The organism is Prosthecobacter sp. (genome assembly GCF_044227185.1).
GTDB lineage: Bacteria > Verrucomicrobiota > Verrucomicrobiia > Verrucomicrobiales > Verrucomicrobiaceae > Prosthecobacter.
In genome coordinates, this window is sequence record NZ_JBGAFO010000008.1 from 228,300 (window position 1) to 285,284 (window position 56,985).

The following is a 56,985-nucleotide window of genomic DNA, read 5'->3' on the forward strand; positions in this document are numbered from 1 at the left end:
AGGTAGGTGGTCACATCCACCTCAGGATTGTCATGCCGGGCCAGCAGCAGGCCGCAGCGCAGCAGGTTGATCTCCGGCTCGGGCTTGGCGAGCTCGGCCAGGATTTCCTTCGTCATGGCGCGGCGGTGCAGCTCGCGCTCGAGTTCGCGCAGCTTCGCTGCCTCCTCCTCCAGCCTGCGGCGCTGCTCCACCAGCACACGGCGGGCGGCGGCGGGATTTTCCAGCAGGCCGTCGAGCGTTTTGTCTGCAGTGGCCGCGGCGGCGATGTATTCCTCCACCTTGGAGCGGAGCTGGGAGGCCACTTCAGGCTGCAGCGGCTTTTCGGCGAGGTCGGTGCCCACGCGGAAGTTGCGGAAATCCGCCACGGTGGTTCTGAATTTGCACAGACCGGCGGAGCCCCCACGCAGGCCGGTGTCGTCGCTTTCAATCACCTGTTTGCCATTCACAAAACACACGATGCGCTCAGGCTCCACCCGCACGCGCAGTGCGTTCCATTCCCCGGCCTTGTAGGCGTCGCTGGGCACATCGGCCAGGATGGTCCAGGAATAGACGTCGGGGCCGTTGAAGCGGGTGAGGCGCAGCTTGCCGCCGGAGGCGTAGAAGCCGTAGTGCTTGTCCCCGCCGTCGGAGCAGAAGGTCAGGCCAGCGGCCCCGGCTTCATCATCCAGCCGCACCGTCACGGCGGTTTCAAAGGTGCCTTCGGCGACTTTTTGCGTGGAAAGACACAGCGCCCGGCCGCCGAAGCCCGAGCCAGAAAACTCAGAACGAATCACGCCCGCATGCTGCGTCCACTGCGCCCCCAGATGGGTCTGCCACTGCTTCGGATTCAGCGCTCCGATGGTGAGCCAGCGGGACATGGGCACGGGATTGGGCTTCTCGATGAGCTTTTTGAGCTCATTCACCGGCATGGCAAAACCGAGGTTGTCGGTTTTCAGGGACTTCAGCGTGAGCAGGCCCAGCACCTTTCCCTGCATGTCCAGCAGCGGGCCGCCGCTGTTGCCCTTCTCAATAGGCACGGCCACCTGGAGCATCTCCAGGCCATCGACCTCGCGTGTGGCGGAGACCACCCCCTGCACAATGCTGAAGGCCAGCCCTTCCGGCGCGCCCATGGCCACGATGGGGTCCCCCTGGTTCACCTTGCTGGAATCTCCCAGCGGCAGCGGCTTGAGGCCCTTGGCATCAATCTTGAGCAGGGCCAGGTCGTGGTGGCTGTCGCTCGCCTGGACCGCAGTGACATCATGCGTCTTGCCATCGTGCATCTCCACCTGCAGGCGGCGGGCCTCGCCGATAACGTGGAGATTCGTCGCGATGAGGCCGTCCTCGCTGACGATGAAGCCGGAGCCGATGCCGTCCGTGCCTTCCCGGCCGAGCTGGGTGATTTTGACCAGCGAGGGGCGGATGGCCGCGGCCAGGTAGGTGGCGGTGTGCGCGGCAGGCGCCGGCGCTGGCTTGGAGGCAGCCTTGGACTTTGAGGCCGCCTCCGCCTGGCCGAGCAGCAGGCAGGAGAGAAGCAGGGGGGTAACCGGACGCATGGCAGAATGTGATGCAGGAAACGCGCCACGCGAGCATTTCCATGCATCAGAGGTCGGGCGCCGTCCCCCCACTTTTCCTGCCAGCTTTGCCTTCCCATTTGCGATTTACTCCGCCCCGCTTCAAAAATCCCGCCCACCCATGCGCCCGATCACGCTCCTCCCCCTCCTCGCCCTCGCCACCGCTTTGCATGCGGATGAATTTCCCAAGCCGTTCAACACTGAGAAAGGCGACCCCATGCCGGCGGAGGAGGTGGCACGCACCATGGAACTGCCGAAGGGCTTCAAGTGTGTCGTGTTTGCGGCCGAGCCAGATGTGCAGCAGCCCATCGCCATGAGCTGGGACGCCAAGGGCCGCCTCTGGGTGGCGGAAAACTACACCTACGCGGAGAATCCCTTGCGCTGGGACACCAAGCTAAAGGACCGCGTCATCATCCTGGAAGACAAAGACGGCGACGGCAAGCACGACGGCCGCAAGGTCTTCTGGGAAGGCGGCAGCTACCTCACCAGCGTGGAGATCGGCTACGGCGGCGTCTGGGTGCTGCACAATGGCACCTTGAGCTTCATCGCGGATAAAAACGGTGACGACATCCCCGATGGCGAACCCGAGGTGCTCCTGGATGGCTTCAATGTGAAGACCATCGGCCACAACATCGTCAACGGTCTGCGCTGGGGGCCGGATGGCTGGCTCTATGGCCGCCACGGCATCACCGACACCTCCAGCGTGGGCGCGCCCGGCACGCCGGCGGACAAGCGCGTGAAGATGAACTGCGCCATCTGGCGCTACCACCCCACCACGAAAGTCCTGGAAACCGTGGCCCACGGCGGCACGAATTCCTGGGGTCATGACTGGAATGCGAACGGTGACCTCTTCATGATCAATACGGTGATCGGCCACCTGTGGCATGTGATTCCCGGCGCGTATTACCGCCGCATGTTTGGCACGCATCTCAACCCGCACGTGTACGAAATCATCGAGCAGACCGCCGACCATTTCCACTGGGACACCGGCGCGGAAAAATGGAGCGACGTCCGCAAAGGCATCAGCAACAAGACCCTCGAACTCGGCGGCGGCCACGCCCACGTCGGCATGCTCATCTACCAGGGCGGCCTCTGGCCCAAGGAATACCACGGCGCCGTCCTCACCTGCAACCTGCACGGCAACCGCATCAACATGGACAAGCTGGAGCGCCAGGGCTGCGGCTACGTCGGCAAGCACGCCCCTGATTTCATGCAGGCCAAGGACACCTGGTTCCGCGGCATCGACCTCCTCACCTGCCCCGACGGCAACGTCGTCGTCTCCGACTGGAGCGACAGCGGCGAATGCCACGACAACGACGGCGTGCACCGCACCAGCGGCCGCATTTACAAGATCGTGTACGGCGAATCCAAGAAAGGCGAGCGCTCCGCCACCAACAACTGGTGGGCCCGCATGGACCTGCAGCAGCAGTATGAAAAGGGCGCTGGTCCAGCACCACGCGCCCTGCGCGGCCTCGCCGATGCCGGCAGCAAGGACGGCCTCGTGCGCCTGCAGACCGCCTCCGACATGCAGCGTCTTCCCCTCGAAGCCCGCTGGCCCATCGCCACCGCTCTCGCCGAGCACGAAGAAGACGCCAACGACCGCCAGCAGCCCCTCATGATCTGGTATGGCATCGAGCCCGCCGTGGCGGCTGATCCCATGAAGGGCGTGGAATTGATCAAAGCAGCCAAGCTCCCCACCGTGCGCCGCCTGGTGGCACGTCGCATCGCCGAGATGATCGAAACCAAACCCGAAGCCGTGGACGCCCTGGTGGCGCTGATGACCGAGCAGAAGGACGTGCGCGACGATGCACTCGCCGGCCTCGCCGCTGGTCTGGACGGCTTCAGCTCCGCCAAAAAGCCGAAGGGCTGGGATGAGTTTGTTGCAAGGAGCGGGGGCCTCCCGGCCCCCGGTGCAGACAAGGCGGGCTCTTCCCCTCTCCTCGCCCTCTCCGCCGTGTTCGGCAGCGGGCGCGCTTCGGAGGAGCTCATCGCCATCGTGAAAAACGCTGAGGGCGATGCCAATGCCCGCGTCAATGCCTTCAAGAGCCTCACCCGCACTGCCAAGCCAGAGTTGCTGCCGGTCATTCGTGCCCTCATCAATGACAAGGTTCTCGGCACCGTAGCCCGCAGCGCCCTCGCCGCCTACGATGACCCGAACATTCCCAAGGCCATGCTCAACCCCTGGCCGGGCCGCAGTGAGGAGCAGCAGGCCGCCACCGTGGCCACGCTGACCTCCCGCCCCAGCTACGCCAAGGCACTGCTCGAAGCCATCAAGGCCAAGAAGATCCCGACGACCGTCGTCTCTCCCTTCCAGGCACGCCAGATCCGCAGCCTCGGCGATGAGTCGCTTAACAAACTTCTCACCGAAGCCTGGGGCGAAATCCGCGACACACCGGAGGCCAAGAAAGCCGAGTTTGCCAAATGGGAAGGTGTGCTGACCGCGGACGCTTTGAAGAAGGCAGATCCTTCCAAAGGCCGCATGATGTTCATGGCCGCCTGCAGCGCCTGCCACAAGCTCTACGGCCAGGGCGGCGCCATCGGCCCCGAGCTCACCGGCAGCGACCGCCACAACCTGAAATACCTCCTCGAAAACATCCTGGATCCCAGTGCCGTCGTCCCCGCCGACTTCCGCGTGAGCGTCCTCAATCTCAAAGACGGCCGCACCATCACCGGCGTCATTCCCGAACAAACCGAACGCACCCTCACCGTTCAGACACCCGCCGAGCGCATCACCATCGAGCGTACCCAGATCGTGAAGCAGGAGCAGCTTCCCATGTCGCTGATGCCGGAAGGCCTGCTCTCCGCACTGGGAGATGAGAACGTGAAGAATCTCATCGCCTACCTCATGTCGAATGGGCAGGTGGAAATGCCCAAATAATGACGAAACCAGAATGAGGAATGACGAATTCTTGCGCTTCCGCAATCCTTTCGTCATTCGATCATTCTACATTCATTCGTCATTCCTCATTCTGGTTTCGTCATTCCTTTTATGCCCCGCCTCTTCGACTGGATCTCCGCCGCACGCCCCAAGACTCTTGGGGCCGCCATCGCACCGGTGATCGTGGGTTGCGCGCTTGGCGCGAAGATTTCGGGGCACTTCAACTGGTGGCTGGCCGTCTGCACGCTGGGAAGCTGTGGCGCGCTGCAGATCGCCACGAATTTTTTCAATGACGCGCTGGATTCCATCAAAGGCGCGGACACCCAGGCGCGCATCGGTCCGCGGCGCATCACCGCCAGCGGTGCGGCTTCCGCCAAAACGGTCAATTTCGCCGCATGGCTGATGCTCGGTGTGGCGACACTCCTAGCCGTGCCGCTGTTTCAGGCGCGGGGTCTGCCGATTCTCTTCATCGGCCTCCCGTCACTGTACTTCTGCTTCGGCTACACGGGCGGGCCTTTGCCTCTGGCCTATCGCGGGCTGGGAGAGCTGTTTGTGATCTTGTTCTTCGGCTTCGTGGCGGTCACGGGCACGGCCTTTGTGCAAACCGGCGAGTGGTATGACGCGGCGGTGGTGGCAGGGTTTCAGATCGGCTGCCTCAGCACCGTTCTCATTGCCATCAACAACTTGCGCGATGTCGAGGAAGACCGGCAGACTGGCAAGAAGACACTGGCCGTGCGGCTGGGCGTGGGCTTTGCGCGGGCGGAGATCGTGTCGCTCATCGTCGCGGCGCATGCGGCGGGTGTTTATTGGTTTCAGCAGGGCTGGCCGCGCGCCTTCACCCTGCCGCTGATCACGCTGCCCATCGGGCTGTTCGTCTGCTGGCGGGTCATCGCCGAACCGCCCAGCCGCGGGCACAACCGCCTGCTGGCCATGAGCGGCTTGCAGCTTCTGCTCTTTTCGGGACTCATGTGCTGGGGCATCATGAAAAGCGCGGATGTGATGCGCTGAAAAAATGTCGAATGACGAATGGAGAATGACGAATGAAGTTCGTCGCCAGGAAATGATGCACCCCATTTATGTCCATGAATACCTGCTGCGCAGCGGCGTGGCGCTGAATGCGGCGAGCATGCGGCGGGTCTTTGCCGGGGCGCTCATCCGGGTGAATGACGGCTATGGCTGCGTGCATCCCTGGCCGGAATTTGGCGATGCCCCGGTGGAGGAGCAGCTTCGTCTGCTCAGCGAGGGCGTCACCACGCCCGTCACAGCCATGGCGCTGCGCTGCGCGGAAATCGACGGCGCGGCAAGGCGCGCCGGTGTGAGCCTTTTCGAAGGGCTGGAGATCCCGCGCAGCCACTACTCCTGGAGCTTTGCCACGGACACCGAGCCGCAAATCGAACGCGTGATCGCAGAGGGCTGGCCCGCCATCAAGGCCAAGGGCTTTGCCAACTATGGCGAAACGATGCGCTTTCTGGAAGGCTGCGCCAAACGGTTTGAAACGCAGGGCGTGCGGCTGCGGGTGGACTTCAATGGTGTGCTGGACCGCCTGACCTTCGGGAAATTCGTCGAGTTCATGCCGCTGAGGGTGTACCGCGCCCTGGATTTCGTGGAAGACCCCTTCCCTTACGATGCGGAGGCCTGGGAGACCATGCGGCAGAAATGGGGCGTGCGGCTGGCCCTGGACAAAGGCTGGAAAAACGGCACGCAGGGTTTTGATGCTGTGGTGGTGAAGCCCGCCCGGCGCGACTGGCGCATCGTGGCGCAGACTCACCCAAACCATCCGCTGGTGCTCACCTCGGCCATGGATCACGCCTTGGGCCAGATGTTCGCGGCCTATGAGGCGGCGGTGGCGCTGCGCGAAGGGCAGGCGCTGGACTTCGGCGGCCTGTGCACGGAGCACCTGTTTGAAAAGGATGAGTTCTTCGAGCGTGTGAGCTCCCATGGCGGCCACCTCTCCGCGGACCGCAGCGGCGGCGGCCTGGGCTTTGGCGAAGTACTGGAGGCTTTGCCATGGAGACGGCTGTAATTCTCCAGCCCGGGTTTTGGAATGACGGCAGCGCCTGGGTGGCCGAGCCCGCTGCATCCGATGAAGGCCGCGCCCTGACGAAGTTTGCACAGGATGAACTGCAAATGCGTGACATCTGCTTTTTCCAGACCAGCGGCACGGAAGGCGTTCGCAAGTGGGTGGGACTGACGAAAGAGGCCCTCATGATTTCAGCACGTGCGGTGAATGCGTTTTTCGACATCACGGCGCGGGATCACTGGCTGCTCGCTCTGCCGGCTCATCATGTGGGCGGCTTTGGCATCCTGGCGCGCTCGTTTGCCAGCGGCAGCGCAGTCAGCGTTCTGGAGGGGAAATGGAATGCCGCTGCCTTCGTGCAGAAGTTTGAAGCGGCGGGGGCCACGCTGGCCTCGCTGGTGCCCACACAGATCTTTGACCTGGTGGCGGCAGAGCTGCGAGCTCCTGCCACTCTGCGCGCTGTGCTGGTGGGTGGCGGAGCTCTGAATGCCGAACTGGAGGCTGCGGCCCTGGCGCACGGCTGGCAGATTCACCGCACCTATGCCATGACTGAGACGGCCTCCACCGTGGCGGCGCAGCCCCGCCCTGGCGCGGAGCTGGAGGTGCTGCCCATCTGGCAGGTGAGCACGGACGCTGAGGGCGTGCTGAGCCTGCGCGGAGAGGCTCTGGCGCTAGGCTACGCCATCTGTGCGGAAGGCCGCTGGCGCTGGGAGCCAGTCCCGCCCACTGGCCTGCGCACGCGCGACCGCGTGGAGATCGTGGAGACGGGAAGCAGGCGCTGCCTGCGCTTTCTCGGGCGCGAGTCCGGCATCGTGAAAATCCTGGGCGAGCTCGTGGCCCTGGCGCCCATTCAGGAGCGCCTCGACACCCTGCGCCTGAAGCTGGGCCTTCAGGAAGACGCCGTCGTATGCGATGTGCCGGATGCCCGCAAGGAGCACGCACTCGTCCTGGTCGTCACCCAGACGATGAGCGGGGAAACCGCCGCCCGTCTGCTGCACGAGCTGAACGAGACCCTGCGGCCCCTGGAGCGGATCGACCGCCTGCAAAGCGTGGCCGCCATCCCGCGCAGTGACCTCGGAAAGGTGCTCATGCCGGCGTTGCGCACCATGCTTTGAATGGGAGGGGGCCGTTCCCTGCGGATCACGCGATAGAATCTGGCCATTCTGTCCACGCGAAATCCCATGCCCACTCCGCCCCGTTCCAAACTTCACCGCTTTCTGCGCTGGCTGCTGCTCTTGGCAGCCCTGCTGCCGCTGCTGCTGTGGGGCTCCTATGAGTGGCTGGTGGGAAAGGCCCGCAACACCCTGGATCAGCGCCTCGCAGACCGCGGCCTGCAGCTCACTTACAAGAGTGAAACATGGACACCCTGGGGCGGCATTACCCTCCGGGACGCAGCCCTGACGCATGTCGGCACCGGCGCGGAGCCGGTGGCGTCCATCTCCCGCGTACACATCGATGTGGAGTGGCTGGCCTCATGGCGCACGCACTCCGCCATCACACGCTGGACGGCGGACGACACCACCCTGGTGGTCAGCGACGAGGCGGGTGCCGTTCCCTTGGAGCACTTCAGCACCGAACTGACCGTGCAGAAGGGAAAGGTGGCCGTGGAGAAGCTCCTCGCCCATCAGGGAGGCCTGACGATTTCTGTGAGCGGAGAGGTCATCACCGCGCCCAAAAGCCCGGGGCCCAAGCCGGGATTTCAGCTCCACCTCAAGGCGCTGCGCGGCGTTTTCGACACCCTGAATTTTTCACCGGGGCATGGCGAATTCAAGGTCACTGGAACCTTCTCCTGGGATGTCCGTGAGAAGCCGTGGACCTGGAGCGCCACGCTGCATGGTGAAGGCCGCCAGGTGGAATGGCGTGGCGTGCCGATGGCGGAGGCCGTCTGCGACGCCCAGCTCAATCAGAATGGCATGGACTCCACACATCAGATCACCTTCGCCAAGGGCGGCACCAAGGTGAACGTGAAACGCGAGAATGGCTGGAAGGGCACCCCGTTGCTGCTTGAAGGAACGGCGACGGACAGCCATGAGCACAGCGACGAATTCTCCGGCTCGTTTCAAACTGACGCAAAGACCCTGCGCATCGACCGCCTCGCCGGCGGGGCCGACCTGCTTGAACTCCTGGGCAATGTACCTGCGCTGGCTCACAAGCTGCCGCATTCCATCCAGGTGAAGACTTTTCCCGATCTCGCCGCCCGGGACTTCGTCTGCACCTGGGAGGCGTCCGGCACACCGCCCTCATGGAGGCTCGCCAGCCTGCAAAGCCGCAGTCCCGCTGATCTCGTCGTCCATGTGCAGAAACATCCGCTGAACATCACCGACCTTACCGGTGCCGTGTCCTATGCGGACAGCCTCTGGGAGATCAAGGACCTGAAAGGCAGGCTCCTGGGCGGCAGCTTTGCGCTGGGTGGCAGCTACAATGGAAAGGTCTTGAGCAAGGCGGACATTGCACTCCAGTCGCTGAATATTTCCCACCTTTCCCCCTGGGCGGGCAAGGTCAGCTCGAAACTGGACAATTCCGAGCTCACGCTGGCCTACCACGGCTCCATCTGCGGCCGTTCCCCTGAGCACTCCACCGGCCGCGGCACGGTGGTGCTGACAAACGCGCCCGTGGTTCACATCCCAGTGCTCGACCAGGCCTACTCCCTCTTTCCCAAACTTCTCCCTCACAAAGGCCATGATGGCACCGGCGAGTTTCAGATGGCCTTTGTGATGACGAAGGGTGTCGCCACCATTGATCCCTTCAAAGCCCGCAGCGAGTCCGTCACCGTCACCGCCCAGGGGACCGTGGACCTGGTGCGCAAACGGGTGGAGGGCCAGGCACGCGCAAATCTCCGCGGCCTCGTGGGGCTGGCCACCTCACCTCTCAGCCACGTGCTCACAGACATGGACATCAGCGGGCCGCTTCATGACATCCGCATTTCTCCGCGCGGCCCCGCCGCCGCGGTGGAAAGGACGGTCAAAGCAGCCAGCGGCGGCGTGCAGTTCACCAGCAAGGCTCTCAGCACCGGACTCACGCTTCCCTTCCGGGCGCTGGGCGTGCTTGATGAGGAATGACGTGCCGCGGCGAGCTCAGAAGCATCTTCCTTACCCCACAAAAAAGGCCCCGACCTTCGCCGGAGCCTTCGAGACTTGAGATTGAACGGTCAGCCGCTTATTTCTCCTTCGGGGGCGAGCCATCCAGAGGGGTGATGACTGGGCGGTCCTTCATTTCGGGGGAGATGAGGAAGTTTTTCGGATTCTCAGGATCGGTGACGAAGGAGATGAGGAAGAGCTCCTCGATCTTGTCCGTCAGCGTTTCCTGGGAGGTGCGCACGGTGGCGTGGACGTAGCCTTTGTCCTTTTCAGACACGAGACCGAGCACGGTGATCTTAAGCGTCTCCTGCTTCCGCTTGGTGGCTTCAGGGCTGAGCTTGAGCTTTCTGTGCCAGGCCTCGCGGTCCACCTGGTAGAACTCCTGCGGAGTCATTTTTTCCAAATCGCTCACACCCTTCACGTTGTAACCGGCGAGCATGTTCTCCTCGTCGGTCATGGTGGGGGCCGTTTTGATGATCTGGATCGTCTCACGCTGGCGGCGCTCCAGAGAGGAGGGCACCAGCATTTGCGAGGCGGTCTTCCAGTCCTGCTGCACGACAGCGGTGAGGTATTTTTTCACCAATGCAGCGCAGGGATGGTCCAGCGGCAACTGCTCCGCCTGCACCGGCAGGGCGGCAAGGCAGAGAAGAGAGACGGCAAAGAGAGAGCGAAGAAAGAAACGCACGTGCATAGAGAAAGTTGGAGGGGGCGGGAGGGTTTGTAGCCGCTGCCAGAATGCCCGTCAAATAAAGAAAGGCGGAGGAGGCCGGAGAGCCGCCGCGCCGCGTATTAAGGATGACAACTTGCCCATGTCCGCAGGATTTTGCTTTTCTTTGTGAACAATTCGGGCCTATTTTACGACAAAGCAGACTGTCAGAAGACCCACTATTATGAAACACATCATCCTCTCCATCATTACTGCTGTCACCATCTCCTCCTGTGCCACCGGACCTGGCGCCCAGCAAGGCGCTGTCATTGGCGGCCTTGGCGGTGCTGCCGTTGGCGGTATCATCGGTTCTCAAAGCGGTCGCGGCCTCGAAGGTGCCGCCATCGGCGGTGCTCTCGGCGCCCTGGGTGGCAATGCCATCGGCAATGCCCGGGATCGTCGTCGCGGCTACTACTACTGATCCCAGCCCTCCTGAGGAATCTCATCCCTAAACCAACATGAAACACTGCGTCCTCTCGATCCTAACAGCCCTCTCACTGGTTTCCTGTGCCTCGGGTCCTAATGCTCAAACTGGCTCCGTGCTCGGTGCTCTGGGTGGTGCCGCCGTCGGTGGCATCATCGGCAACCAAAGCGGTCGTGGCCTGGAAGGTGCCGCCATTGGCGCCGGCCTCGGAGCCTTGGGTGGCAATGCTCTCGGCAATGCCCGCGACCAGCGGAACTATTACCAGGGACAGGGTCAGCAGGGCTACTACCGCGGCGGCCCGCCCCCGAACCAGCAGCAGGGCTACTACGACCGCAACGGCAACTACCACCGTTATTAAGCATCCTTTGCTTGCAGTAGCACGATCCCCGGAGAGCCTCACTCGATGATGTCAAAAATCGGTGAGGCTCTTCAATTTTTCCGTGAAAACAGCTGGCGTGCGATCTGGGCGCGCCTGAACACGCGCGACACAGATCCGCTGGTGCAGTTCATCAAATACGGCATCTGCGGCATCGGCTCGCTCACCCTCACCACGGCGATCGTTTATGTTCTCTCCCGATGGGGCCACTACCCGGCGCTGACCAGCATGGGCCTTCCCGATGATGTGCGTGCGGTAAACCTCACGTATAACAACATCATCGCCTTTTTCTTTGGCAACATCTTTGCCTATGTGACCAATTCCTTGTGGGTGTTCATCCCGGGGCGCCATCACCGCGTGCTGGAGTTTGTGTACTTTTCGGCGGTCAGTTCGACGGGATTTGGCATCGGCCTGCTGGCCGGCCCTTATCTCATCAAATGGTACGGGATCAGCACCTTCACCGCGCAGCTTCTGCTGATTGTCGCCTCCACGCTGGTGAACTTCATCTGCCGGAAGCTCTTTGTATTCAAGGCCTGAGGCCGCATTCATGCTGAACGTCGTCCTCTTTCAGCCTGAAATTCCGCACAACACCGGAGCCATCGGGCGGCTGTGTCTCGCCACGGGCGCACGCCTGCACCTGATCAAACCCCTGGGCTTCAGCCTGGGCGACAAGCAGCTCAAACGCGCCGGACTGGACTACTGGCAGGAGGTGGAGGTGCGCGTCTGGGATACTTGGGAGGCGCTGGCGGCGGAGATTCCAGCCGGGGCCGCGTGCTGGTTCGTGGAGTGCCAGGGGGAGCTCACCTACTGGGAGGCCGACCTCAGCACTCAGGAGATTTACCTCGTTTTCGGGCCCGAGACACGCGGCATCCCGCCCTCCGTGCTGCGGCCGGGCCGCTGCCTGTGCATTCCCATGCGGGGGACGCGCAGCCTGAATCTGGCCACGGCCGCCGGCATCGTGATGTACGAAACACTCAGACAACGCACCCAGGCGGGCATCCTGCCTTGACGCCGCGTGGCATCTGCGGAGCGTAGCACCATTCCATTTTCATGAGCCAGGAAGCCGCCCCACTTGCCGCACGTGATGTGCATCGTACCTACCACCTTGCCGGGCATGACCTGCCAGTGCTGCGTGGCGTGAATGTCGAAGTCGCCGCGGGTGAGAAAGTCTTCCTCTGCGGCCAGTCCGGTGCCGGCAAAACCACCCTCCTCTACGTACTCGGCGGCCTGGAGCAGCCCACGTCTGGAGACGTGCTGGTGCACGGGCGCTCCCTTTATCAGGCAGCAGCGGTGGAGCGCGCCCGCACGCGCAACCAGGTCATGGGCTTCGTTTTCCAGCACTACTTCCTGCTGCCGGAACTCACCGCCCTGGAGAATGTGGTGCTCCCTTCCATGATCGGCGGCAAAAAGGCTGAGGCACGCGCCCGCGAACTGCTCGACAAGGTGGGCCTCAGCGGCCGCCTCCAGCACCTGCCCACTGAGCTCTCCGGCGGCGAGCAGCAGCGCGTGGCCATCGCCCGTGCGCTCATCAACAACCCCGGCATCATTTACGCGGACGAACCCACCGGCAACCTCGACGCCAGCACCGGCAGCGGCGTCATCGACATGCTCATGCAGGTGGTGGACGAGGCAAAAAAAACACTCATCGTGGTCACGCATGACCAGGTGCTGGCCAAACGTGGCGACCGCCGTCTCCTGCTCAAAGAAGGCCGTCTGGAAGAAGGATGATACGCTCGCTCCGGCGTTGAAACGAGATTAGACTTCTGCACGCGTATGTCTTCGGAATCTCCCCAGCCAGCCACGGACACCCCTCCCCCGTCTGAACCGCCGCGCCGGAAACGCGGCTGCTTTGGCTCCTTCATCCGGCTCGCTTTTATTCTGTCGTTGGTCGTCGCGCTTGCGCTGCCCTTCACGCCCTATGCGGGAAAGATCACCAAGCGCATCCAGGACATTCTGGACTCCGCCCGCGGCGCCAAGGAGCGCATCATCACCCGCGATGTGCTGCGCGACGTGATCAAGGAGGTGCCCGTGGTCAAAGAAGTGACCAAGGAGGTCATCCGCGAAGTGCAGCCGCCCCTGCCGGACAAGTTTATTCCGCGCAAGGACATCGACGTGGCCACGCTTTTCAACGGCATCACCGTGAAGACGAACCTGGTCACGGAGGAGGGCGGTTTTGCCAGCCTGGAGCGCCTGGACCCCGAGGCCTACAAAGCAGAGTTTCAGCTCAGCATCCGCGTGCCGAAGGCGAACCAGACCCTGGCGGAGCTCTCCCGCATCAACAAAAACCTCCCCGCCATTTTGCCCGGCTTGGAAGGCATGCTCGCCAGCGGCAAGGTCAGCGGCTTCTACCACAAGCTCTACGAAAACAAAACCAACCGCGTGCAGAACGACCTCACGCGCCTGAACAAGATCCTGGACCGCCACAACTTCTACGACACCGAGACCATCCTGGAGCTCACCCACCCCGCCACCCAGCGCCGCGCCCTGCTCATCCAGTCTGAGATGGATGTGGTGGCCGACGGCTCCGATGGCGACCGCATGCCGGCGCTGGACGAATACATCTATCTTTCGGACTACTACCAGCCCTTCACCAGCTACGCCTGGGCCAAGACCACAAAGACCCCCAACCCGTTGCTCGCCAGATGGGAGGACCGTCTTGCCAAAGCCCAGGATGAGTTTTCCAAGAAGGGGCTCAGCTCCACGCGCAATCGGGAGCTCAAGGTGATGATCGACCAGCTCAAGCTGGAGGTCGGTGAGTTCAAATCCCGCAGCAGCCTCATTGCAGAAAAAGACCCCTTCATCGTCCTCTCGCTGCTCTTCCGCGGGTATTCGGACCAGAACAAGTTCACCCCGCAGATCGGCGACTATGCCGCCGTCATCCACGAAGGGAAAATATACCCCGCCATCTGCGGCGACTACGGCCCCAGTTTCAAAATGGGGGAGGCCTCCCTGCTCATGGCTAAAACCATCAATCCCAAGGCCACACCCTACATCCGCCCCGAGAGCGACCTGAAGGTCACCTACCTCATCTTTCCCGGCACTGCGGAGAAGGAGCGCAGCGCGCCGGATCTGGCGAAGTGGCAGGAAAAATGCCAGGCCCTGCTGGGAGAAGTGGGCGGCATCGGCGCTGGATACACGCTGCATGTGTGGGAAGACCCCTTCAAGAAACCGGAGGCTCCGCCCGTCACCGTCATGCCTCCAGCCGCCACAGGCACAACCCCGCCGGCCAATGACGCCGCTACTCCGGGCACGCCGGGAACGATCACCACGCCGCCGCCGGCCCCGAGCACCACCACGCCACCCCTGCCCGGGCCCGCCACCGCCCCCATCATTCTCTCCCCCACCCCGCCGCCTGCAGAGGCATCAAAGGTTGGCGAAAAGAAAGCCGCCCCGAAGGCTGAGCCCAAAAAATCCAGCGGTGGCAAGTCGAAGACGAAGGGGAAATGAGGAGGGCATGTTTCAAATCGCGCCATTCACGTCCGCCAGTCTTTCTTTGTGGCTCGTGTTTGCCGGAATTGTTTATACCGTGGCTCGTTATGCACCGTTATGGTGTCTTCCTCTGGGACATTTTTCAGTCGCAGTCATTTTCTACCAGATGAACGTCGCCTGGATGACTCATGAAATGCGCAAGCCCGAATGGAACGGCACGCCAGACATAGACATCATCTTTGCGTGCGGTGTGCTCGCGGAGATAGGCTTCGTGTGCTTTGCGCTGCTGCCATTCACAGCCCTGGGCCTTTATCTCAAGTGGCGGCATCATCGGCAGGCTGTCCGCAGCGGCAGGACGAGCCTGGGAATCTCTTTTGTAAGCTGAGGCTATTGGCCCGAAGGCCGTGCCTGTGCTCTTGTCGGCCATCACTCCCCTCAATACCCGGTTCAACTTTATCAATGCGATCTCTTGTTCCGCTGCGCTGAGAGATCGCATGCCATGAAACGCACCTCCCTTCTCCTCTCATCCGTCGCGGCAGCCGTCATTCTCAGCGCCTGCGAAACCACCTCCATCAGCAATGTCGGTCGCAATCCCTTCTACCGGGGCGAGATCGCTGAGGCGGATCTGCTGGGCATACCCGCGAACGGCAGCGTCACCGATGCCGCCATTCGCGCCACTCTTGAGGGGGCATCCCGCCGGTCCGTGCGGCTGCACCCGGGCGAGCATATTCTCCTGATTCAATCCGGAAGCATTCAGCCGGACGGTGCGCTGAGCCGGGCTTTCGAGCAGCACGTGCGCGTGAGTCCCTACTCCGGCCTGCCCCAGGACAGCGATGGCCAGGCGCAGGCTGCAAAACGCCCGGACCCCAGGGTACTTCGCATGGCGGCAGCCAGGGCTGGAGCGAGCAAAATCGTCTGCGTTTGGGGTCTCCTGGAATCCGCGCATGATTCCACCGGCTTCGACAGCATCACCTGGCTGCCAGTCGTCGGCGAGTTCATTCCGGGAAAGCGCACCGTCACCCGGCTCACGCTCAAAGCCATGGTCATGGACACCGCCACCGGCTCCTGGAAAAGCTTCAGCACGGACCCCATCACCGACAAACGTGTGACCGCGGCGATCACCGAGGATCTGCAAAGCTCAAGGCAGATCGAGCAGATGAAAGGCGGGGCCTACGCGCAACTGGCGCGGCGCATGACGCTCTGATTGATCCAGCGGCGAATTCCCTCTCTCGGGGGCGGGTCGGACGTCTGAAAATTCAGGCGTCGTCCGCCCCCTTTTGCGTGTCAGCGGCGCATTAAATCTCCATCGGCTTTCACCCCGCTGACCGCGCCTCTTTTGCGCAGCGCCACAAGATCGGATGAGGCTATCCCAAGGGGGGGAGAGCGGGTGGCTATGATCTGCGCTTCTGTGGTGTCGCGCGAGCCCATTGCTCTGCAGCCCCTCATGGAAGTTTTTGCCGTCACCATCTTCGTCAGCCTCATGTTCGCCGTCCTCTTTGCGGCCCTGTATCTGGCGGAGCGTGCGCAGCGGCGCCGGGGCAGCATCGAGCAGGATGCGCTGCTGCCGCTCGATGAACCCGAAGGCGCGCGCATGACCGTCCCCGCCTCCCTTTCCCACCCCTCCTTTCCCCATGACAAGCACCGCAGCCTCCAAAGTCCCCATTGAGTTCAACGACAAAGTCGTGCGCCAGTTCATGCTGGCCTCGATCATCTTCGGCGTCGTTGCCATGCTCGCCGGCGTTTTCATCGCCAGCCAGCTCAACTACCACCAGCTCAACCTCGCCGAATGGCTCACCTTCGGCCGCCTGCGCCCGCTGCACACCAATGCGGCGATTTTTGCGTTCGTGGGGAACATGATGTTCGCGGGCATCTACTACTCCACGCAGCGGCTGTGCAAATGCCGCATGGGCAATGACACGCTGAGCAACATCCACTTCTGGGGCTGGCAGGCCATCATCGTGGCTGCGGCCATCACGCTGCCCCTGGGCCTCTCCCGCGGCAAGGAATACGCCGAGCTCATCTGGCCCATCAATGTGGCCGTGGCGGTCATCTGGGTGGTGTTTGCGGTGAACTTCTTCCTGACGCTGCACAAGCGCAACGAGCCCAGCCTGTATGTGGCGCTCTGGTTCTACATCGCCACCATCGTGACCGTGGCGATGCTCTACATCGTCAATCATCTCTCCATTCCCACGAGCTGGACGCACAGCTACGGCATCTTCGCCGGCGTGCAGGATGCGCTGGTGCAGTGGTGGTATGGGCACAACGCCGTGGCCTTCTTCCTCACCACTCCCATCCTCGGCATCATGTACTACTTCCTGCCGAAGGCGGCGGAGCGGCCGGTGTACTCCTACCGGCTGTCCATCGTGCACTTCTGGTCGCTGGTGTTCCTCTACATCTGGGCTGGCCCGCACCACCTGCTGAACACCGCCCTGCCAAAGTGGCTGCAGATGCTGGGCATGTTCTTCAGCCTCATGCTGTGGGCCCCGAGCTGGGGCGGCATGCTCAACGGCCTCCTCACCCTGCGCGGCGCCTGGGACAAGCTGCGCACGGACCCCGTGATCAAGTTCTTCATCGCCGGTGTGACATTTTATGGTATGGCCACGTTTGAGGGGCCGCTGCTCTCCATCCGCGCGGTGAATTCGCTCTCTCATTACTCGGACTGGACCATCGGCCACGTGCATGCCGGCGCCCTTGGCTGGAATGGCTTCATGGCGGCAGGCATGTTTTACTGGCTGGCCCCCCGCCTGTGGAACACCCGCCTGCATTCCATCAGCATGGCCAACTTCCATTTCTGGATCGGCACCTTCGGCATCCTCCTCTACGTCGTGGCCATGTGGATCAGCGGCATCATGCAGGGTCTCATGCTAAACCAGGTCACCGCGGACGGCCTCGCAGTGAAGAACACCTTCCTCGACACCCTGCAGGCCATCCGCCCGTTGATGGGCCTGCGCGTGATCGGCGGCGGCATGTTCCTCGTCGGCTGGATCGTGATGTGCATCAACCTCTGGAAGACCATCCGCAGCGGCAAGGCGGTCAATGAAGTGCGCGAAGTGGCCGTGCTTGCCAAAGGAGGCACGGACACCATGGGCATGAAGGAAACCTTCTTCAATGACCCAACGGCCTGCACCTTTGGCGCGCTGCTGCTTATCTTCGGCTGGATCTTCCTCCCGCCTGGTGCGGACGTGGCCTCCCTCATCTGCGCCATCATCTTTGGCTTCCTCGCCGTGCGTCGTTTCCAGCAGTCGAGCAAGTCCTGGGCTGGCTGGTATGAGAAGCTGCTGCACAATTACCTTCCTTTCACGGTTCTCACCTTCGTGGCTGTGGTCATCGGCGGCCTCATCCAGATCATCCCCACCGTCACGGTCAACAGCGCCAAGAACGTCGAGGACCGCGTGCAGAAGCTCTACGAACCCCTGGAGCTTGCAGGCCGTGACATTTACGTCAGCGAAGGCTGCTACAACTGCCACTCCCAGATGATCCGCACCCTGGTGCCGGACGTCATGCGCTACGGCGACTACTCCCGCCTGGGTGAGAGCATCTACGACCACCCCTTCCAGTGGGGCTCCAAGCGCACCGGCCCCGATCTCGCCCGCGAAGGCGGCCAGCGCCCCGACTCCTGGCACTACGAGCACCTCATGGACCCGCGCTCCATGTCTCCGCAGTCCAACATGCCGCCGTATGCCCACCTGAGCACGAAGGCCTTTGACCAGAAGGCGCTGCCTTCCAAGATCGCCGTTCTCCGCCAGCTCGGCGTGCCGTATCCGCCCATGGATGCCACGGAGATCAAGATGAAGGCTCTGGAGCAGGGCGTGAAGATCGCCACCGAGCTCAAGAAATCGAACATCGTGGTGCGTCCTGACAGCGAGATGGTGGCCGTGATCGCCTACCTGCAAAAGCTCGGCCAGTTCGAGCAGCCAACCGTCGAGGACGCACTGGCCAGGAAAGGACAGGGCATCCCCTTCCCGCTGGCCCCCATCATTCCTGACAACGGCCGCCGCACCACAGGCGCCGAGTAACCCCCGCTCCCTCCGCACCCCATGTACAAGCGCATCGTTTACGAAAACTGGCACCTCGTCGTGCCCGTCATCTCCTTCGCCACCACCGTGCTCGTCTTCGGCATCATGACCCTCCGCGGCATGCTGCTGCGCAAGGACAAGGCCAAGCACATGTCCAACCTGCCACTCGAATAATTCCCTCCCGCCATGGACTCCAAGCAGCCCACTCCCAGCAATCACGAGCCCGAGCTCCGCGACCACGTTTACGATGGCATCCAGGAGTATGACCAGAAGCTGCCCAACTGGTGGCTCTTCACACTCTACATCACCATCGCATGGTTCACCATCCACTGGCTCTGCTACTACCAGCTCGGCTTCGGCAGCAGTGACACCAGCATCATCGACAAGACCATGGCCGAAATGCAGAAGGCGCGCGACAAGCAGATGGAAACCATCACGGACGACCAGCTCTGGGCGCTCTCACGCGATCCCGCCACCGTGGAGGCCGGCAAGGCTACCTTCATGACCCAGGGCATGTGCGTGAGCTGCCACGGGCCCCTGCTGGACGGAATGCTGGCCGGAGCCAAGCTGCCCGGCCTGCCGCTGAACGACCAGGAGTGGAAGCATGGCGGCACACCCACGGAGATCTTCAAGGTCGTGCGCAAAGGCTCGCCCGACATCACCAAAGGCATGGCCGCCTGGGAGCAGGTGCTGGGCATGAAGCGCGTCAGCGAAGTCGTCGCCTTCGTCCTCAGCCACCACAAGGAAGGAGAGCCCATCACTCGTGCGGCGGATTCCCCAGGTGCCACCGGCGCACCCGCCGCCACCACAACCTCCACTCCTTCAACCACAGCCACACCGCCTGCTGCCCAATAAGCTGCGAGCCCCGCAAATGTCCGCACCCGCCCCCAACCTCGTCTCCCTCGGATCCATCAACGAAGATGGCAGCAAAAAAACGCTGCACCCGGCCGATGTGTCCGGGAAATTCACCTGGGGCAGAAGGGGCGTGGCTCTGGTACTGCTCGTCATCTACATCGCGCTGCCCTGGATTCCAGTGAACGGCTTCCCCGCCGTGTTTCTGGATGTGCTGAACCGCCGCTTCCACTTCATGGGCCTCACGCTGGCGGTCCAGGACCTGTGGGTGGGCTTCTTTCTCGTCACCGGCCTGGGCTTCTCCCTCTTCTACGTCACGGCGCTCTTTGGCCGCGTGTGGTGCGGGTGGACCTGCCCCTACACAGTGTTTCTTGAGCACATCTACCGCCGCATTGAGCGCTTGATCGATGGTGACGCCGCAGCCCGGCGCAGGCTGGATGCCGCACCATGGACGGCGGCCAAGATTGCCCGGCGCACACTCAAGCACGGCCTTTACATCCTGGCCTCCCTCCTCATCGCGCACATCTTCCTGAGCTACTTCGTCTCGCTGGAGAAGCTCTACGAGATGATGCATCACTCCCCGCAGGCGCATGCCATCGCCTTCGGCGTCATGCTCTTCCTCACCGCCGGTCTCTACGGCGCCTTTAGCTGGTTCCGCGAGCAGTTCTGTGTCATCATGTGCCCCTACGGCCGCATGCAGTCCGCGCTGGTGGACGACGACACCATCAATGTGGGCTACGACAAAAAGCGCGGCGAGCCCCGCGGCAAGGCCGGCACCACCGGCGCAGGCGACTGCGTGAACTGCCTGCGCTGCGTGAACGTCTGCCCCACCGGCATCGACATCCGCAACGGCCTGCAGCTAGAGTGCATCGGCTGCGCCGCCTGTGTGGATGCCTGCGACAGCATCATGCTGAAACTGGGCCGTAAACCCGGCCTCGTGCGCTACGATTCCCTCACCGCCTTCAATGGCGGCAAAACCCGCCTCGTCCGTCCCCGCATCCTGTTTTACACCGGCCTGCTTCTGCTCGGGCTGGGCGTGTTTGGCTTCTCCGCCAGCCGCATCGAACCCATGCGCGCCAATGTGCTGCGCATGCAGGGCTCACCCTATTACGTGACCAACAACACGGTCCGGAATCAGTTTCTGGTCCGCCTCATCAACAAGCGCAACGAGCCGCGCACCTTCACTCTGACTCTGGCCGGAGACCTGCCCGCAGGTCTGACCGCCGCAGGTGCCGATGCCCCGGTCACCATCGCCGCGCAGGGGGAGGAATTGAAACCCCTCATGATCACCCTGCCTGAGGCCGCTTTCAAAGCCCCCTTCAAGCTGAGCATCACCATCACCGACACGAAAGATGGCAAAAACTACCACACGAAGCCCTTCGAGTTTGCCGGCCCAGACCAACGACTCAATTCCAATGACTACCTCAATCCCCAGCAATATCTCCAGAAGTGACACGCCCGGGTTTCTCGCACGCCGGCCCTGGCTGTGGGTGGTGTTCGCCTTTGTGGTGCTCATCAGCGCCTGGAGCACCCTGTTCTACATCGCCCTGCACAATCAGCCGGAAGTCGTGCCCCTGAAACACTTGATTCCGCCTTCATGATCCAGATCGACACCAGCGCCGCGGCCTTCATGGCGGGCATCGTCACCAGCCTGCACTGCGTGGGCATGTGCGGGCCGCTGTCGTGCTCCTGGGCCATCGGGCCGAAGGGCGGTGGCTTCATGAGCGGCACGGCGCTTTACCATGGCGGGCGGCTGGTATCTTATGGTGTGGCGGGGGCTGTCGCAGGCACCCTGGGCGCGGTGCCTCTGGCATTCTTCCAGCATGGCGCGGGCATGGTTCTGCCGTGGATGCTGGTGCTGGCTTTCCTCATCGTGGGCCTGGGCCTGGACAAGTGGCTGCCCAAGCCCGGCTTTTTGACCCATGGCCTGCGCCGCGTGCAGACCGCCGCCTTCAAACTGAAAAGCACCCTTCGCGCCGCCATCCTCGGCCTCGCCACTCCCCTGCTTCCCTGCGGCCCGCTTTACCTGATGCTGGCCCTCGCCTCGGCGAATGGCAGCGCCACCCGCGGCGCGGGTTTTGCGGTGGCCTTTGGCCTCGGCACCCTGCCCCTGCTCTTTCTCGCGCAGACCCAGCTCCATCTGCTTGGCGGCCGCCTCCAGCCCGCCACCATGCGCAAAGTGCAGCGCGGCCTCGCCCTGGTGACAGCCGTCGTCCTGGCCTGGCGCCTGCGCGACACCCTGGACTTTGGCAGTTCGGCCGCCGCGAGCTGCTGCCATGCCATGAACTAATACCAAATAAAATGCAATGAACGCAACCTGCAAACACTGCGGCACCCCCGTTCCGGCCACCCGGAGCGACGGCTTTTGCTGCGCTGGCTGCCACTCGGTGCATGACGTGCTCCAGCAGCAGGGCCTGGAGCACTTCTACGATCTCAAATCCGGCCTGAACCTGCCCCCGGTGCCGCCGCAGGCCATGCGGCAGCAGGACTACGGCTGGCTGGAAACCGCCACGCTGGCTGCCGAGGCCACGCGTGAAAATGAGGACGTGGCCGCAGAGCTGTGCGTCTCCGTGCAGGGGCTCTCCTGCATGGCCTGCATCTGGCTCATTGAGCGCGTCTTCGCCAAACTCGGCGGCACGCAGATCCAGGTGGACATCTCCAGCGGCGAGCTGCGCATGGCCTGGCAGCCGGGCAAATTTCAGCCCGTGGAGTTTGCGCGTGAGCTCCAGCGCTTCGGCTACCTGCTGGGCATGGCCCGCGCGGATGCCGGCCAGAGCCGCGACAACACCCTGGAGCGCCGCACCGGCGTGTGCGGCGCCTTTGCCATGAACGCCATGGCCTTCTCTCTGCCCGCCTATTTCGGCATGCCGACGGACTTCCCCTTCGCCCGCTGGTTTGATCTGGTAGCCGCAGCCTCCGCCACGCTGGCGCTGCTGGTGGGCGGCAGCTACTTTGCGCAGCGCGCCTGGCATGCCCTGCGCGCCGGAGTGCTGCACATCGACACACCGATCACGCTGGGCATCCTGGCGGCGTATGCGGGCTCCATCATCGGCTGGCTCAGCGGCGAGCCGGGGCTCAAGTACTTCGACTTCGTGGCCATGTTCATCTTCCTCATGCTGGGTGGCAGGCTGGTGCAGCAGATGGCCGTGGCCAGAAACCGCCGCCGCCTGCTGCGCGACCCGTCCATTCCTGAAAAGGAAATGCTGGAGGCGCTGAAGGCCGGTGCCAGCTTCACCGTGAAGCCCGGCCAGGCCGTGCCCGTGGCCGCAAAGCTCACGGACGACCACGCCAGCATCAGCCTGGAGTGGATCAGTGGTGAAAGCGACTCCTGCAGCCGCAGCAGCGGGCAGCTCCTGCCCTCCGGTGCTTTGAATGCAGGCACACGTGCGCTGAATGCGGTGGCGCTGGAAGCCTGGAATGACTCCACGCTGCACAAGCTGCTGGAAGCCCGCCGCGGCGGAGACCAGCGCGACCTGCGTCTGGAAAAACTGCTGCGCGGCTACCTCGTGGTCGTGGTCCTTGCCGGAGTCGTGGGCGGTCTCGGGTGGTGGTGGCACACGGGTGAATGGACTCGCGCCCTGCAGGTGATGATCTCCGTGTTTGTGGTGTCCTGCCCCTGCGCGCTCGGTGTGGCGGCGCCGCTGGCAGACGACATCGCCGCCGCACGCGCTGCGGATCAAGGCGTCTTTGTGCGCACCTTGGGACTATGGAAAAAGCTCACGCGCCTGCGGCAGGTGGTGTTTGATAAAACCGGCACGCTCACGCTCGAAAATCCGCTTCTGCTCAATGCCGAGGCCTTGGAAAACCTGGATGCCACCGCACGCCAGATGCTGCGCCACCTGACCAGTGGCAACCTGCACCCGGTGAGCCGCAGCCTCTTTGACGCCCTGGGCGGCATGCCCGATGACAGCCTGAATGCGGAGGTGGTGGAAGAACCCGGCCACGGCCTGCGCTGCGAGCACGCGGGAGCCGTCTGGACCCTCTCACGCCCACAAGACACGACGGCGGACGCGATTTTCACCCGCGACGGGCAGACGCTCTGCGCCTTCCGTTTTCGCGATGCGCTGCGCGCCGAGTCTCTGGCGCAGATGGAAGCGCTGCAAGAGCGCGGCCTGCGCGTGAGCATCCTCAGCGGTGACCGCGAAACCAAGGTGGCCGCCATCGCGAAACAACTGCACCTTCGACCCGGGCAATGGCAGCACAGCCTCACGCCGGACCAGAAGGCGGCGTGGATCTCCAGCCACGAACCGCAGAGCACGCTCTACATCGGCGACGGTGCCAATGACAGCCTGGCCTTTGATGCTGCCTCCTGCGCAGGCAGTCCGGTCACCGGCCGCAGCTTCCTGGAGCACAAGGCCGACTTCTACTTCTTGGGCCACAGCATGCGCTTCATGAGCAGCCTGCTAGATATTGCCGCCACGCACCGCCGTGCCGTTCATGCTGTTTTCGCTTTCTCCGTGAGCTACAACATCATCACCGTCATCGTCGGCCTTGCCGGACACCTCAGCCCCCTGCTGGCGGCAATCTTGATGCCCCTGAGCTCCGTCGTCACACTCTCGCTGGTGGCGCTCATCTTCAGGCGTTCACAAAACGCCGCAGAGAAAAGCGTCCCCCTGCCAGAGCCGGTGTGCGTCACAGCGTAAAACTCACCGCCACGCCGCGGACCACTGCTTCGCAAAGTAGGTCAAAATCATGTCCGCCCCGGCACGACGAATGCCGATGAGCGATTCATTCATGATCTTCGTTTCATCGATCCATCCGCCTGCGGCACCGGCTTTGATCATGAGATACTCCCCGCTGACCTGATACGCCGCGATGGGCAGCGTGCTGGCGGCGCGCAGTTTGGCGATGATGTCCAGATATGGACCCGCGGGCTTCACCATCAGGATGTCCGCGCCTTCAGCTTCATCCAGCGCAGCTTCCCGCAGGGCCTCGCGCGCATTGGCCGGGTCCATCTGGTAGGTCTTCTTGTCTCCAGCCTTCGGCGCGGAGTCCAGCGCACCACGGAAGGGTCCATAGTAGGCGCTGGCATACTTGGCCGTGTAGCTCATGATCGACACGGCCTGAAATCCCGCGCCGTCCAGCGCGTCACGCAGCGCCGCCACGCGGCCGTCCATCATGTCGCTGGGAGAGACGATGTCCGCCCCGGCACGCGCATGGCAGACCGCCTGCTGGCAGAGCACGGCCACCGTTTCATCATTCAAGATGCGACCGTCATCCGTCACCAGACCGTCATGCCCGTCGCTATTGTAAGGGTCGAGTGCCACATCCGTGATCACGGTGAGAGTGGGGTGCGCCTTTTTCAGGGCGCGGATGGCACGTGGCACCAGGCCGTCATCCGCATGGCAGGCTTCTGCGCCGCGCGTTTTGAGTTCATCCGGAATGCGTGGAAACAACACCACGGCGGGAACGCCCAGCGCGTGCGCCTCTCCAGCTTCCTTCACCAGTCCCTCAATGCTCCAGCGCGTGCAGCCGGGCATGGAGGCGATGGGCGTGTTTTCGCCGCCTTCCTGAAGGAAAAGCGGGTAGATCAAATGGCCGGGCGTCAATTCCGTCTCGCGCACGAGATCACGAATGGCGGGAGACTGGCGGTTGCGGCGCGGGCGGATCGGAAGGTTCATCTGCCGTGAATATACGTGGACATGGTGCGGGCTCAACACCTGCCTGGCAAACGTTCATCTCGCGCGGCGCCAGCCTGGCCTCACCCTCCGGTTTTCACACAAACTTAGATCCTCATCGCGGCCTGCAGGGCGTTGAGTTCTTCGTCGATCTGCTCTGCGGACGGCTCCTCCAGGGTTTCGGCAATGCGGCTCCGCAGAATTTTCCGGAATGACTGGCGCAGGCGCTGCACGGACTTGCGCAGGGCTTCGGCGGTTTTGCCGCATTGCGGCACCAGCACGGCATAGTCGGGCGGCACGGCGTCGGGGGAAAGGAAGGGCTCCAGCATCTGAAACTGCGCACCGCGCCCGGCCGTGGATTCTGCTTCCGCCAGATCCTGCAGACTCAGGCGCAGCAAGTTCGTGGCCCAGGTTTTCTCCAGCGTGCTCTCAGGGGTCAGGTGATCGGCCAGTTGCTCGTGGCGGAAGAGCTCCTCGGCGCTGTCATCCAGGCTCACGTTTCGGGGCTGCTGCCGGGCGCCACGGTGTCGGCTGGAGAGAAAGTGCTGCAGCGCGGTGCAGAGGTAGGAGCGCAGCCTGCCCTTCTCGGCGTCCGCCATTTTCAGCGAGCCGAGCCGCAGCAGCCGGGCCAGGAAATCGTGCAGCGCATCGGCGGCGTCATGGTGGTTGAGCCCGCGCTTGCGGATGTAGCAGTAGAGCGGGTGATGGTAGGCGGTGCAGATCTGGTCGAGGGCGCGGCGCGACTCTTTTTCATCGCCACTTTTAAGCCTGGCCACCAATGTCCATTGAGTCGTTGGAAAGCGTCCGTCCGGCATTTTGGCGGACGTTACGCGTGCGAGTGCTCACAATGCAAAGAGAAATGCCCGGGCCGCCGGGTGCCTTGCCAGCAGCCAAAGCTGTGCTTTTCTCGGGACCATGCCGGACCCGCCAGCCCTCCCGCCTCCGCCTCCGCATCCGCCTCCGCATCCGCGCCCTGCCGCACCGGCCGCAGCCTTGTTTGATCTCGGGTTTTCCACCGTCGGAGGAGTGGCGCCAGCCACACTGCCGGCGGCGGAGCTGGGCGGCGTGCTGCCGGCCTGCAATCCTGATGCGGCGGCGCCCTATGTTTTTGGCGGCCAGATCGCACGCGGCGGGATGGGCAGCATTCTCGATGCCTATGACTGCAAGCTGGGGCGCAGGGTGGCGGTGAAGATCATGCTGGCGGAAATGCACGCCACCCCGGCGCAAAAGCAGCGCTTCATCAATGAGGCCGCGGTGCTGGCGCGGCTCACGCATCCCAATGTGGTGCCGGTCTATGACATCGGCCGGGATGCCGAGGGCCAGCTTTTCTACAGCATGAAGCGGGTGAAGGGCCGCACGCTGCAGCAGATCGCCAATGCGCTGCATGAGCGCGAGCCCGGCGCGGCGGCGCAGCATTCGCTGGACCGCCTGCTGACCATCTTCCGCAAGGTGTGCGATGCCGTGGCCTTCGCGCACAGCATGGGTGTCATCCACCGTGACCTGAAGCCGGACAACATCATGGTCGGAGAGTTCGGCGAGGTGCTGGTGATGGACTGGGGCCTCGCGAAAATCCTGGGCCAGGGAGATGAAGCCGCCCTCGGTGCGCCGGAGTCCGGTGCCTGGCATGCCTCCGCGTTCATTGGCACGCTGGAAGGTTCCGTCATGGGTACACCGCAATACATGAGCCCGGAGCAGGCGGAAGGCAGGATCGCGGACATCGGCACCTGTTCAGACATTTTTTCCCTCGGCGCCATCCTCTACACCATCCTGACCCTGCGCCCGCCAGTGGAGGGCAGCACGGTCGATGAAATCCTGCACAAGGTCTCCACCGGAAACATCACGCCGCCGTCCTCCATCGGAGAGGGAGGAGGGGAAGGCGGGGCCGGAGCGGCGGACAGAGTGGCAGGAGTGAAGCGGCTGCAGCCGCTGCCGCACTGCCCGGGCGGTCGAGTTCCAGAGGCTCTCTCTGCCGTGACCATGAAGGCGCTGGCGCTGAGGAAGGAGGACCGCTACTCCGACGTGGCCGCCTTCAGCGCCGATATGGAAGCGTATCAAAACGGCTTTGCCACCCGCGCGGAAAACGCCCGCCCCTGGCGGCAGATGAAACTGTTCTTGAGCCGCCACCGCGCCGCCTCCATCACCACGGCCTTTGGCCTGGTCATGATCGCCATCCTCAGCGCAGTTTTCACCCATCGGCTCGTGATCGAACGCAACCAGGCCCTGGCAAGCGAGGAGAAGGCCACAGGGGCGCTGGATGATCTGAAGAAGACGGCACCCACCTTTTACAGTCTGGCGCAGGATCGCTTCACTGAGGGCAGCCTGCCGGAGGCGCTGGAGCAGATAGGCTACGCCCTCAAGCTCGATGACCGTGCTCCCGCCTACCACCTGCTGCATGCCGACATCCTGGCCGCAGCCAACCAGCCCGTCGAGGCGGTGGCGGCCTACCGCCGGGTGCTGGCCCGGAGCCCACAAGATACCCGCGCGCGGAGCGGCCTGGATGTCTCACTGCGCGCGGCGGAGGAGCGCAAAAAGCTGCTGGCCAGCGAGCGGCAGCTCGTCGCCTGGTGGAAAGGAGACGGGGACGCCCGGGATGCCATCGGCGTGAGTCATGGCAGGCTCATGGGCGGCGTGAAATTTGCCGCAGGGCGTCACGACCGCGCCTTTGGGCTGGATGGCACCAGCGGCTATGTCTCCGTCCCATCCGGCCCAGCCTGGGACTTTGGAGAGGGAGACTTCACCCTCGCGTTGTGGGGCAGCTTCTCCTACTCCGGTCCGGACCAGTGCCTGCTCTCCAGCGGTGGCAATGGATCGCACTGGTTTTTTCAAGTCGTCCGCGGACACCTGGAACTGGAGATCGCCGGAGAGAAGCGAAAGATTTTCACCTCGCCCTATCTGGGTCTGCGTTCGGGGACCTGGCATCACCTGGCCCTCACCCGCAGTGGAGGTGCCCTGCATTTCTTTGCCGATGGTGTGGAAGTAGCCTCGGAAAACTGGAGCGGCGCCTTCCCGCCTACGGCCGCGCCCCTACTCATCGGCCACCGTGAAGGCGGGGGATACCTGAACGGCATGGTACAGGATGTGCGCATCTACCGCCGCGCTCTTTCTGGCGCGGAGATTCACAGCCTGCATGATCCCGCCACCGCGCTGGCCGATACCGCAGCCCCCGCACCTGTGACGGCCAAGCCTGAGCCAGTGACCGGCTCCACCTGGCAGGTGCCTGACAAGGCATTTCTGGAGGAGATGTGCCGCACTGGAGACGTGGAGGGAATCCGCAGCTATCTGCAAAGCCTGCAGCAGCGGCCCAATGGCGACCACTACCTGGTGCTGAAGGTGAATCACCCGCGCAGCGTCCTGCCGTGGGACATCGCCTGCATGCTAGGCACGCAGGAGGCCATCCTGCCGCCCTCCGGCTATGCCGTCTTTGCCGTGCGCCCCGGCCAGCCGCGCGTGCTTTCCCTCATCGCCCCGGGCTGTCTTAGCGTGCAGCAGGAGCTGGCTGGCTGGGCACCGCTGATCACCCTGCGCACCCTCGAGCTGGAGCCTCTCCGCCCTGAGAAATCCGCCAGCCTGAGCGGTCGTGTGCTTGCCGCCAGCGGGAGTCCCGCCGCCAAAGCCATCGTGCGCCTGTGCGACTACGGCGCCGTCACAGAAACCGCCGCAGACGGCAGCTTCAGCCTGCGCGGGCTTTCCCCCGGGCGCTACACCCTGCGCGCAGAAGCCCCTGGCGGCGAGCTCCAGACGGAGATCACCCTGGCGGAAAAGGAAAACGCCAGCCGCGATCTCACCCTGGGCGCCGCCACCACCGTGGGCATTCGCTGGGCCGTGCAGACCATGGAGGGAGACCCCTCCCTCACCGGCCCCGGAGTGCGCAGCGGGAAGGCGTGGTTCAGCGCCAGACACGGCTGCTTCATTTTTGACCGCGGCGCAGAGCCGCGCACGCTCCCACCCGCCAGCACACGCCCCAGTGAAGACGGCAGCGAGGGTTTCTTCATGGAGGACTTCCGTATTCTGCCCCTGAACCGCGGCCGCATGAACGGCGGCGCCATTGATCTGGACCGCTTCCGAACCATTCCGGACGGCACCCTCACCTGGCAGATACCCAATGCCCTGCGGCACAACACCGGACTGCACAACGAAGGCCGCCCCTTTGACAAAGTTTTCGCCGCCAGCCTGGAGAAGGCGGATGACATCGGTCACTACCCCAGGCTGGACGGCTTCCCAGTTTTCGCCGGAGAGGTCTATACCGTCCGCTGCCTTCACCGCGACTGCTTTGCCAAGCTGGAAGTGCTCGGCATCGTCGGGCCGGATGGCAAGCCCTTCCAGCCCTACCCCAGGACACACTGGCAGGACTTCCAGGCTCACAAGCAGGCAGAGAGCGCCCAGACCGCCCAGCTCAGCGCGCCGAAGGACGGCCGCCTGCACTGGGACATGGCGCGGGACTACAGCAGCGAGCACAATCCAAACGGCGCCTGGAGCTACGGCAGCCGCTGGTCCACCCAAGGAGACGGCTTTGAGCTCTCCCCTTACATTCTTAACAAGCTCTTCTGGCTGCCAGACAGCCGCACCATGTCCCCCAGCATCCGCAAAGGCCCCGTGGTGTGGCCGCATGACAATCAGCTCTGGGGCACCAAGGACAGGTCCGGCATTCCCGCCATACGCTGGACCTGCCCGGAAGATGGCAGGTATGAAATCAAAACCCTCTTCAGCGGGTATGACAGCCGCGGCGTGAATGTCATCCTGCACGTCATCGCTTCAGGCAGGCCGCTCTTTACCGGAGAAATCCACCGCTCAGGGGAGGTGCGCCCTTTCAACACCACGCTGGACCTCAAGAAGGGTTCCTATGTGGACTTCGCCGTCTCCTGGGACAAGCAGGCCGCCGGCGCCAACCCGGAATTCAACTGGACCAAAATCCAGGCCGTGATCACCCCCGCCAGCCCGGCAGAGGCAAAGTGACAGCGATAAGATCCCGCTTCAAAAAGCAGATCGTGTGTCACATCGGCGGCGAAGGCCGGTATTGGCAGGTGAGAAACCCGCACAGCCGTCGGCCCTTCGGGCGCCAGGCGCTCCTTTGCACCACACCATCCCCGCCATGTCCACCGCCCGCTTTACCACCCTCTTCATTTTCGCGCTAGGCCTGCTGTCCGCCTGCAATGCCCAAAGCACTGCCGGAACCGCGGCACCTGAAGCGCTGGCGGCTGGACGCTTTCAGGTTTCCATCTCCCCGCAGTGGCGGGTGGCGGAGGGAGAAGAGGAGGCCGCACTGAAAGCCGAAGTCAAAAAAGGAATGGATCAAATGATCGAACGCTACCGCAAGGATTCGGGGGGCGATCTGCGCACGCTGGGCATCCAGGACTTCGCGGCGGCGCAGCTCGCTGCCAGGTCGGGCTGGTTCATCGTTCACGAGATCAAAATCCCGCCGCAACAAAACTACTATGAGGACATGCAGGCGGAGAACCGAAAGAAGATCGAGTGGGGCATCCAGCAGGGAATGTTTCTGAGGGCGAGCGAAAACGGACTGGTGACGCTGGGCGGGCACAAATTCATCAAGACAGTCATGCAAAACCGAGGCGGTGGCCGCACCATCACACTGGCCTACTGGACGCCGCAGCAGCCCGCCCTCGTCACCCAGATCCTCGTGGTGCAGAACAACGACAATGCCGAGGTCAGCGCGCAGGTGGATGCGGCCATCGCCACCGTGACCGTGAAGTAAAACAACGAGAAGCGCCCCAGGCAACCAATCTCATGAACTCAACCACTTCATTCCGAAACACACTCGCGGCATGCCTGCTGCTGGCTGCGGGTGCCGCACACAGCCAGGAGAAAAAGGACCCGCCGGACTCCGCCGCAGGTGAAGTCAAAACCGTGATGCTCGCCAAGTTTGCGCTGAAGGTGCCGTCTGCGTGGCCGGCCTTTTCCTCAGCGGACACCATTGCGCTGCGCAGCCAGTTTCTGGTGCAGAGCAAACAGATCTACCAGCAGTACTCCGGCAGTGCGGATGACCCCGCCAAATCAGTGGATGTGGCCGCATTCCACCTGGAGCCGGATGATGGCGTGCTCATTGCCGTGGCGCTGAGCATCCCGCCGCAGGCGGACCTCATCAACACCCTGCGGCGCGAGGCCGGACAGAAGGCGGAGTGGGGCGTGCAGCAGGGATACATCCGCCAGTATCTCGGTCTCGTCGCGGTGGATGATGGCGAACTGAGCGGCTTCTACATCAAAAGCATCGGCAAAGGAGGCGGCGTGGAGGTGAGCGGCGGGCTGGAGCATAAAAAGTTAAAGAACACACTGATCCAACTGACACTCATCGCCCCGAAATCCTGGGATATGGAAAAGGCCGTCAGCACACTGAAGCCGCTGCTCAAATCCATCCGCCTGCCGGGAGAGGCCAGTGAAAAAACACCGGCGAAACAGCCATGACGAACCACGAACACACGAGCACAGCGATCTCGACAAGCCGGACAAGTCCTTCCGGTGGATCCGCCCACTTTCCACCTACATCCAACCATACCCACACGCTCATGAACCCGATCACCCAGTCCTCCATCATTCTGCTTGCAGCCTCCCTGCTGCTTTCCTCCTGCTCAGCGCCCCGGCCGCTGCAGGCCGCGCCCGCCGTCACGCACAACACAGGAGCCTCCACCGCGCGCACGGTTTGGCAGAAGGAAGTACCCGCCTCTGCTCCGGCCATGAGTGACCATGAGCTCATGTCAAAGGTCAACCGGGCCTCTGATCCGAACACATCTGCCGCAGAAAGAGCGCGCCTTATGAAAGCCATCATGAACTCCTCCAACCACATCGAGGGCGTCATCCAGCAGTGAGCTTCACGCTTGGCCACACCAAATCCAGCACGTCAGCCTTTCTCTTTTCCTCCACCTCCCATGACCACACCTCCCTCCATCCGCAAAGCCGCAAACTTCGCCGCCATCATCGCACTAGGCCTCAGCCCCTGCGCGTGTACCAGCACGAGCACCATGGGGCGTGAGTTTGATGTGTCCAAGGCCAGCCAGATCGTGAAAGGTAAAACAACCTCCTCAGAGGTGGAGGCCCTGCTGGGCGCTCCGCTGCGCAAACTGCCGGGAGGTGTCAACATCGCCGGACTGCCGGCCGGCGCGCCCTGCTGGTTTTACTGGCATGAAGCCACCCTGGTGAAAAAGACCCTCTCTCCGGGAGGAACTGTGGCCTACATGCTGCTGCCAAACCTCCTGACGCCGGATCCGGAAATCATGTTCAAGAAGCAAGGCACGCCACTGGGACCCAGCAAGAAGCTGTGGGTGACTTTTCCCCCCCAGATGATCGTCAACGGTGTGAAGACGGAGGTCCGGGAACGCCCCGTGGGAGCTCAAACCAGCAAAAAGCTCTGAGGACCGCAGGGTCTTTCTCTCCAGTCCCGCATCATGATGAAACACATGGAGCCCTCATGGTGAAGCATCATCTGAAGGGATGCTGATAAAAAAGGTGTTGGAAGCACACGGTCATGTTCCCGGCCATGTCTTCAGGTTGTCGTGTCTGCATGCCCACCACGTTGCGGGGTTCAACGTGGTGGCAGAGGGGAGATTTGAACTCCCGAGTCAAAAATCACAATCCACGCACGTCCAATAAAGTTTTAATTCATTGTTATTGAGTCATTTAATTTTAACCGGACATTGCTGGACAATACTGGATGTTCTTAGCTATGTTCACAGGTGGCCAGCCTCTGGAAACATCCTGAAAGCAAATTCTTCTTCGCATGCTTTACCGACCGTACAGGTCGCCGGCTGAAGCGCTCTACGAGGGAGACCAACCGTGCAAATGCACAGAAGATTGCCGACGGCTATGAGTTGGCCGCAAGGCAAAAACAGACGGTCCGGCAGATCAGGACTGTCATTGGCGAACTGCACAAGACAATTACAGGCCAGGATGTTGCCACACTCACCTTTCGAGAACATTGCGACAACTGGCTGGCTGAAAAGAAAGGCACCGCGCCTGCAACGCTCGTTTTCTATCGGGGATCGGTGAAGAAGTTCCTCACGTTTCTTGGAGAACGAGCGGATTCCGACATCAGCGAAATTGATGCAAAAACCATCCTCGCCTATCGAAACGAACTCATCACCTTGGTCAGCCCCAAGACAGTCAATCATGACATGAAGACAGTAAAAGCGTTGTTCAAAGCAGCGCGACGAGACCATCTACTGGTAGATGATCCAACGGAATTCATCGAAACCGTGAAGGGACGCACAGAGGCCAATCGGCGTCCTTTCACCATGGAGGAGGTAAAAAGGGTATTGGCCATCGCCAATGATGAATGGAGGAGCATGATCCTGTTCGGGCTGTACACTGGCCTGCGCATTTCAGATGTGGCAATGTTGCGTTGGTGCAATGTGGACTTGGAGAAGAAGGAAATCACAATCATCGTGCAAAAGACAGGCAAGTCGCTGATTCTTCCCATCGCTGCCCCCCTGGCATCTCATTTGGAATCCATACCCTCCTCAGACGATCCACGCGCACCTTTGCACCCCAAAGCTAACGGCACCTGGGAAAGGGAAGGCCGAACAGGCAGGCTTGGAAACCAATTTTCCGAACTACTGATAGACGCGGGCTTGCGCAAACCATCGCCAAACGCGAGTCCGAAGAAAGGACAAAAGGCTCGCCGTGAAACTCAAGAGCTTTCGTTCCACTGTCTGCGTCACACCGCCATTTCACTGATGAAAGAAGCAGGCATTCCAGAATCCGTGGTCATGGCGATTGTTGGCCATTCGAGCAAGGAGGTATCAGCCCGCTACACTCATGTCGGAAGCGAAGCAATGCAGAAGGCGGCAGACGCACTTCCTGATATTATGCTCTCGCACAAAACATGAGATATTTGCAGGCGGAGCCGAAATGAATAGAACCGTATCGCGATGAACATTCCTGATTCCCCTGCCCCATGGGCACTAGCCCTCGCAAATAATCTCAGTACGGATCATTGGAACGCGCTCAAGAACCCAGGAAAATTCACATCTGAAGAACGAAAAAATGCAGCAAGAATCATTCAGGCACTAGTCGAAGTGGGAGCAAGCGAAGTCAACAATCCCAGGAACGCTAAGCGGGGTCCAAAACCACGTGGAAAATCCAATCAAACAGATGACGACATTGCGAGTCTTTGGTCATGTATTCGCATGATTCTGGAACTTCCGAGTAAAACGAGCCTTCCGTCAATTTCCACAAAAGCAGGTTCTGTGCTCCAGCATTCACGAGCTTTCATGGAGAATCACTTATTGCTTACAACTGAAGAAGCCAGGATTGTTCAATTTCACCTAATGTCTTGGAGTCGAGCAACCCCCGACATTTCTGAAGAATGCAAAAATTTGCCCAGACCCATCAAGGAATTGAATCCGCCGGTCAGCCTTGATTTTTGGACCTGTTCCGACTCCCCTCAAGAAAAAGTTGGAGATAGTCGCCCAGAACGCTCAAAGCGCACCCAACATCTAGATGCAACATTCGTAAACCTCGTTCGCCTGATGGAATTGCACAAAGCTCCATTGCTTCATGACGAACGCGTAACAATTTTCACGGATGATCGTGACGAAGAGTGGCGTCACCTGGAATTTCATGAATTCAACTCCCCCCAAGAACTAGGTCTCAAGAAAAAAGACATTCTATGGACAGTCATCGGGAGACTGTTCCATCTGAAGACAATCCTTCATCAAGCCAGCTTTGCTTGGTCTCCTAATGACGCAGAGCACCTAATATTTGAGCTGGAAAATGCGACCAGACCATTTGGGCAATCACTAAAAAAATCTGGAATTGATCCGTCACTAAAAAAAACTGAGATTGATCCCGTCATCGCTAATCTTAGCACACTGAAAAGAATCATTGTTTCCTCATCGGATCGTCAAGGCATTGGCCCTTTCAGCTCTTTTCTTTCTTCGTTCATTTATAAATCGTTTCCGCTCCCGGCGTTACCGGGTCAGATCGTAGCAGGCTAACCCCTTGAGTCGCATCTTCGAGACCCTGCAAAAGTGTCGCACGAGGCACGAGATGCAGCAGAAAGACCCGGCAAAAAAGGACCTGCAATTCCCTGTCCATCCGCGTTATAAAGACTTGAGAGGTCGGGCTTTACCCCGGCCATTTTCATCCACCCACATGCCCCGGCGAACCCATTATTCGCCCTGCATTGACCGGGTCATCGTCTGCGCACTGTATCACGAAGGCCGGCGGCTACGCCGTCCCATGACGCGACTGGTCAACGATCTGCTCACCTCATCCCTGCAACACACGCAGGGATGGAGCATCGCTGCCACTCAGATGAGCGTCCCGGCTCAGGGCCGCATTCAGGAGACTGGCACCACCTGCTAGCCGCTCTACGTCGTCACAGCACCCACTTCACCCACCCGGTTCTCTCGCAAGAGGGCCCGGGTGTTTTGTTGTCGGGGCCATGTGGCGGCTTCTTCCCCCCAAGCACACCCACCCCAAATCAGGAGACACACCACCATGGCCATCAAACTCAGCGCCAACTACAGTAAAAAACTCGGCCTGCCCCAATACAGCAGCCACAGCTTCAGCGCCTCCGTTGAAGTCGAACTCAACGATATCAGCCAGGTCGAAGCCGAGGTGCAGAAGCTCTATCAGCTCCTGCAGCAGTCTGTCGATCAGGAAATCCAACAACCTGGCTTTGTCCCGACTGCCAACACCAACGGCAACAGCCGTCCAGCGCCCCAGCAAAAAGGACGAGCCCAGCCGGTCAACGGCAGTGGTCGCCCGTCTGCGTCATCTAGCGCCGACCGCTGGAACTGCACCGACGGTCAGCGCGGGTTCATCCTGCGCATCGTCAACGAAAACCCCGGCATCACCAAACAGGTGGCGGAGGATCTGTCCCAGCAGCTCTTCGGCATCGGCGTCAAGCAGCTCAACAAGATGCAGGCCTCCCAGTTGATTGAGGACCTGCTCGTCATGGCGGGGAAGCCCGCTCCACGCCAGACCCGCTGGCAGCAGCAACCCACAAACGCCCAAGCCGCATGAACACGCCCGCTGCCTCAAATCCAGAGCGCAGCGAGCAGGACGTCCTCACCGCATTGCAGGCAACGGTGTCAGCTTCCCGGCTGTCACTGTTCCTGCAATGCCGGTTGAAGTTCTACTTCCGCTACGTGCTCAAGCTCAAGAAGCCCAAGACAGCCTCGCTCCACCTCGGCAATGCGGTTCACGCCGTGTTGAAGGCCTGGAACAAGGCACGCTGGCTGCAGCAGCCGCTCTCACTCAAGGTGGTCCACGAGACCTACCAGACAGCCTGGGCGGACAACACCGAGGGATCTGTGAAATGGGAACCCGGGGAGGAAGAGGACGACAAAACCACCGGGTGGCGTCTTCTCGATACCTACCTGCGTGAAAGCCACCTCCCTGCCGCCATCAAACCTGACGCCGTGGAAGTCCCGGTGGAGGCTGATCTAAAGCAGCATGGCCTGCCCCGCCTGATCGGCATCCTTGATCTGGTGCAGCAACGCCAGATCATCGACTACAAGACCAGCGCCACGACTCCCAACGCCGACAAGGTCGCCCACACCACGGAAATCCAAACCTGCAGCTACGCCATCCTGTACCGGCACAACACCGGCGCACAGGAAGCAGGTATGCAGCTTCATCACCTGGTCAAACTCAAGAACCCCAAGGTGGTCATCACCACGTTGCCCTCCATGAGCCCGAGCCAGGAAACCCGGCTGTTTCGGCAAATGGAAGCCTACCTCGAAGGACTGCAGCGCCGCGACTTCATCCCTTCGCCTGGGATGCACTGCTCAAGCTGCGAGTTCTTCAACGAATGCCGTCGATGGCATTGAACTCTGCTGTAGGCCGGCGCTCACGACGAGCGCCGGCCTGTGGCTCATCCCCACACTCACCATGAAACATCTCATCCTCATCACCGGCCTGCTGATGCTGTTCGCCCCGAACATGCACGCTGGCTGGTTCTTCGACGATCCGCCGCCCCCACTGCCGGACCTTGGTCCGGAATACCGGGCCAAGATCTCCAAGCTCGAAGAACGAATGTCGGAACAGCAGGCAAACGCCGACCGCTGGAAGATTGCCACCGGCAGTCTCGCGTGCGGAGCTCTGCTGTTGTTTGTCATCGGAACGGCCCTCGGGGCCAAAACCCGCCAGCACTATGATGGAACAACAAGACTGGGACGAACAGTCCCCACCGCAGCCCCGTCAGCTCCCAACGGTGCCCGCCACCACGTGGGCGAAACAGGTCAGTCAGATCGTCGTCAAACGATGGCAGCCTGAGCCGCTCAGCGAACCGGTGGTTGATCAGGACCTGCCGCAGCTCAGTGCCATTGAGCGTTCGGCAGAAGTTGTCTGCTTCACCTGCCGACGGTTTGAATACTGGATCTCACCGCGGGGCATCCTCCGCGAATGGTTTAAGTTCAACCTGCGTCTCGCCCTTGGACTTGCGGTGCCCGCCTTGCTGGTGGCACCGCTGGTCACGCTGACATTGAAGCAGTTCAATGTCTGGATCGATCTCATTACGCGGACCACCTCCAACATGGTGCTCGTCCCGCTTTCAGCGCTGCTGGTCATCGGCCTCATTTGCGGGCTGATTTCCATCGGCAAATCGATCCTCACAATGCGCATGCGCCAGCAGCACCAACGCAGGGATCCTTACAACTACTGACGCGGAACCCACGACACAACACCCCACCCCCTGAGCCGGATGATCGCAGGATCGTCCGGCTCTTTTCATTTCAAGAAAGGAACACAACTCATGGAAAGCATCACCCTGTACTTTCGCGAAGGTCCCTCCGATAAAGTGTACCAAGCTAGCATCTGCCCCAAGGATGACGGCTATCACGTACACTTCGCTTATGGCCGTCGCGGCACCACCCTCAGTACCGGCAGCAAAACACAAACGCCGGTCGCTTACCCGAATGCCAAGGGAATCTACGACAAATTGATCCGGGAAAAAATGACGAAGGGCTACAAGCCCGGCGCCGACGGAGTCGTCACTGCGCCCCCCGAGTCTCAAAACCAGCACACCGGCATTCACTGCCAGTTGCTCAATCCTCTGCATGAGCAGCAGCTCGCTCAGGTGCTGCTCAATCCGGACTACTGGATGCAGGAGAAGATCGATGGCCGCCGGCTGCTGATCAAAAAGGAAGGCGGCCGGATCACAGGCATCAACCGCCTGGGATTTCCCACCGCCGTCCCTGAACCCATCGCTCGAGATGCCGCCAAATATCCCCGCGACTTCCTCCTCGATGGTGAAGCCGTGGGAGACACCTTCCATGCCTTCGACTTGCTCACCATCGGCCCCGAGGACATGCGTCCTTTGGGCTTCTCGGTGCGCTATTTGCGGATGCGCGACATGCTCAACGCCTTCGACCATCCGCACATCCGTTTGGTCGAGGTCATCTTCCCATCTGAAACGGCTGGCCAGCTCCAGCGGTTCAAGCAGGAAGGAAAGGAAGGCGTGGTGTTCAAACACAAGGACGCTCCGTACATTGCCGGCCGCCCCAACAGCGGTGGCAGCCAGCTCAAGTACAAGTTCCACGAGACAGCTTCGTTCATCGTCACCAAGGTGAACGGCAAGCGCAGCGTTTCGTTGATCCTGTTCGACGGCGAGAAGGTGCGCCCCGCTGGCAACGTCACCATTCCACCCAACCACGATGTTCCTGAACCGGGAACCGTGGTGGAGTGCCGCTACCTGTACGCGTTCAAGGAATCCGGCAGCATTTACCAGCCGGTTTACCTGGGAGCGCGTCCCGACATTCGCGCCGCCGAATGCACCACCGCCCAGCTCAAGTACAAAGCTGACGCTGAGGTTTAGTAGAAAACGACAATCCACGCTCATGCCCAGGTGCCCTCATCGGTGCCTCGGCCTGTCCGCGTACAACCCAAAGCTCACACATGAATCCCATTTCACTGCCCATTGCGGAGTTAAAACCCGCACTCGTGGGACTCGGCAAAGTGGTCAATCCACGATCCTCGCTGCCCGTCCTGCAGCACGTTAAAGTCGAACGTACGACCGATGGCTGGATCGCTCTCACGAGCAGCGATCTCGACCGTTTTGTCACCGTCCGGCTCGAACAACCGTCCATAGGGCCTGCCATGGCCGTGCTCGTCCCCCATGAGCAGCTCGTTCAGCTCGCCAAGAACAGCGACCGCAACGAGCACCTGCTCATCGACCCCACGCCGGGCGGTCCCGTCATCAAATTCGCCCTGGCTCAGAGCCTCGGTGAACAGAAGGTAAAGCCCATCCCGCTGACGGAGTTCCCGGTGACGCCGCGCATCCAGGCCGAGGCCATTCCTCTGCCGCCAGAGCTGCGCCGCTCCATCCACGAAGCGATGGAGTGCGCCAGCCTCGACGAAACACGCTACGTCCTCACCGGCACGTTTATCGACGCCAGCAATCCGAAAGCCCACTACATCGTGGGTACCGATGGCAGGCATCTGTACAGCGCCAACTCCTTCGCGCTGCCACTTAAGCACTCCGTCCTCATTCCCAACAACAAGTTCCTCGGCTGGAAGGAGTTCAACAACGACGGGGAATGGCAGCTCAAGGCAGACGACAAAACCGTCCAGATCAGTAGCCGGCGCTGGCGATTCGTCACCAAGCAGATCGACGGCAAATACCCCGACTGGCGCGTGACGGTCCCCAACCCGAGCGACGCCAAGACCCACATCACCCTCGCCCCGGCCAAACTGGATGCGCTCATCAAGCTTATCCAGCGCATGCCTTGCCACGATCCCGACAAATACCAGACCATCGGCCTAGAGTGCCAGCAGGGGCAGTTCATGCTTCTCGGCAAGGACACCTCTGAAACTCCATGGACACGGGTTCCGGTTCCCGATGCCAAGGTCGAAGGCCAGGAGGTTTCCATCTTCCTGTGTCGGCGTTTTCTCATCAAGGCGCTCGAATACGGCCTCAACACCATCAGCCTCAATGAGGAAATTAATCCTCTGCGGTTCCACAACAAAGGCCGGCAAATGATCGTGATGCCCCTGCGCTCAGATGGCCCCGCCTCCAGACAATCAGCAACCCCACAACCCGCAACAGCGAACCTGCCGCCATCTCGGTCTGTTCCGCTGCGTGCACCACCAAACCAACCCATGATCACCCATCCCACCTCCGAAGGTCCCGCAACCGGCGAGCCCAAATGCGCCACGGAAGAAGTCATCGACCTGACCTTGCTCCTCCGGGACAAGCTCAACGAAGGCTTCAATCTGCTGCGTGAGCTCTCCATCAAGCTGAAGGCCATCAACCGTGACCAGAAGACGAGTTCACGGGAGCTGAATTCCGTACGCTCCACCCTGCGCTCATTGCAAGGCCTCAAGCTGTAATTCACAACCAACGCACCACTAGGAGCCAGGCGTGCCTCATCAGCGTGCCTGGCTCCTGTCGTTTCATGAAACGCATCTCGTCCATCGTCTTCGACCGACACGAGCGTCCCAAGCGAGCCACCATCATCACGCCACTCGGCACCATCAAGGTCGAGTGGCGGGAGGTGGCCGGAAATCGCTACTGGACCAGCTCAGGCGAGCTGCCTGCCAAGCAGCTCGCCGTGCCCGTCATCCAAAGAATCGAGCGTCTCTTTTGCTGACGCTCTCAACCTCAAACCCATTCCATCATCATGATCGCAAACCTTGAACCACAATCCCTCATCAACACTCCCAGACATCCCAATCTAATCCTCCACTGCGGTGCACACAGCGTGGATCTCGAAGAAGTTGGCAAAGTCCGCACACCGCGCTCCACCACGAGCTGGTGTCCCATTCCGCACCATCAGCTCATCACCACCTTGCAAAGAGCCCTGGCCACCACCAATCTGCGCATCGGCACCCAGGCCCATTCCTTGTCCCATGAGGGACAGCGATATTTCGGGCTCATGGAGGTCCATGCGCAGAAAGCTAATAACGACTACTGCTGGGTGCTCGGCCTGCGAAACAGCCATGACAAGACCTTCCCCGCCGGCATCGTTGCCGGGGCTGCGGTCTTTGTTTGTGACAACCTTTCCTTTTCAGGAGAGATCAAATTCGCACGCAAGCACACCCGATTCATCAATCGAGACTTGCCGCAGTTGGTCTTTCGCTCCATCGGACAGCTGCTGGCCAAATGGCACGATCAGGATAAGCGTATCACCGCTTACAAAGAGACGGAGATCAGCGACACCCAAGTCCATGACCTCGTTATCCGCGCAACGGATGTTGGCGTGTGCAGCAACCGCCTCATCCCGCCCGTGCTTCACGAATGGCGCGAGCCACGTCACGAGGCGTTTGAAGGGCGGAATGTGTGGAGCCTGTTCAATGCTTTCACGGAAGCGCTGAAGGAAGGCAGCCTCGCGGAACTACCCAAGCGCACCGAAGCGCTTCACGGTCTGCTCGACACCCATGTCGGGCTGGCCGCATGATAAAGAAAATGGAAAGAGGTTCGGCAGGTGCCGGACCTTTTTCTTTTAGCTATCACAACATTTTAATTCGCCCACGGGTGAGAACAGCCTCTTTAGCAGCGCGAGAACAAACGATTGCTCGCTCACGCAATCGAAGGCGTCCGAGCCTACGGCATTGTTTACGCGGTAGGGCCCACTAGTTACCAATTCTCTTCGAAAGAACCTTAGCCCGCGCGATTGCCTGGAATTTTTGTTTAGTGGTGAGAACGGTTTCGTATTTTTGCATGTTGCTGCGGGCATGCGCACTCCCAGATTGGGACGCGATATACCACCACGCATATCCTTCGATGATATCTCTCTCGACAGCGTAGCCATTCGCGTAGGCAACGCCTAGGTTGCTTTGAGCACGGCTGCTTCCTCTCTTTGCAGCCAGGAGATTCCACCTGAAGGCTTCTTCATAGTTGACCTTGGTTCCTTTGCCAGTGGAATACTGGTGAGCGAGCTGACTCTGAGCGCTCAAGTCTCCGGCTTCGGCCGATCGCAGCAGTTCCTGAAATCCATCCTTCTTGACGATATTCTCTGAAGGTGATGGTTTATTTGTAGCGGACTCTTTCGGTGGTGCTGGCTTCGGAGGGGGCTCCTGTGCAGGGACCGCTTTTACGGTCGGTCCAGGTGTCTGGTTGTCGTTGGCATTCTGAACAAGAACTGAAGAGGCAACGCTGGAGCTTGGCTGCAAGGGAGGGGCTTCCGGTGGTGAGTTCTCATGGCGGGGGGAATAGATCTGTTGCTCGCCCCATACCCTAGAGGGGCTTTCCGTATTCGTGTTTGGACGCCAAGCTGGCTCCATGCTGCTCGTTACGAAATAAAGTAATGCACCGATAAACACACAAGTCATGATTAACATGGTCCAAGCGAAGCCTTCAGCTCGATCCTTGGGCGGCGGCACATCTGCAGGTTTGTTACTCGGCGGGTTTCCTTGCTTTGATTGAGCGGGTTCAACGCGCTCCTGCGTTTCCGGTCGACCTGGGTGTTCCTGCTGGCTTAGTCCCCTTGGTGAAGGTTGTTCAACCAGTGGATCTTGGTTTCCGCGCGTAATCGGAGAGGGCGGAGCGTAGCGTTTTGAAGCATCGGGCGTTATTTCAACTGCTGCAATCTGCTGTGCTTTCTCCACTGCAGGAGTGGGCGGCTCTTGCGCATCTGCTTGAATCGGAGCTGCGGGTGAATTCTGAACTCCTCCGCCGGGCGGTACCAGAGGAGGCGCTTCAGGGAGCAAGATCTTGTGTTTCATGTGGAGTGGAAAATCTCCAGGGCTTCAAGCGCAGACGTGTTTCATGAATTAAATCTGGCGATTTGAATATGGCTGTTGGCAACCTGTGCCAAGAAGTGGACACCAGGTTCGATTCGTCCCGCGATGATGATTTCTGATAACGGTCTGGAAATGAGCCGCTCGACGGTTCGTTCGAGGTGACGTACGCCATATTCTTTGCTGGAGCCTTGGGCAATGAGCAGCGCCTGCGACTCGGGTGTAAGTTCGAGGGTGATCTTTTTGCTTTTCAGTCGTTCATTCAAACGATCAATCATCAGTGCCAGAACCTGCTTCACTTCTTCGGAACCGAGAGGTTTAAACGGAACAATGTCTGTTAATCGATTAATGAATTCCGGACGGAAAAGCTTTCTGGCATCTGCAAGGACACTCTGTTCAAGCCTGTCGCCCGGGTTTTCCTCATCATCAGCCTGTTGAAATCCGATCGAAGTCTTGCCCTCAGACGCCCCAATATTCGAGGTCATGATCATGATGGACTCACGAAAATCGCAACGAACCCCATGAGAGTCCGTAACAAATCCGTCGTCGAAAATCTGGAGGAAAATGTCCAGGATCTTTGGATGTGCCTTTTCAACTTCATCTAACAAAATTACACTATGTGGCTGGTTTCGGACCCGCTCGGTGAGCTGGCCGCCTTGGTCGTGACCGATGAATCCTGGCGGTGCACCGAGCAGTTTCGAGACGCTGTGTGCTTCCATCAGCTCTGACATGTCAATCCTGATGAGCTTCTGTTCGCTCCCGAACAAGCACCCGGCCAGTGCCTTTGCGAGCTCCGTCTTGCCTGTGCCACTGGGGCCGGCGAACAAAAACACTCCAACGGGCCTTCCACCCTGCCTGAGTCCCGAGCGTGCCAGGCGAATTGCCTCACTGACCACCTCGATGGCCCGGCGTTGTCCTTTCACTCTATTTTCGAGATCAGTCTCCAGACGCAGCAATCGAGCTGACTCGTCCTCGGTCAGGTCACCAACGGGAACCTTGCATCGATGGGCCACAGCGGCTGCGACATCGGTGCGCTCGATGGAGAGTCCAGTTTTGCACCGGGCTCTGAAGTCACCCGAGAGGGAACGCATCCGGGACTGGGCGCAGGCCTGATCGAGCACATCGATGGCTTTGTCGGGCAACCGATGAGCAGGCAAATAGCGAATCGTCAGGTCAACAGCGGCTTCTATTGCTTCGGCACTGATCTTCGCACCATGATGACTTTCCATTCGTTCCCGCAGGCCTTCCAAGATGGCAACAGCCTCGTCGCGGGATGGTTCGGGGACTTCGATGATTTCGAATCTTCGGGCGAGGGCGGAGTCCGTCTCAATAAATTTCCGATATTCCTGTGTTGTCGTTGCACCGATGACGGAAATCTCTCCGCGCGCCAAGGCTGGCTTGAGCAGGTTGGCTGCATCCATGGCTGATCCTGAGCCCTGTCCTGCACCTACCAGTAAATGGATCTCATCAATAAACAATATCAGCTCGGGATCCCGGCGTGCGCGGGCTATTAGGGATTGTAAACGTTCCTCCATGTCCCCGCGGAGACTTGTGCCGGCAATCAGGCTACCCATGGAGATCTCGAAAATGCGTTTGTTCGCAACGCCGGCCGACATGGTGCCGTCGGCGATGCGCTGCGCCAGACCTTCTACCACGCCTGTTTTGCCGACTCCGGCTTCGCCGATGAGTATGGCGTTGTTCTTGCGACTGCGTGAGAGCACCTGAACCAGTGAGCGCATCTCGTCTTTGCGTCCGATTACCGGAGACAAGCAGCCATTCTTCGCCAGTTCAGTCAGGTCGCGTCCCCATCGATCCCAGGTGCCTTTGGGTACTGGCTTGTTCTCTGGTGCGGGAGGGGGCTGCTGCTTTTCGAGACCTTTCCCTCTGAGAATCTCCGGTGAGGCTCCGATGTCAGGCCGTGGTGCGCCACAGGCTCCCAGCAACTCTGAGACGGATGTTCCGGCTTGAGTCAAAGCCTCGTCCACCCAATCGCAGCCTGGGTTTAGAAGGCTGGTCAAAAGATGCAATGGCTCCAGCGGTGCATTTTTGTCGGTCACCATTTCTTCCGCTCGAACAAACATCTGTCTTGAAAGGGCGCTCCTGCGGACGTGATCTCCCTTTTGATAAACCGTCTCTCCCCTCGGCAAGGCTCGACGCAATCTGCGCCTTGTTGAAGTCGTGTCGACTCCAACGCCCTGAAAGCACTCACCCAAGCGTCTCACCGACTGCGTCTCCTGCTGAATACGATCAGGTGAAAGGGAGCTCTGGTCACTCAATATGGACGCTACATCCAGTTCGACGAGCTTCAGCAGGCCAAGGAAGAAATGTACCGGGTCCAGCTCACTCTGGCCGAGATTAGCGGCTTCGAATTCTGCGAGCCGCCATGCGATCAGCAGGGCCTCCGAATGACGTATGGACACCGCTTTCATCAAGGAGGGAAGGGGGAACCACGTTTGAGTATCACGTAAAAACTGATGACAAGCCAGAGTGTCAGAAGCAACAACGAGGTCCACCAGATCACCAAACGGCGCCTGTAGTGCTGGACCGCATAAGCGTCCAGTGCCTTGAGACACCGCTCCATCTCGGCCGCTCTCTCGGTCGAACGGCTGGCAGCTTCCTCCCACCGTCTCTTTGCGGCATCGAAACGACCTTGTTTGACATGAACTCGCGCCAGCAAATCCAACTCGGCCACACTTGCGGCTGCTGCTCCTCCGGGGCAGAGCAGAGACTCCGCCTCAAGAAGGCGGTTGCAGGAAGCCAGTTCGGTGGCCCGCGCTAGGCGCAAGCGTTCGTCGAACTGTCGCACAAGGCGCGTAACCTCTTGGTTCTCCCCAATGGGTGCGGCAGGCATAAAGTCTTATTGAATGGTGGCTCCAATTCCGCGACGTGCCTTCTCCGCCTCTTCGCGTGGCAGGAGATCCCAAAGCTTTCTCACCACGTCGGTTAGTCCCTCAACATTGTTTTGCTGAAGGTAGTTGCGGCCTCTCTCCAGGAGTCGATCCGCGGCAGGAGCATCGATGAATTTGTGTCTTTCCCGATCAAAGCGTTGGAACTGTCCCACCCAGAAGGCCGGAAGTGAGAATAGGATATGAGCGTATAACGTCCTGCCTTCATCAATTCGTTTGGCCAGCCGGTCGGTCTGCTTTTTGGCTATGACGGAATCAACCAACTCGGACCACTCTTCCACCTTTTCACATTGTGCGCTATTGCCGTGTTCCCGTGCCAGTTTACTGAGTTCCTCCTGCAGTTCGCGAGCTTCTGCTACCAAGGCAGGCCATTTGAGTTTCTCTTCAGCGGCATCGAGTTGGAGTTGCAGCTCCAGCAAGCGGGCTTGTGCCTTCTCTGCGGCGGCGGGATCACCCTTGGCGGCCCCTGCGGCATTATCGAGCTCCTTCTCGGACTGCAGGCTTTCAAGGGTCTCGACGAGAGCGTTCTCGCCGGCATTTTCCGCCTGCTCTAATAGTTCCTCTACTCGCTTCTTTTCGCCGCGAAGCGTCTCCGTGATAAGTGCGGGATCTGCCAATGCCTTTTCGACATCGATCTGTTCCGTGAAGTCTTCATCTAGCAGGGGGAAGTAGGCTTCCAGTGTCAGTGTTCTGGATTCGCTGATTCGCAGAGTCACTTCGACATCCGATCCCATAGGCAGATCACGGCGTATCATCGACGATTCGATTTTCAATTCCCCAACTACTCTGTTGCGATCAGCTAACTCGTTGTCTCCCTCTACAATTGGAATTCGGACGGGTTCGCCCGGCTGTCCCGCTCTTAGGGCAACAGTGGTCTTGTAGGCTGTTGGCCAACGTTTCTTTTGCGGTAGCCCTGCGCCCGCCTTGAAGAAGAAATCAACCTTGTTGTCTGCCTTACCGAGGCCGATCGATTTTAGCAGTGGTTGCTCTTCGATGACGGCACCGATTGTGTAAACCACATGATCCGGCACGGCTTTTTGGAGCGTTCCATGACGGTCCGTCAGTTCGATGTGGAATGTGTTACGCGAACCTTTCTCGGCCAGCAGGTTGGCCATGAAGGCCCCTTCCGCATTGAGCGGAACCTGCCCGCTTCGCCACTTGGTGTCCCGGTTTACGAATTCAAGGGTTAGCCTGTCCGGGCAGGAACCATCGGCTCCGACAACTTTACCTGAAATCAAAGGGTCATTCTCATGCCCCACCGGTTTGTATTTGTCCGAGATGTTAACCTGAAACTCTCCTGCGGCGGCCTTCTTTTGAAGTTTCGTGTCGATCTTCTGGGTGCTGGCAAACACGGCGGCGCCGCGTGCGACCACCGTCAAGGGGTCCTGGCTGAAATCGATTGGAATTCCGAGCCCGGCGCTCAACATCTCGCGAAAGTATGAAGCCTTGGTCGGGCCGCCGACCACAATCACTTTTTGCACTGCTTGGGGGCCGAGATTCTTTTCCTTGAGCACGCGACGGCAGATTTCCAGTGAGCGACTGATGATCGGCTCTGCGACTGAGATCAAATCGGTTCGAGTCAAAACTAACTCATCGCATTCGACGGGTGTTCCCGAGGCATCTTCAAAAACCAGGTCGCCGACTAAGGTTGTTTTGTCTTTGGTTGACAGCTCGATCTTGGCAGTCTCGACGGCGTGTTTAATTCCGAGCAATTGGAGTCTCCAGCGCTCTGAGCCACGGGCGAAGCCGGGGAGATCAAAATTCTTGGATAATTGCGGGATAATGAGTTTCTCAACGACTGCCCAGTCGATGTCCGAGCCGCCGAGGAAGTTGTCACCACCATGGTGGACCACGTTGATCATACCTTCCTCTGCCTTGATGAGCGCTGCATCGAAGGTGCCACCGCCAAAATCATAAACCAGCCAATAAGCCTTCTCGGAGTCGATCTGGAAGCCATATGCAAGGGCGGCTGCCACCGGTTCTTGCACCAGCGGGCTGGATACAAACCCAGCAAGTTCCGCCGCGCGTCGGGTAGCATCGCATTGATGTAACTCGAAGGCGGCCGGGACGGTGATGACAGAGGATTGTATGATTTCACCAGTTTTCGCTTCGACCGAAGCCCGGAGTGCCTTGAGCACCTCGGCTGATAATTCTTCGGGCTTTCTCTGTTGGCCACTGGACGCAAAACGATACATGTGCGGCGTTCCCATCTGCCGCTTGAACTCCGTATAAGCGTCTTCGTGACTGCGCTTGCCTATCGTTGCACTTTTGGCGCGTGAGCCGACCCAGAGCGCTCCCTGCTTGTTGATAAATACGGCGGACGGAGTAACATCCTGATCGTCCGAGTTTTTGATGATTTGTGGTTCTACCCCATCCAGGACCGCAATGGCACTGTTGGTGGTTCCCAAATCGATTCCAAAGTCAATGGTGCTTCTGCTCATGGTCGTAAACTTGATCTATTTCTTGGTCGGAACGGCGATGTCGATTTCTCCCCGTTGCACCAAGGTCTGGTGCCACATGATGGTTGGACGAATCGTGCGAATGACCCGTTCTTTTGAAATCCCCTCACGCGGTTCCTCGGTAACAACCTGGTCGGGCAGTCCTGGATGAAAGTCTTCATTGCAACGGTCGATCACTCGGATGCCGAGGGCCTGGGTGGCTTCACAAATTGTTTCCAGTGCTTTGGATAGCTTCTTGATCTCCTGCGGCGATAACACTGATTTGGGTTCGTTCGTTTCAACTTCAATAAGCGCGCCGCCGATTCGCCAGCTTTGGTTTGCAATTGCAATCAAGGCTTTCATGCAGGCTTGAAGGTCGGGATCACTGACTTGGGCCGAGTCCCGGTTTGGGACGCCCGGCGCCCCAGTCGGGACTTGCAACAGGTCCTTTGCGAATTGATGTGAGTCAGGCATGGAAAGTTGCGGCAAGGAGAGTTCGTGTGGCGCTTTCATAGGTTTTTGGTTCTTCCTGGTCATTTAAAGTTTCCTGCCAACATGAGTTTTATGATCTCGACCAGCTTCTCGAGAATTACGGCATTCCAAACTTCCCTGCGATCTAACGCGAAGTGAATTTTCTCTGGTGCAGCGGCAGAAACATGAACATGACCTTGGTAGTCAGCGAATCCAAGGTTTGTATATGGGACCAGAATCTGCTTTTTCCACCATAACGACCCCGTTTCACAGTTTACGCCGTTCTTAGTCAGCTGTAGCGGACCGATTTGAACTGTTTTTCGGCCAGATGTGATGTTGTTTGCAAGGGCGGTCACGTAATTCGGCAGTATCTGCTGAAACAGTGATTCAAGTATCGCTGTGAAGTCAATCTTCGCTTGGGCATCACTTCGAAAGAAGCGTTTGCACTCAACCGAAAACTCAGCATCTCGTCCTCGAACACCTATCTTGTATGAACTGCTGGCGATTCCGTTGGTGATTTGAGTGAAAATGCCGAATCGCAAGCCTGTGATGTCTGCCGAAGATATTTTAGTGCTGTTGTAGCGTACAAAGTCCTGGGTTATCTCGAACTCATCAGAGCGAATTTTGACAGTCCTGTCCCACTGCTTTTGTTGCCTCATGATTCCGTCCAAGGTTGCCTTGTCATCCATCATACGCCTTTTCAGGTCGGGATCGACAGCCAGCTTAAGGGCTAGGCCAATGGCCGCAGTGGCCGTTGAGGTGTCATTGGTGTCGTTGTGTGCCGCGATTGAAATATTGCGCAATGCAATCGCTACGGTGTTGACAAGATTGCTGTAGGTTTCGGATCCTGGACCAAGAGCCGATGCCCATGACGGCAGCTGCGTCATGATCGTTCTCTGAACTTGCTGTAGTTTTTGCGATGGATCCTGGGAGCTTTCTGTAATCGCATTGAGCGATTTGAAGATCGGAGCGAGTTGCGAGGCTGCGAGATTGTTTTCGCCAATTGCGATGTTTCGCATCAGCCGTTCTCGAATTTGCATGCCCGATGCGAACTGCAGGGCCTGCTTCAAGAGTTTGACAAACGATTGATCATCACCAGTAGCCTTCTGATATGCGACCAGCAAATCGGCCACAGTTTCCGCTACGCCGTCGAAGAGATCATTCCGCTGGTGCGCCTCTTTGCCATGAAACAAATCATAGATGCCCATCAGGGGAGTCGCTGCATTCATTAGTTCAGAAGCTAGTTGAGTGCCTTGGTCGGGAGTTTCCTCCGACTTGCTTTGCGCAGCCTGCAGTCGTTGATCAATTCTTCTACGCGTGGGTGCCAGCACCAACTCTGCCGTGCTGTCGACATCGTCGAGCCCCTGGTTGGTCTCCCGCATAAAGTCCACGTGGAATTTGGCCCAATCCATTTGTCCCTGTTCGGCGAGCTTCAACGCGGCTTCGGCATTCACGCGGTCCAGCGCCTGAGGCAAGACACGGCGCATCCGACGCACGAAGCCTGTGGTGAGCGCTTCATCTTCCAATGACCGAACCCGATCTTTCACGACATCCCAGAGCTCATCGGAATCCGCCAAAATCTCCCATCGTTGGAAAGAGTCACGCCAGTAGCTTTTGATTTTTTCATCGCGGCCGGCGTCGATCTCATAAGCGACATGGTGGTTCGTCCAGTCCAGCGCAAACATGTGGAACATGACCGCCAGATTATGTTTTGCGACGATGGAACCATCGTTCTCACGATCAACCCAAAGATCGATGGCCGCCTGACCGTCGCCAGAGAGCAAAGCTCGAATGGCAGGATCGTTCTTGCTATCGCCAAACTTCTCCGGCCAATACCAAAAGAACTCATCGACGAGACGGAGTTCGGGCTCCTTCATTCGCGCAAGCGCCTCCCGGGTTTGTTCGGTGGTTGGAGGCGGAGCGAGGGGAAATGCAGCGGTTGTTGAAGGAGTTCCACCGCCGGACATCTCCTCCATCATCTGCAGTTTTTGAACCTGCCGAGCGACCTCTTTAGAAGTGGCATCAACCGGCAGGCCGGTGATGCGAAAGATGCTTTTTTGATACAGTTCCAGCGTGCATGCCTCCATGAGAGACTGGCAATCGCTGGCGTTAGCGGAATTCTTCATGGGGCGGTCTACATGGAAATCCCGCAGCGCCAAAGGCGGACCTGCGGGGCATATTTCAGCCTGAGTTCAGGCCATTTGTTGAAGGCTTCCTCCATGAGGTCCGCTGCATCGGCGAGGCGGCCTTGTTTTTTCAATTCAATCGCGTCCTTAGCCATAGTGTGCGCCTGTTGCTCATTGGGGGAGGAATGCGTTCCACCCAATGCTGCCTTGGAAACATCGGCGTTCATGGTTTTTGACGCGATGTGGTCAATGCCTGGCTTCCAGATTTCCAAGGCCTCCAGCATCTCCATGGCGTTTTGAAAGCGGTCTGCGGGACGGATCTCAAGAGACTTGAAGACGATGGCATCCAACGCGCGGTTTACATCTGCATTGAGATCCGAGGCGGGCCTGACCTGCTCCTTGAACAGATCGCGAGCGCCCCAGCCAAGGTCCGAGGGGAGTTTGTAGGGGAGATGATCGGTCAGGAGGAGATAAAGCGTGGTGCCGATGGCCCAAACATCCGCTGCGCAGGAGTCCCCCTTGCTGTCGGTGAATGCTTCGGGTGGCTTGAAGCTGATGGTCCCGGCCGCGGTCGCCAGCAGGGTGAGTGGATTGACACGTTTGGCCAGGCCAAAGTCGCTCACACGTGCGCGCAATCCGTCCGTTTCGTATCCGACAAGAATGTTCTGTGGTTTGATGTCCCGGTGAACGATCGGGGGCTGCTCGCGATGTGCCACGGCCAGGCCGCGACAGACCTGCTTGATCAGATCAACGGCGGTCTCAACGGGCACGAACGACGTACCATGCGACTGCCAAAACTTGTCCAAACTGCCACCTGGAACGTTTTCCATGGTGAAGTAGCCGAAGAGCCCCTTGGGGGTTTCCACTGTGTTGGCGTCAAAGACACGGACGATGTTTGGATGGCCAATCTTTGATAGCATGATCGCTTCGCCGAGCATGTCCTCAATATCCTCCACGGTCATGCCACCAGACTTGAAGACTTTCATCGCCTGCCGTCCTAAGAAGCGATGTCGCACACGAAACACCTCTGCAAAGGCACCTTCGCCCAAGAATCTTTCGACCTCATAGGTGTCGCGAATGTTCTGGCCTTCGGAGAGGATCGCCATGGATTTTTAATAAATAGGGGTGCCGACCCTTGCCAATTCGGCGTTGAAGGCATCCACCCCCTGGTTATATGAATTTGTTGCACCCCGAAGGCGCTCATTCATTGCATTGAATTGATTCACTTTTTGATTGAACGAATCGACTGAATATTGGCTGGTACGATCTAGGTAACGTCGCGAGCTTTCGATATCAGAGGCAAGTGCGGTAATCTCATTTTCAGCTCGATCCAGACCATCCTTTTGGCTCTGAAGTGCTGTTTTCTTTGCAAGCAGTGAGTAGTAGGCCGAATTTGGTACGCGGAACATTCGTCCTGACGAGTCACGGTAGACTTGCGTTGACTCTTGCGATGCGGATTTCGGTGTCGATGCCGACTGAGACGTCTGGAATGAGTTTGACGAAAAGCCTGTGGTTCGAGGCAAAGGAGGAGGGGTATAGGCTTTTGGCGCTGGGGGCGTGTAAGAAGGCTGTGAAAGCACCGGTATGACATTTGGTTGCACTGGCTGTTGTGGCTGATCACGCTTCCACGAATTATTTGAGGAAGATACAAATGCAGTTTTTTTTGAAGAGAGCTCTCCCAACATCCAAAAAATCAATAATCCTCCTGCGATGCAGACGCCCCAGGCGAATTTTGCCTCCAGGCTCAACGGTTTTGTGTCGGTTATGTCGGTCTGTGGTGAGGATTCATGGTTGGAACCTGATGTGCGTGCTGCAGGAGCGCCCGGAGTGCTTCTCGATTCTCGTTGGTTTACGGAGGCGGCTCCAAGATCGAGAGTGGATGCTCCCGATTTTGAATGAATCAGCTGTGAAAAAGAAATTTGTGAAGCTCCCCCAGCCTTCTGAAGCATTACAGTGGGCGCGTATACACCCGACATCACCATGGCTTCAATGAAATCGAGTTCAAATGGTCCTTGAATCTGCCCCTGATTGTGGACCAAATATTGGTTTTGTGGACTGTCTTGGTGAGGTTTCACGTTTTGGGGGGAGCAGCTTAATCTTTTATACAAACCACCCGTAAAAACGTCAACCGCTCTGGCTCGAATTGTTTTTTTCGCCAGAACCCAATTGCCCATCGGAGGCAAGCCCGCGATACCCCATCCTTGCAAGCCCCTCCCGCAATTTGGCAAGACCTGATTTCACTGCTTTGTGAGCCGCCTGCTTCGTGACGCCCAGGCTCTCTCCAATTTCGACATAGCTGCTACCGTTTCTAAGCGCATCAATCAACAGACGTTCCCGAGGCGAAAGAAGACTCAACACAGCTCCCAAAGCCGCCAATGTTTCATGTCTGCGAACTTCTTTAAACACATCTTGTTTGGGATCGTTATTTTGGATCTGGCACGAACTGCCTTCAGTCATTGTGGTTGTGTTGAGCTTGCACCAATCGACAGGGTCTTCAAGTGCCTTTGGGAATACGCGTGAGTATCGGAGTTGTTTGGCATACAATGAGTTGAGTGCGTTCCGAATCACCCGGGAGGCAAAATTTATGAACTCTCCCTTTTCCGCACTGTAAGCATCGGCAGCCCGCATCAGCCCCATATGGGCCTCAGATCTTGCGTCATCCACGCTGCTGCCAGGAATATTCGCATATTCCAGCGCGATCACTTCGGCCAGAGGCAGGTTGTCTTCGATCAAAACGTTGCGATCCATTTTTCTAGCATGTAATGAAAAGCGGCTTTAGACACCTGATTTTCTGAGTCTTCGCTGTTTTGAGTGGGTAACGCAGGATAGCCTCAGCCGGAGCGAGGCATTACTGAACAAGACACTGAACGTCAAAGATTTGCATCAAGCGGGCCGGATAGTGCTCTCCTCGAACACCCATAATGACGGCTTGCCGATGGGGATTCGAGAAGGGCACAGTCGCGGTGCGGAGAGCTAGGTATCGCAAGCAAGTGTGTGATCCATGATCATCTAGATGATCTTTTCGCTAGAGCTTCAGCGAAGAATTCAACAATCACCTGATAATCAGAGGTTTCAGTCCAACACATTCGCACTTTTTGCGGCGTCATTTCAAATCAAACGCGGCCCAGCCACCCGCTACACATCAAGCGTAAATCCCTAGCCATTGTCGAATGGTTTCACCTCACCAGTCACCTGTACCACGGGATAACGCACCGTGGCCAGGCCATGAGCGAGATAGGCGACGGCAAAAATTTCGCATTCCACGATGCCCGTACGGTCGCAGACGGAAATGAACTTCATTGGCTGGCAATAATGCAGAAGGTGGGGGCGGCTGACGATGATGAGGCCGCAGATGGTCACGCGCTGGTTCTTGTAGTGGTGCAGTTCGGAAATCGGGCAGTAGGTGCGCCGGTCCACATTCGGGAAGCGGTCCAGAGGATGCCTGGTGATGGTGTAGCCCAGCAGCTCCGCTTCATCGTCCAGCCGTTGTTGCAGGCCGGGCTCTTCGCGGAAGGTGGCGCGCATTCTCCCTGGCTGAAGAGCCAGCCCTCACCCGCCTTGCGATCATGCGTGCAGTGCAGGCAGTGCCAGAAGTGCGCTGTGCGTGATGAGCCGAAGTCGTCAAACGCTCCGCAGCAGAATCAACCGATAGAATCATTTGCTATTCTCTCGCTTCCACTCTTCGATCAGCTTTTCGGCCTCCTTCACATCTTGTGGCTCCATGCGTTGAACCAACCACTTTTTTTGATCGACGTAATATTTTGAATCCCCTCCTCTTGCCCGGCACTGCGCAGACGCCAAGGAAAACCACATGTATGAATTGACAAAAAGGAACGCGTCTCTGCATCCCCTGCCCAGGAGACTCATCGCTTCCTCGGAACCATTTTTGGCAGCTTTGGTCCACCACTTCACAGTCTCATTAATATCTTTCGCCACAACCTCTCCTTGTTCGAAAAATTCCCCTAATGTAATGCACGCCAAAATATGGCCTTGATCCGCAGCTTGTCGTAACAACCTCAAGCCCTGAGTCCCACTTTGAACATCAACGAAGGCGGTTTTCAGCACCGGACTTTGCCCCTGAACAGCAGAAGCATTGACACCGATCCCAATCGGACTTCCAGGCGATACCATTACTGTGCGAACGGAGGTTAACTTTGTTGCGATCAAGTACTGTGCGTTGGCATTCCCCTGCTTGGCGAGTTCTTCCATTTGCTCTGGAGTCACATCTGGTGGCCAGCGACCATTAACCCCCGGAGGCCAGCACCCACCATTCAACTCAAGCTCGGCTATGCCCTTCGCTTTAGTCGAAGGCTTGGATGTGACTTTGGTATCGCTAGGGAGTGACGAGGCTGGTTTTGGCCCTGCTTCCGGCTGCTTGCTCGCAAATATCTTGGGAAAGGAAATTTCCAATTTCATACGCACTTCCTCCGAGGTTTCCGTCGAGTTGAACGATGCGATTCCGCCATCGTGCATGATGCTTATTCGATCACCCACAACCTTGGTCACACGAACATTTTTAAAAATGCTTTTCCCCACACGTACTTCAGAGATTGCTCCTGCATTAGCTGCTAGCGCTTCAGCTTTGATCCGGGCTTCATTGTCATATTTATTGACCCATTTTCCTGAAACCAGCACATTGCCATTTGCAAAGTCACCGAGCACCTGATCGTATGTTTTCACGATAGGGGAAAGTATGGCAGTTGCCTTCTTGCATTGATTCGCACGCCTTGCGAGTGCCTCCCGCTCGGCTTTGAGCTTGCCGATATGATCTTCAGTGACAACTGACGCCATACTAAAATCACGGAATTCAATGACCTCAGCTATTTTGTATCTGGGGATCGAGGTGGTTTGCTTCGTTTCCTCTGCCTTAATGACCACTGCGGTTGGAAAATTTTCGATGCTTTCGAACTCGACGGGTTGCCAGTAAGCCTCAGCTTCATCGGGTGTTTGCCTCATCAAAACGACGCCGGCTCCGAGGACCGACCCGGCGCTCAAGAGCAAACAAATACAAGCAATATGCGCAACAAGAGGTTTCATTTTATCTAATGGATATTTGTTTTGCGGGTATAGGCCTGAATGCCCTAAGGCCTCTGATTTGATCATCCCTTGAATGCCAGTTTTTCGGTCCTTGACCGATGAAGATGCAGCGTCTTTTGCTGGGCTTGTTGTCGCGCTGGAGTCCATAAGAAAAAGTTTCGCCCTTCCGCAAATCTTCCGAATTCGGAAGCTATTCTAGAAGGTGCCCCGCTAGCGTCAACTTCCAAAAACGGAAGATGACGTCCCCTCAGAACATCGTCGGCCCCCGAATCAGGACATTGCGCCGCGAGAAGGGACTGACTCAAGCCATGCTGGCCGCACGATGCGGTGTGCTGGGCTGGGACATTGGTGAAAACACAGTGACGAAGATCGAAACCCAGCTGCGTTGTGTGGTGGACAGCGAACTGATCTGCCTCGCTCAAGCCTTGGAGGCAGACCTGGAGGCTCTTCTCCCCTCCTCGGACAAGTGGAAAGCCACCATCACGAAATTCTATTCCGCTCGGTCATCACGCTTGGATGGTTGATAATCACAATCTCTCGTTATGTAGGGCTGCGTAAAGCTCTTCCCTCACTTTCTGCTTCAGTTCCTCTGGCCACATCACTTTCGCATGGCGCCCGTGGCTGATCACCCAGCGGGTGATCTCTTCCAAACCAGCCAGTTCAGCGTGAAATTCGATCTCACTGCCGTCCTTTTTGAGCGGGGTGATTCTTTGGCTTGGGTGCCACTGCCGCTCCGCCACCACCCGGGCGGCCCAGCCTGTAAAGCGAATACGCACTTCGAAGCGCTTCGCATCCGCTGAATACCCCCAAACGCCGAAACCGCTGCTTGAATAGTTTCGCATGTTGAAGCTCGCATCGCGCTGGAAACGTGTGCGGTGCACTTCCAGACCGCTCAGGCGTTGCAGTGCAAAGGTGCGAAAGTCTCCCCGTGCATGATCATGACCGATCAAATACCAGCCATTCTGGAGCTGGCCGACATGATAGGGATTTACCCGCCGCATCTCCCGACCGCCGCCTTTGAGCTTCTGATAGTCAAAAGTCACTTCGCGCCGATTCATGACGGCATCCATCAGCTGCATGAAAAGGGAGACGTCTGCTGCAATCACGCCGGTGGTCTTCACTGAATATGCGGCATCAATATCCTCCCAGCAGATGGACACGGCTTCCGGACAAGAAGCCGCGATCTTGCTCACGCTTTCCGCTACCAGTCGTTGCAGGCGCGTTCCTCGCAGAGGCTCAAGGGCCTTTTGAGCCACAAACAGCGCCACCAGTTCTCCACGTGTCAGCTGAAGCGGGGCGATCTCACTTACCGGACGGGTGAAGTAGTAGCCGTGCCTTACCCCATCATATTCCAGTGGCAGGCACTTCTGATTGCGGAGGTGATCGATGTCCCGCTGGATGGTCTTGGGAGAAACTTCGATTTCACGGGC

Annotated in this window: 54 protein-coding genes (2 of these 54 running past the window's edge); 37 read left to right on the top strand and 17 right to left on the bottom strand. The window is 59.4% G+C overall.

The annotated features are described in order from the left end of the window. On the bottom strand, window positions 1-1,532 hold the 5' portion of the coding sequence (locus ACILSQ_RS19640; RefSeq protein WP_395745354.1) for a trypsin-like peptidase domain-containing protein. Its footprint begins 697 nt before the window's first position; only the first 1,532 of its 2,229 coding nucleotides appear in the window; the start codon lies at window positions 1,530-1,532; its stop codon lies off the left edge, out of view. A 139-nt stretch (window positions 1,533-1,671) separates the two neighbouring features. On the opposite strand from ACILSQ_RS19640, the gene ACILSQ_RS19645 reads away from it, so the two are divergent. The 5 genes from ACILSQ_RS19645 (at window position 1,672) to ACILSQ_RS19665 (ending at window position 9,504) form a co-directional block, all read left to right on the top strand. After that, window positions 1,672-4,428 (top strand): PVC-type heme-binding CxxCH protein, encoded by a 2,757-nt coding sequence (locus tag ACILSQ_RS19645; protein WP_395745355.1) that lies wholly within the window; start codon window positions 1,672-1,674, stop codon window positions 4,426-4,428. A gap of 111 nt (window positions 4,429-4,539) precedes the next feature. Continuing rightward, entirely contained in the window at window positions 4,540-5,436 is an 897-nt protein-coding gene (locus ACILSQ_RS19650; RefSeq protein ID WP_395745356.1) for a 1,4-dihydroxy-2-naphthoate polyprenyltransferase, read from the top strand. A gap of 52 nt (window positions 5,437-5,488) precedes the next feature. Next, complete coding sequence (locus tag ACILSQ_RS19655) at window positions 5,489-6,451, top strand: hypothetical protein (protein WP_395745357.1); 963 nt, start codon at window positions 5,489-5,491, stop codon at window positions 6,449-6,451. Beyond that, entirely contained in the window at window positions 6,436-7,560 is a 1,125-nt protein-coding gene (locus ACILSQ_RS19660; RefSeq protein WP_395745358.1) for an AMP-binding protein, read from the top strand. Before ACILSQ_RS19655 ends, ACILSQ_RS19660 begins: the two co-directional genes overlap by 16 nt. A 66-nt stretch (window positions 7,561-7,626) precedes the next feature. Continuing rightward, window positions 7,627-9,504, top strand: a complete 1,878-nt coding sequence (locus ACILSQ_RS19665; protein ID WP_395745359.1) for an AsmA-like C-terminal region-containing protein — start codon at window positions 7,627-7,629, stop codon at window positions 9,502-9,504. Window positions 9,505-9,601: 97 nt separating this feature from the next. Here the strand turns inward: ACILSQ_RS19665 and ACILSQ_RS19670 are convergent, their stop codons facing one another. Further along, entirely contained in the window at window positions 9,602-10,213 is a 612-nt protein-coding gene (locus ACILSQ_RS19670; RefSeq protein ID WP_395745360.1) for a hypothetical protein, read from the bottom strand. A gap of 199 nt (window positions 10,214-10,412) precedes the next feature. Here ACILSQ_RS19670 and ACILSQ_RS19675 point away from each other — a divergent pair, with 199 nt between their 5' ends. From ACILSQ_RS19675 to ACILSQ_RS19700, 6 genes are all read left to right on the top strand, one after another. Continuing rightward, entirely contained in the window at window positions 10,413-10,649 is a 237-nt protein-coding gene (locus ACILSQ_RS19675; RefSeq protein ID WP_395745361.1) for a glycine zipper domain-containing protein, read from the top strand. A gap of 118 nt (window positions 10,650-10,767) precedes the next feature. Next, window positions 10,768-11,010, top strand: a complete 243-nt coding sequence (locus ACILSQ_RS19680; RefSeq protein WP_395745362.1) for a glycine zipper domain-containing protein — start codon at window positions 10,768-10,770, stop codon at window positions 11,008-11,010. 45 nt (window positions 11,011-11,055) lie between these two features. Beyond that, entirely contained in the window at window positions 11,056-11,565 is a 510-nt protein-coding gene (locus ACILSQ_RS19685) for a GtrA family protein (RefSeq protein WP_395745363.1), read from the top strand. A gap of 10 nt (window positions 11,566-11,575) precedes the next feature. Further along, window positions 11,576-12,037: a tRNA (cytidine(34)-2'-O)-methyltransferase gene (locus tag ACILSQ_RS19690; protein WP_395745364.1), complete on the top strand. Its 462-nt coding sequence runs from the start codon at window positions 11,576-11,578 to the stop codon at window positions 12,035-12,037. A 41-nt stretch (window positions 12,038-12,078) separates the two neighbouring features. Beyond that, complete coding sequence (locus ACILSQ_RS19695; RefSeq protein ID WP_395745365.1) at window positions 12,079-12,756, top strand: ABC transporter ATP-binding protein; 678 nt, start codon at window positions 12,079-12,081, stop codon at window positions 12,754-12,756. Window positions 12,757-12,801: 45 nt separating this feature from the next. Beyond that, entirely contained in the window at window positions 12,802-14,475 is a 1,674-nt protein-coding gene (locus ACILSQ_RS19700; protein ID WP_395745366.1) for a glycoside hydrolase family 75 protein, read from the top strand. A 124-nt stretch (window positions 14,476-14,599) separates the two neighbouring features. Here ACILSQ_RS19700 and ACILSQ_RS19705 read toward each other — a convergent pair whose 3' ends face one another. Then, complete coding sequence (locus tag ACILSQ_RS19705; protein WP_395745367.1) at window positions 14,600-14,953, bottom strand: hypothetical protein; 354 nt, start codon at window positions 14,951-14,953, stop codon at window positions 14,600-14,602. A 3-nt stretch (window positions 14,954-14,956) separates the two neighbouring features. On the opposite strand from ACILSQ_RS19705, the gene ACILSQ_RS19710 reads away from it, so the two are divergent. From ACILSQ_RS19710 to ACILSQ_RS19750, 9 genes are all read left to right on the top strand, one after another. Beyond that, on the top strand, window positions 14,957-15,661 hold the full coding sequence (locus ACILSQ_RS19710; protein ID WP_395745368.1) for a hypothetical protein: 705 nt from the start codon (window positions 14,957-14,959) through the stop codon (window positions 15,659-15,661). Between the two features lie 240 nt (window positions 15,662-15,901). After that, window positions 15,902-16,123 carry a hypothetical protein gene (locus tag ACILSQ_RS19715; RefSeq protein ID WP_395745369.1) on the top strand — a complete coding sequence of 74 codons (222 nt, stop codon included), beginning with the start codon at window positions 15,902-15,904 and terminating at the stop codon, window positions 16,121-16,123. Next, window positions 16,089-18,473, top strand: a complete 2,385-nt coding sequence (gene ccoN / locus ACILSQ_RS19720) for a cytochrome-c oxidase, cbb3-type subunit I (RefSeq protein ID WP_395745370.1) — start codon at window positions 16,089-16,091, stop codon at window positions 18,471-18,473. The genes ACILSQ_RS19715 and ccoN overlap by 35 nt, the downstream gene beginning before the upstream one ends. Window positions 18,474-18,494: 21 nt before the next feature. After that, window positions 18,495-18,647, top strand: a complete 153-nt coding sequence (locus ACILSQ_RS19725; protein ID WP_395745371.1) for a hypothetical protein — start codon at window positions 18,495-18,497, stop codon at window positions 18,645-18,647. Window positions 18,648-18,659: 12 nt separating this feature from the next. Then, window positions 18,660-19,328, top strand: a complete 669-nt coding sequence (locus ACILSQ_RS19730; RefSeq protein ID WP_395745372.1) for a cbb3-type cytochrome c oxidase N-terminal domain-containing protein — start codon at window positions 18,660-18,662, stop codon at window positions 19,326-19,328. A gap of 16 nt (window positions 19,329-19,344) precedes the next feature. Next, on the top strand, window positions 19,345-20,778 hold the full coding sequence (gene ccoG, locus ACILSQ_RS19735) for a cytochrome c oxidase accessory protein CcoG (protein WP_395745373.1): 1,434 nt from the start codon (window positions 19,345-19,347) through the stop codon (window positions 20,776-20,778). Beyond that, a complete protein-coding gene (locus tag ACILSQ_RS19740; protein ID WP_395745374.1) occupies window positions 20,741-20,926 on the top strand; it encodes a hypothetical protein in 186 nt (61 codons plus the stop codon). Before ccoG ends, ACILSQ_RS19740 begins: the two co-directional genes overlap by 38 nt. Next, the gene (locus ACILSQ_RS19745) at window positions 20,923-21,615 is read left to right on the top strand and encodes a sulfite exporter TauE/SafE family protein (protein ID WP_395745375.1); all 693 of its coding nucleotides are present in this window, start codon (window positions 20,923-20,925) and stop codon (window positions 21,613-21,615) included. The genes ACILSQ_RS19740 and ACILSQ_RS19745 overlap by 4 nt, the downstream gene beginning before the upstream one ends. A 16-nt stretch (window positions 21,616-21,631) precedes the next feature. After that, window positions 21,632-23,968 (top strand): heavy metal translocating P-type ATPase metal-binding domain-containing protein, encoded by a 2,337-nt coding sequence (locus ACILSQ_RS19750; protein ID WP_395745376.1) that lies wholly within the window; start codon window positions 21,632-21,634, stop codon window positions 23,966-23,968. 3 nt (window positions 23,969-23,971) lie between these two features. Here the strand turns inward: ACILSQ_RS19750 and hemB are convergent, their stop codons facing one another. Continuing rightward, entirely contained in the window at window positions 23,972-24,946 is a 975-nt protein-coding gene (gene hemB, locus ACILSQ_RS19755; protein WP_395745377.1) for a porphobilinogen synthase, read from the bottom strand. A 104-nt stretch (window positions 24,947-25,050) separates the two neighbouring features. Continuing rightward, window positions 25,051-25,758, bottom strand: a complete 708-nt coding sequence (locus ACILSQ_RS19760; RefSeq protein WP_395745378.1) for a hypothetical protein — start codon at window positions 25,756-25,758, stop codon at window positions 25,051-25,053. A gap of 100 nt (window positions 25,759-25,858) precedes the next feature. Between ACILSQ_RS19760 and ACILSQ_RS19765 the strand changes: the two genes are divergently transcribed. The 16 genes from ACILSQ_RS19765 to ACILSQ_RS19840 all read left to right on the top strand — a co-directional run bounded on the left by ACILSQ_RS19765 (window position 25,859) and on the right by ACILSQ_RS19840 (window position 41,295). Continuing rightward, window positions 25,859-29,896, top strand: a complete 4,038-nt coding sequence (locus ACILSQ_RS19765; protein ID WP_395745379.1) for a protein kinase domain-containing protein — start codon at window positions 25,859-25,861, stop codon at window positions 29,894-29,896. Between the two features lie 136 nt (window positions 29,897-30,032). Then, a complete protein-coding gene (locus ACILSQ_RS19770) occupies window positions 30,033-30,653 on the top strand; it encodes a hypothetical protein (protein WP_395745380.1) in 621 nt (206 codons plus the stop codon). 32 nt (window positions 30,654-30,685) lie between these two features. Then, window positions 30,686-31,360, top strand: coding sequence for a hypothetical protein (locus tag ACILSQ_RS19775; RefSeq protein WP_395745381.1), 675 nt, complete (start codon window positions 30,686-30,688; stop codon window positions 31,358-31,360). 101 nt (window positions 31,361-31,461) lie between these two features. Then, window positions 31,462-31,761 carry a hypothetical protein gene (locus tag ACILSQ_RS19780; RefSeq protein WP_395745382.1) on the top strand — a complete coding sequence of 100 codons (300 nt, stop codon included), beginning with the start codon at window positions 31,462-31,464 and terminating at the stop codon, window positions 31,759-31,761. Window positions 31,762-31,821: 60 nt separating this feature from the next. After that, window positions 31,822-32,304 (top strand): hypothetical protein, encoded by a 483-nt coding sequence (locus ACILSQ_RS19785; protein ID WP_395745383.1) that lies wholly within the window; start codon window positions 31,822-31,824, stop codon window positions 32,302-32,304. 321 nt (window positions 32,305-32,625) lie between these two features. After that, window positions 32,626-33,777: a tyrosine-type recombinase/integrase gene (locus tag ACILSQ_RS19790; protein WP_395745384.1), complete on the top strand. Its 1,152-nt coding sequence runs from the start codon at window positions 32,626-32,628 to the stop codon at window positions 33,775-33,777. A gap of 42 nt (window positions 33,778-33,819) precedes the next feature. Beyond that, the gene (locus tag ACILSQ_RS19795; protein WP_395745385.1) at window positions 33,820-34,887 is read left to right on the top strand and encodes a hypothetical protein; all 1,068 of its coding nucleotides are present in this window, start codon (window positions 33,820-33,822) and stop codon (window positions 34,885-34,887) included. A 157-nt stretch (window positions 34,888-35,044) separates the two neighbouring features. After that, window positions 35,045-35,257 (top strand): hypothetical protein, encoded by a 213-nt coding sequence (locus tag ACILSQ_RS19800; protein WP_395745386.1) that lies wholly within the window; start codon window positions 35,045-35,047, stop codon window positions 35,255-35,257. Between the two features lie 135 nt (window positions 35,258-35,392). Next, on the top strand, window positions 35,393-35,920 hold the full coding sequence (locus ACILSQ_RS19805; protein WP_184340971.1) for a hypothetical protein: 528 nt from the start codon (window positions 35,393-35,395) through the stop codon (window positions 35,918-35,920). Then, entirely contained in the window at window positions 35,917-36,729 is an 813-nt protein-coding gene (locus ACILSQ_RS19810) for a RecB family exonuclease (protein ID WP_395745387.1), read from the top strand. Before ACILSQ_RS19805 ends, ACILSQ_RS19810 begins: the two co-directional genes overlap by 4 nt. Window positions 36,730-36,790: 61 nt before the next feature. Further along, window positions 36,791-37,174, top strand: a complete 384-nt coding sequence (locus ACILSQ_RS19815) for a hypothetical protein (RefSeq protein ID WP_395745388.1) — start codon at window positions 36,791-36,793, stop codon at window positions 37,172-37,174. Continuing rightward, the gene (locus ACILSQ_RS19820; protein WP_395745389.1) at window positions 37,113-37,562 is read left to right on the top strand and encodes a hypothetical protein; all 450 of its coding nucleotides are present in this window, start codon (window positions 37,113-37,115) and stop codon (window positions 37,560-37,562) included. Before ACILSQ_RS19815 ends, ACILSQ_RS19820 begins: the two co-directional genes overlap by 62 nt. Before the next feature lie 90 nt (window positions 37,563-37,652). Next, window positions 37,653-38,714, top strand: a complete 1,062-nt coding sequence (locus ACILSQ_RS19825; protein WP_395745390.1) for a WGR domain-containing protein — start codon at window positions 37,653-37,655, stop codon at window positions 38,712-38,714. 80 nt (window positions 38,715-38,794) lie between these two features. Further along, a complete protein-coding gene (locus ACILSQ_RS19830; RefSeq protein WP_395745391.1) occupies window positions 38,795-40,228 on the top strand; it encodes a DNA polymerase III subunit beta in 1,434 nt (477 codons plus the stop codon). A gap of 65 nt (window positions 40,229-40,293) precedes the next feature. Beyond that, on the top strand, window positions 40,294-40,488 hold the full coding sequence (locus ACILSQ_RS19835) for a hypothetical protein (RefSeq protein ID WP_395745392.1): 195 nt from the start codon (window positions 40,294-40,296) through the stop codon (window positions 40,486-40,488). Between the two features lie 111 nt (window positions 40,489-40,599). Then, on the top strand, window positions 40,600-41,295 hold the full coding sequence (locus tag ACILSQ_RS19840) for a DUF932 domain-containing protein (protein WP_395745393.1): 696 nt from the start codon (window positions 40,600-40,602) through the stop codon (window positions 41,293-41,295). Between the two features lie 175 nt (window positions 41,296-41,470). On the opposite strand, the gene ACILSQ_RS19845 is transcribed toward ACILSQ_RS19840, so the two are convergent. The 11 genes from ACILSQ_RS19845 to ACILSQ_RS19895 form a co-directional block, all read right to left on the bottom strand. Next, on the bottom strand, window positions 41,471-42,562 hold the full coding sequence (locus ACILSQ_RS19845; RefSeq protein WP_395745394.1) for a hypothetical protein: 1,092 nt from the start codon (window positions 42,560-42,562) through the stop codon (window positions 41,471-41,473). Between the two features lie 41 nt (window positions 42,563-42,603). After that, window positions 42,604-45,006, bottom strand: a complete 2,403-nt coding sequence (locus tag ACILSQ_RS19850) for an AAA family ATPase (RefSeq protein WP_395745395.1) — start codon at window positions 45,004-45,006, stop codon at window positions 42,604-42,606. After that, the gene (locus ACILSQ_RS19855; RefSeq protein WP_395745396.1) at window positions 45,006-45,428 is read right to left on the bottom strand and encodes a hypothetical protein; all 423 of its coding nucleotides are present in this window, start codon (window positions 45,426-45,428) and stop codon (window positions 45,006-45,008) included. Before ACILSQ_RS19855 ends, ACILSQ_RS19850 begins: the two co-directional genes overlap by 1 nt. 6 nt (window positions 45,429-45,434) lie before the next feature. Then, a complete protein-coding gene (locus ACILSQ_RS19860) occupies window positions 45,435-47,924 on the bottom strand; it encodes an Hsp70 family protein (RefSeq protein ID WP_395745397.1) in 2,490 nt (829 codons plus the stop codon). A 15-nt stretch (window positions 47,925-47,939) separates the two neighbouring features. Then, window positions 47,940-48,284, bottom strand: a complete 345-nt coding sequence (locus tag ACILSQ_RS19865; protein ID WP_395745398.1) for a hypothetical protein — start codon at window positions 48,282-48,284, stop codon at window positions 47,940-47,942. 170 nt (window positions 48,285-48,454) lie between these two features. Then, window positions 48,455-50,518, bottom strand: coding sequence for a hypothetical protein (locus tag ACILSQ_RS19870; protein ID WP_395745399.1), 2,064 nt, complete (start codon window positions 50,516-50,518; stop codon window positions 48,455-48,457). Between the two features lie 8 nt (window positions 50,519-50,526). Beyond that, window positions 50,527-51,624 carry a serine/threonine-protein kinase gene (locus ACILSQ_RS19875; RefSeq protein ID WP_395745400.1) on the bottom strand — a complete coding sequence of 366 codons (1,098 nt, stop codon included), beginning with the start codon at window positions 51,622-51,624 and terminating at the stop codon, window positions 50,527-50,529. A 6-nt stretch (window positions 51,625-51,630) separates the two neighbouring features. Next, complete coding sequence (locus ACILSQ_RS19880; RefSeq protein WP_395745401.1) at window positions 51,631-52,593, bottom strand: hypothetical protein; 963 nt, start codon at window positions 52,591-52,593, stop codon at window positions 51,631-51,633. A 49-nt stretch (window positions 52,594-52,642) separates the two neighbouring features. Beyond that, window positions 52,643-53,266, bottom strand: coding sequence for a sigma-70 family RNA polymerase sigma factor (locus ACILSQ_RS19885; protein WP_395745402.1), 624 nt, complete (start codon window positions 53,264-53,266; stop codon window positions 52,643-52,645). Between the two features lie 408 nt (window positions 53,267-53,674). After that, on the bottom strand, window positions 53,675-54,043 hold the full coding sequence (locus ACILSQ_RS19890; RefSeq protein WP_395745403.1) for a hypothetical protein: 369 nt from the start codon (window positions 54,041-54,043) through the stop codon (window positions 53,675-53,677). Between the two features lie 129 nt (window positions 54,044-54,172). Further along, window positions 54,173-55,702, bottom strand: coding sequence for a tetratricopeptide repeat protein (locus ACILSQ_RS19895; protein WP_395745404.1), 1,530 nt, complete (start codon window positions 55,700-55,702; stop codon window positions 54,173-54,175). Window positions 55,703-55,791: 89 nt separating this feature from the next. Between ACILSQ_RS19895 and ACILSQ_RS19900 the strand changes: the two genes are divergently transcribed. After that, window positions 55,792-56,079 carry a helix-turn-helix domain-containing protein gene (locus tag ACILSQ_RS19900; protein WP_395745405.1) on the top strand — a complete coding sequence of 96 codons (288 nt, stop codon included), beginning with the start codon at window positions 55,792-55,794 and terminating at the stop codon, window positions 56,077-56,079. A 3-nt stretch (window positions 56,080-56,082) separates the two neighbouring features. On the opposite strand, the gene ACILSQ_RS19905 is transcribed toward ACILSQ_RS19900, so the two are convergent. Continuing rightward, window positions 56,083-56,985, bottom strand: the 3' portion of a protein-coding gene (locus ACILSQ_RS19905) for a helix-turn-helix transcriptional regulator (RefSeq protein ID WP_395745406.1). It continues 117 nt past the right edge of the window; the window shows 903 of its 1,020 coding nt (coding positions 118-1,020); its start codon lies off the right edge, out of view; its stop codon occupies window positions 56,083-56,085.

Coding starts and splice junctions, on each gene's coding strand:
- ACILSQ_RS19885 (WP_395745402.1), bottom strand. CDS start 53,266: ATGGATCGCAACGTTTTGATCGAAGACAACCTGCCTCTGGCCGAAGTG.
- ccoG (WP_395745373.1), top strand. CDS start 19,345: ATGTCCGCACCCGCCCCCAACCTCGTCTCCCTCGGATCCATCAACGAA.
- ACILSQ_RS19705 (WP_395745367.1), bottom strand. CDS start 14,953: ATGCGATCTCTCAGCGCAGCGGAACAAGAGATCGCATTGATAAAGTTG.
- ACILSQ_RS19810 (WP_395745387.1), top strand. CDS start 35,917: ATGAACACGCCCGCTGCCTCAAATCCAGAGCGCAGCGAGCAGGACGTC.
- ACILSQ_RS19655 (WP_395745357.1), top strand. CDS start 5,489: ATGATGCACCCCATTTATGTCCATGAATACCTGCTGCGCAGCGGCGTG.
- ACILSQ_RS19870 (WP_395745399.1), bottom strand. CDS start 50,518: ATGAAGAATTCCGCTAACGCCAGCGATTGCCAGTCTCTCATGGAGGCA.
- ACILSQ_RS19865 (WP_395745398.1), bottom strand. CDS start 48,284: ATGAAAGCCTTGATTGCAATTGCAAACCAAAGCTGGCGAATCGGCGGC.
- hemB (WP_395745377.1), bottom strand. CDS start 24,946: ATGAACCTTCCGATCCGCCCGCGCCGCAACCGCCAGTCTCCCGCCATT.
- ACILSQ_RS19725 (WP_395745371.1), top strand. CDS start 18,495: ATGTACAAGCGCATCGTTTACGAAAACTGGCACCTCGTCGTGCCCGTC.
- ACILSQ_RS19730 (WP_395745372.1), top strand. CDS start 18,660: ATGGACTCCAAGCAGCCCACTCCCAGCAATCACGAGCCCGAGCTCCGC.
- ACILSQ_RS19660 (WP_395745358.1), top strand. CDS start 6,436: ATGGAGACGGCTGTAATTCTCCAGCCCGGGTTTTGGAATGACGGCAGC.
- ACILSQ_RS19665 (WP_395745359.1), top strand. CDS start 7,627: ATGCCCACTCCGCCCCGTTCCAAACTTCACCGCTTTCTGCGCTGGCTG.
- ACILSQ_RS19830 (WP_395745391.1), top strand. CDS start 38,795: ATGAATCCCATTTCACTGCCCATTGCGGAGTTAAAACCCGCACTCGTG.
- ACILSQ_RS19700 (WP_395745366.1), top strand. CDS start 12,802: ATGTCTTCGGAATCTCCCCAGCCAGCCACGGACACCCCTCCCCCGTCT.
- ACILSQ_RS19895 (WP_395745404.1), bottom strand. CDS start 55,702: ATGGACTCCAGCGCGACAACAAGCCCAGCAAAAGACGCTGCATCTTCA.
- ACILSQ_RS19690 (WP_395745364.1), top strand. CDS start 11,576: ATGCTGAACGTCGTCCTCTTTCAGCCTGAAATTCCGCACAACACCGGA.
- ACILSQ_RS19770 (WP_395745380.1), top strand. CDS start 30,033: ATGTCCACCGCCCGCTTTACCACCCTCTTCATTTTCGCGCTAGGCCTG.
- ACILSQ_RS19715 (WP_395745369.1), top strand. CDS start 15,902: ATGGAAGTTTTTGCCGTCACCATCTTCGTCAGCCTCATGTTCGCCGTC.
- ACILSQ_RS19645 (WP_395745355.1), top strand. CDS start 1,672: ATGCGCCCGATCACGCTCCTCCCCCTCCTCGCCCTCGCCACCGCTTTG.
- ACILSQ_RS19670 (WP_395745360.1), bottom strand. CDS start 10,213: ATGCACGTGCGTTTCTTTCTTCGCTCTCTCTTTGCCGTCTCTCTTCTC.
- ACILSQ_RS19785 (WP_395745383.1), top strand. CDS start 31,822: ATGACCACACCTCCCTCCATCCGCAAAGCCGCAAACTTCGCCGCCATC.
- ACILSQ_RS19695 (WP_395745365.1), top strand. CDS start 12,079: ATGAGCCAGGAAGCCGCCCCACTTGCCGCACGTGATGTGCATCGTACC.
- ACILSQ_RS19800 (WP_395745386.1), top strand. CDS start 35,045: ATGCCCCGGCGAACCCATTATTCGCCCTGCATTGACCGGGTCATCGTC.
- ACILSQ_RS19850 (WP_395745395.1), bottom strand. CDS start 45,006: ATGAAAGCGGTGTCCATACGTCATTCGGAGGCCCTGCTGATCGCATGG.
- ACILSQ_RS19760 (WP_395745378.1), bottom strand. CDS start 25,758: ATGCCGGACGGACGCTTTCCAACGACTCAATGGACATTGGTGGCCAGG.
- ACILSQ_RS19795 (WP_395745385.1), top strand. CDS start 33,820: ATGAACATTCCTGATTCCCCTGCCCCATGGGCACTAGCCCTCGCAAAT.
- ccoN (WP_395745370.1), top strand. CDS start 16,089: ATGACAAGCACCGCAGCCTCCAAAGTCCCCATTGAGTTCAACGACAAA.
- ACILSQ_RS19845 (WP_395745394.1), bottom strand. CDS start 42,562: ATGAAACACAAGATCTTGCTCCCTGAAGCGCCTCCTCTGGTACCGCCC.
- ACILSQ_RS19855 (WP_395745396.1), bottom strand. CDS start 45,428: ATGCCTGCCGCACCCATTGGGGAGAACCAAGAGGTTACGCGCCTTGTG.
- ACILSQ_RS19675 (WP_395745361.1), top strand. CDS start 10,413: ATGAAACACATCATCCTCTCCATCATTACTGCTGTCACCATCTCCTCC.
- ACILSQ_RS19650 (WP_395745356.1), top strand. CDS start 4,540: ATGCCCCGCCTCTTCGACTGGATCTCCGCCGCACGCCCCAAGACTCTT.
- ACILSQ_RS19685 (WP_395745363.1), top strand. CDS start 11,056: ATGATGTCAAAAATCGGTGAGGCTCTTCAATTTTTCCGTGAAAACAGC.
- ACILSQ_RS19745 (WP_395745375.1), top strand. CDS start 20,923: ATGATCCAGATCGACACCAGCGCCGCGGCCTTCATGGCGGGCATCGTC.
- ACILSQ_RS19860 (WP_395745397.1), bottom strand. CDS start 47,924: ATGAGCAGAAGCACCATTGACTTTGGAATCGATTTGGGAACCACCAAC.
- ACILSQ_RS19750 (WP_395745376.1), top strand. CDS start 21,632: ATGAACGCAACCTGCAAACACTGCGGCACCCCCGTTCCGGCCACCCGG.
- ACILSQ_RS19765 (WP_395745379.1), top strand. CDS start 25,859: ATGCCGGACCCGCCAGCCCTCCCGCCTCCGCCTCCGCATCCGCCTCCG.
- ACILSQ_RS19780 (WP_395745382.1), top strand. CDS start 31,462: ATGAACCCGATCACCCAGTCCTCCATCATTCTGCTTGCAGCCTCCCTG.
- ACILSQ_RS19815 (WP_395745388.1), top strand. CDS start 36,791: ATGAAACATCTCATCCTCATCACCGGCCTGCTGATGCTGTTCGCCCCG.
- ACILSQ_RS19740 (WP_395745374.1), top strand. CDS start 20,741: ATGACTACCTCAATCCCCAGCAATATCTCCAGAAGTGACACGCCCGGG.
- ACILSQ_RS19710 (WP_395745368.1), top strand. CDS start 14,957: ATGAAACGCACCTCCCTTCTCCTCTCATCCGTCGCGGCAGCCGTCATT.
- ACILSQ_RS19875 (WP_395745400.1), bottom strand. CDS start 51,624: ATGGCGATCCTCTCCGAAGGCCAGAACATTCGCGACACCTATGAGGTC.
- ACILSQ_RS19890 (WP_395745403.1), bottom strand. CDS start 54,043: ATGCGCGCCACCTTCCGCGAAGAGCCCGGCCTGCAACAACGGCTGGAC.
- ACILSQ_RS19825 (WP_395745390.1), top strand. CDS start 37,653: ATGGAAAGCATCACCCTGTACTTTCGCGAAGGTCCCTCCGATAAAGTG.
- ACILSQ_RS19900 (WP_395745405.1), top strand. CDS start 55,792: ATGACGTCCCCTCAGAACATCGTCGGCCCCCGAATCAGGACATTGCGC.
- ACILSQ_RS19835 (WP_395745392.1), top strand. CDS start 40,294: ATGAAACGCATCTCGTCCATCGTCTTCGACCGACACGAGCGTCCCAAG.
- ACILSQ_RS19775 (WP_395745381.1), top strand. CDS start 30,686: ATGAACTCAACCACTTCATTCCGAAACACACTCGCGGCATGCCTGCTG.
- ACILSQ_RS19805 (WP_184340971.1), top strand. CDS start 35,393: ATGGCCATCAAACTCAGCGCCAACTACAGTAAAAAACTCGGCCTGCCC.